General features: G+C 66.8%; 52 protein-coding genes (1 of these 52 cut by a window edge). 39 read left to right on the top strand and 13 right to left on the bottom strand.

Features of this window, described 5'->3' with window-relative positions; all coding sequences use genetic code 11:
• The 4 genes from O4H32_RS13460 to O4H32_RS13445 all read left to right on the top strand — a co-directional run.
• On the top strand, positions 1 to 856 hold the 3' portion of the coding sequence (locus tag O4H32_RS13460) for a TadA family conjugal transfer-associated ATPase (protein WP_269359992.1). Its footprint begins 932 nt before the window's first position; 856 of the gene's 1,788 nt are visible here — the last part of the coding sequence; its start codon lies off the left edge, out of view; the stop codon is at positions 854 to 856.
• Positions 853 to 1,698: a type II secretion system F family protein gene (locus O4H32_RS13455; RefSeq protein ID WP_269359990.1), complete on the top strand. Its 846-nt coding sequence runs from the start codon at positions 853 to 855 to the stop codon at positions 1,696 to 1,698. Before O4H32_RS13460 ends, O4H32_RS13455 begins: the two co-directional genes overlap by 4 nt.
• A gap of 74 nt (positions 1,699 to 1,772) precedes the next feature.
• Positions 1,773 to 2,636, top strand: coding sequence for a type II secretion system F family protein (locus tag O4H32_RS13450; protein ID WP_269359988.1), 864 nt, complete (start codon positions 1,773 to 1,775; stop codon positions 2,634 to 2,636).
• Entirely contained in the window at positions 2,636 to 3,067 is a 432-nt protein-coding gene (locus tag O4H32_RS13445) for a DUF192 domain-containing protein (RefSeq protein WP_269359986.1), read from the top strand. The genes O4H32_RS13450 and O4H32_RS13445 overlap by 1 nt, the downstream gene beginning before the upstream one ends.
• Here the strand turns inward: O4H32_RS13445 and O4H32_RS13440 are convergent.
• On the bottom strand, positions 3,025 to 3,810 hold the full coding sequence (locus tag O4H32_RS13440; protein ID WP_269359984.1) for a BPSS1780 family membrane protein: 786 nt from the start codon (positions 3,808 to 3,810) through the stop codon (positions 3,025 to 3,027). The genes O4H32_RS13445 and O4H32_RS13440 overlap by 43 nt on opposite strands.
• The gene (locus O4H32_RS13435) at positions 3,807 to 4,781 is read right to left on the bottom strand and encodes a homoserine kinase (protein ID WP_269359982.1); all 975 of its coding nucleotides are present in this window, start codon (positions 4,779 to 4,781) and stop codon (positions 3,807 to 3,809) included. Before O4H32_RS13435 ends, O4H32_RS13440 begins: the two co-directional genes overlap by 4 nt.
• Before the next feature lie 183 nt (positions 4,782 to 4,964).
• On the opposite strand from O4H32_RS13435, the gene dusA reads away from it, so the two are divergent.
• Entirely contained in the window at positions 4,965 to 5,990 is a 1,026-nt protein-coding gene (gene dusA, locus O4H32_RS13430; RefSeq protein ID WP_407932659.1) for a tRNA dihydrouridine(20/20a) synthase DusA, read from the top strand.
• A 53-nt stretch (positions 5,991 to 6,043) separates the two neighbouring features.
• Here the strand turns inward: dusA and O4H32_RS13425 are convergent, their stop codons facing one another.
• Positions 6,044 to 6,511 carry a CBS domain-containing protein gene (locus tag O4H32_RS13425; protein WP_269359980.1) on the bottom strand — a complete coding sequence of 156 codons (468 nt, stop codon included), beginning with the start codon at positions 6,509 to 6,511 and terminating at the stop codon, positions 6,044 to 6,046.
• 39 nt (positions 6,512 to 6,550) lie between these two features.
• Positions 6,551 to 7,804 (bottom strand): YihY family inner membrane protein, encoded by a 1,254-nt coding sequence (locus O4H32_RS13420; protein ID WP_269359978.1) that lies wholly within the window; start codon positions 7,802 to 7,804, stop codon positions 6,551 to 6,553.
• Positions 7,805 to 7,848: 44 nt separating this feature from the next.
• Between O4H32_RS13420 and O4H32_RS13415 the strand changes: the two genes are divergently transcribed.
• Entirely contained in the window at positions 7,849 to 8,214 is a 366-nt protein-coding gene (locus O4H32_RS13415) for a DUF2069 domain-containing protein (protein WP_269359976.1), read from the top strand.
• On the top strand, positions 8,207 to 9,691 hold the full coding sequence (locus O4H32_RS13410) for a protein adenylyltransferase SelO (protein WP_269359974.1): 1,485 nt from the start codon (positions 8,207 to 8,209) through the stop codon (positions 9,689 to 9,691). Before O4H32_RS13415 ends, O4H32_RS13410 begins: the two co-directional genes overlap by 8 nt.
• Here O4H32_RS13410 and O4H32_RS13405 read toward each other — a convergent pair.
• The gene (locus tag O4H32_RS13405) at positions 9,634 to 10,566 is read right to left on the bottom strand and encodes an EAL domain-containing protein (protein ID WP_269359972.1); all 933 of its coding nucleotides are present in this window, start codon (positions 10,564 to 10,566) and stop codon (positions 9,634 to 9,636) included. The genes O4H32_RS13410 and O4H32_RS13405 overlap by 58 nt on opposite strands.
• 199 nt (positions 10,567 to 10,765) lie before the next feature.
• Between O4H32_RS13405 and O4H32_RS13400 the strand changes: the two genes are divergently transcribed.
• The 12 genes from O4H32_RS13400 to O4H32_RS13345 all read left to right on the top strand — a co-directional run bounded on the left by O4H32_RS13400 (position 10,766) and on the right by O4H32_RS13345 (position 23,394).
• Positions 10,766 to 11,179, top strand: coding sequence for a MerR family transcriptional regulator (locus O4H32_RS13400; protein WP_269359970.1), 414 nt, complete (start codon positions 10,766 to 10,768; stop codon positions 11,177 to 11,179).
• Positions 11,180 to 11,344: 165 nt separating this feature from the next.
• A complete protein-coding gene (aroC, locus tag O4H32_RS13395) occupies positions 11,345 to 12,403 on the top strand; it encodes a chorismate synthase (RefSeq protein ID WP_269359968.1) in 1,059 nt (352 codons plus the stop codon).
• A gap of 10 nt (positions 12,404 to 12,413) precedes the next feature.
• A complete protein-coding gene (locus tag O4H32_RS13390) occupies positions 12,414 to 13,229 on the top strand; it encodes a M48 family metallopeptidase (RefSeq protein WP_269359967.1) in 816 nt (271 codons plus the stop codon).
• 140 nt (positions 13,230 to 13,369) lie between these two features.
• On the top strand, positions 13,370 to 14,773 hold the full coding sequence (leuC, locus tag O4H32_RS13385) for a 3-isopropylmalate dehydratase large subunit (RefSeq protein ID WP_269359965.1): 1,404 nt from the start codon (positions 13,370 to 13,372) through the stop codon (positions 14,771 to 14,773).
• An 8-nt stretch (positions 14,774 to 14,781) separates the two neighbouring features.
• A complete protein-coding gene (gene leuD, locus O4H32_RS13380) occupies positions 14,782 to 15,432 on the top strand; it encodes a 3-isopropylmalate dehydratase small subunit (protein WP_269359963.1) in 651 nt (216 codons plus the stop codon).
• Positions 15,433 to 15,462: 30 nt separating this feature from the next.
• On the top strand, positions 15,463 to 16,539 hold the full coding sequence (leuB, locus tag O4H32_RS13375) for a 3-isopropylmalate dehydrogenase (protein ID WP_269359962.1): 1,077 nt from the start codon (positions 15,463 to 15,465) through the stop codon (positions 16,537 to 16,539).
• A gap of 54 nt (positions 16,540 to 16,593) precedes the next feature.
• Positions 16,594 to 17,724, top strand: a complete 1,131-nt coding sequence (asd, locus tag O4H32_RS13370) for an aspartate-semialdehyde dehydrogenase (RefSeq protein ID WP_269359960.1) — start codon at positions 16,594 to 16,596, stop codon at positions 17,722 to 17,724.
• Between the two features lie 118 nt (positions 17,725 to 17,842).
• Positions 17,843 to 19,417, top strand: coding sequence for a type IV pilus assembly protein FimV (locus tag O4H32_RS13365; RefSeq protein WP_269359959.1), 1,575 nt, complete (start codon positions 17,843 to 17,845; stop codon positions 19,415 to 19,417).
• Between the two features lie 75 nt (positions 19,418 to 19,492).
• Positions 19,493 to 20,293 (top strand): tRNA pseudouridine(38-40) synthase TruA, encoded by an 801-nt coding sequence (truA, locus tag O4H32_RS13360; RefSeq protein ID WP_269359957.1) that lies wholly within the window; start codon positions 19,493 to 19,495, stop codon positions 20,291 to 20,293.
• 121 nt (positions 20,294 to 20,414) lie between these two features.
• Positions 20,415 to 21,023 carry a TRAP transporter small permease subunit gene (locus tag O4H32_RS13355; protein ID WP_269359956.1) on the top strand — a complete coding sequence of 203 codons (609 nt, stop codon included), beginning with the start codon at positions 20,415 to 20,417 and terminating at the stop codon, positions 21,021 to 21,023.
• 2 nt (positions 21,024 to 21,025) lie between these two features.
• Positions 21,026 to 22,693, top strand: a complete 1,668-nt coding sequence (locus O4H32_RS13350; RefSeq protein WP_269359954.1) for a TRAP transporter large permease — start codon at positions 21,026 to 21,028, stop codon at positions 22,691 to 22,693.
• Entirely contained in the window at positions 22,690 to 23,394 is a 705-nt protein-coding gene (locus tag O4H32_RS13345) for a phosphoribosylanthranilate isomerase (RefSeq protein WP_269359952.1), read from the top strand. The genes O4H32_RS13350 and O4H32_RS13345 overlap by 4 nt, the downstream gene beginning before the upstream one ends.
• A gap of 39 nt (positions 23,395 to 23,433) precedes the next feature.
• On the opposite strand, the gene O4H32_RS13340 is transcribed toward O4H32_RS13345, so the two are convergent.
• Positions 23,434 to 24,783, bottom strand: coding sequence for an MFS transporter (locus tag O4H32_RS13340; protein ID WP_269359950.1), 1,350 nt, complete (start codon positions 24,781 to 24,783; stop codon positions 23,434 to 23,436).
• A gap of 212 nt (positions 24,784 to 24,995) precedes the next feature.
• Here O4H32_RS13340 and cyoA point away from each other — a divergent pair, with 212 nt between their 5' ends.
• The 16 genes from cyoA to O4H32_RS13260 all read left to right on the top strand — a co-directional run bounded on the left by cyoA (position 24,996) and on the right by O4H32_RS13260 (position 42,812).
• Positions 24,996 to 25,904, top strand: a complete 909-nt coding sequence (gene cyoA / locus O4H32_RS13335) for a ubiquinol oxidase subunit II (RefSeq protein ID WP_269359948.1) — start codon at positions 24,996 to 24,998, stop codon at positions 25,902 to 25,904.
• A gap of 2 nt (positions 25,905 to 25,906) precedes the next feature.
• Positions 25,907 to 27,898, top strand: a complete 1,992-nt coding sequence (gene cyoB, locus O4H32_RS13330) for a cytochrome o ubiquinol oxidase subunit I (protein WP_269359946.1) — start codon at positions 25,907 to 25,909, stop codon at positions 27,896 to 27,898.
• Positions 27,891 to 28,538, top strand: a complete 648-nt coding sequence (gene cyoC, locus O4H32_RS13325; protein ID WP_269359945.1) for a cytochrome o ubiquinol oxidase subunit III — start codon at positions 27,891 to 27,893, stop codon at positions 28,536 to 28,538. Before cyoB ends, cyoC begins: the two co-directional genes overlap by 8 nt.
• Positions 28,535 to 28,921, top strand: coding sequence for a cytochrome o ubiquinol oxidase subunit IV (cyoD, locus tag O4H32_RS13320; RefSeq protein ID WP_269359943.1), 387 nt, complete (start codon positions 28,535 to 28,537; stop codon positions 28,919 to 28,921). Before cyoC ends, cyoD begins: the two co-directional genes overlap by 4 nt.
• Positions 28,922 to 29,028: 107 nt before the next feature.
• Positions 29,029 to 29,784, top strand: coding sequence for an SURF1 family protein (locus tag O4H32_RS13315; RefSeq protein WP_269359941.1), 756 nt, complete (start codon positions 29,029 to 29,031; stop codon positions 29,782 to 29,784).
• Positions 29,781 to 31,094 carry an ATP-binding protein gene (locus O4H32_RS13310; protein WP_269359939.1) on the top strand — a complete coding sequence of 438 codons (1,314 nt, stop codon included), beginning with the start codon at positions 29,781 to 29,783 and terminating at the stop codon, positions 31,092 to 31,094. Before O4H32_RS13315 ends, O4H32_RS13310 begins: the two co-directional genes overlap by 4 nt.
• Complete coding sequence (locus O4H32_RS13305; protein WP_269359937.1) at positions 31,078 to 31,641, top strand: response regulator transcription factor; 564 nt, start codon at positions 31,078 to 31,080, stop codon at positions 31,639 to 31,641. The genes O4H32_RS13310 and O4H32_RS13305 overlap by 17 nt, the downstream gene beginning before the upstream one ends.
• Positions 31,642 to 31,917: 276 nt before the next feature.
• A complete protein-coding gene (locus O4H32_RS13300) occupies positions 31,918 to 32,886 on the top strand; it encodes an ABC transporter substrate-binding protein (RefSeq protein ID WP_269359936.1) in 969 nt (322 codons plus the stop codon).
• Between the two features lie 94 nt (positions 32,887 to 32,980).
• Positions 32,981 to 33,868, top strand: coding sequence for an ABC transporter permease (locus tag O4H32_RS13295; RefSeq protein WP_269359934.1), 888 nt, complete (start codon positions 32,981 to 32,983; stop codon positions 33,866 to 33,868).
• Positions 33,869 to 33,895: 27 nt separating this feature from the next.
• Positions 33,896 to 34,690 (top strand): ABC transporter ATP-binding protein, encoded by a 795-nt coding sequence (locus O4H32_RS13290; protein WP_269359932.1) that lies wholly within the window; start codon positions 33,896 to 33,898, stop codon positions 34,688 to 34,690.
• A 208-nt stretch (positions 34,691 to 34,898) separates the two neighbouring features.
• The gene (locus tag O4H32_RS13285) at positions 34,899 to 35,447 is read left to right on the top strand and encodes a TetR/AcrR family transcriptional regulator (RefSeq protein ID WP_269359930.1); all 549 of its coding nucleotides are present in this window, start codon (positions 34,899 to 34,901) and stop codon (positions 35,445 to 35,447) included.
• A 152-nt stretch (positions 35,448 to 35,599) separates the two neighbouring features.
• The gene (locus tag O4H32_RS13280) at positions 35,600 to 36,847 is read left to right on the top strand and encodes an efflux RND transporter periplasmic adaptor subunit (RefSeq protein ID WP_269359928.1); all 1,248 of its coding nucleotides are present in this window, start codon (positions 35,600 to 35,602) and stop codon (positions 36,845 to 36,847) included.
• A gap of 47 nt (positions 36,848 to 36,894) precedes the next feature.
• The gene (locus tag O4H32_RS13275) at positions 36,895 to 40,062 is read left to right on the top strand and encodes an efflux RND transporter permease subunit (protein ID WP_269359926.1); all 3,168 of its coding nucleotides are present in this window, start codon (positions 36,895 to 36,897) and stop codon (positions 40,060 to 40,062) included.
• On the top strand, positions 40,059 to 41,483 hold the full coding sequence (locus O4H32_RS13270) for an efflux transporter outer membrane subunit (protein ID WP_269359924.1): 1,425 nt from the start codon (positions 40,059 to 40,061) through the stop codon (positions 41,481 to 41,483). Before O4H32_RS13275 ends, O4H32_RS13270 begins: the two co-directional genes overlap by 4 nt.
• Positions 41,480 to 42,208: a pyridoxine 5'-phosphate synthase gene (locus O4H32_RS13265; protein ID WP_269360018.1), complete on the top strand. Its 729-nt coding sequence runs from the start codon at positions 41,480 to 41,482 to the stop codon at positions 42,206 to 42,208. The genes O4H32_RS13270 and O4H32_RS13265 overlap by 4 nt, the downstream gene beginning before the upstream one ends.
• A 25-nt stretch (positions 42,209 to 42,233) precedes the next feature.
• Positions 42,234 to 42,812 (top strand): nitroreductase family protein, encoded by a 579-nt coding sequence (locus O4H32_RS13260; protein WP_269359922.1) that lies wholly within the window; start codon positions 42,234 to 42,236, stop codon positions 42,810 to 42,812.
• Here the strand turns inward: O4H32_RS13260 and O4H32_RS13255 are convergent.
• Positions 42,776 to 43,243: a Cu(I)-responsive transcriptional regulator gene (locus O4H32_RS13255; protein WP_269359921.1), complete on the bottom strand. Its 468-nt coding sequence runs from the start codon at positions 43,241 to 43,243 to the stop codon at positions 42,776 to 42,778. The two genes, O4H32_RS13260 and O4H32_RS13255, sit on opposite strands and share 37 nt — an antisense overlap.
• Complete coding sequence (locus O4H32_RS13250; protein ID WP_269359919.1) at positions 43,236 to 45,506, bottom strand: heavy metal translocating P-type ATPase; 2,271 nt, start codon at positions 45,504 to 45,506, stop codon at positions 43,236 to 43,238. Before O4H32_RS13250 ends, O4H32_RS13255 begins: the two co-directional genes overlap by 8 nt.
• Before the next feature lie 183 nt (positions 45,507 to 45,689).
• Here O4H32_RS13250 and O4H32_RS13245 point away from each other — a divergent pair, with 183 nt between their 5' ends.
• Together O4H32_RS13245 and O4H32_RS13240 are read left to right on the top strand one after the other, a co-directional pair.
• Positions 45,690 to 45,890 carry a heavy-metal-associated domain-containing protein gene (locus O4H32_RS13245; RefSeq protein WP_269359917.1) on the top strand — a complete coding sequence of 67 codons (201 nt, stop codon included), beginning with the start codon at positions 45,690 to 45,692 and terminating at the stop codon, positions 45,888 to 45,890.
• 14 nt (positions 45,891 to 45,904) lie between these two features.
• Positions 45,905 to 47,302 carry a dihydrolipoyl dehydrogenase gene (locus tag O4H32_RS13240; protein WP_269359915.1) on the top strand — a complete coding sequence of 466 codons (1,398 nt, stop codon included), beginning with the start codon at positions 45,905 to 45,907 and terminating at the stop codon, positions 47,300 to 47,302.
• 4 nt (positions 47,303 to 47,306) lie between these two features.
• On the opposite strand, the gene O4H32_RS13235 is transcribed toward O4H32_RS13240, so the two are convergent.
• The 5 genes from O4H32_RS13235 to O4H32_RS13215 all read right to left on the bottom strand — a co-directional run bounded on the left by O4H32_RS13235 (position 47,307) and on the right by O4H32_RS13215 (position 53,357).
• A complete protein-coding gene (locus tag O4H32_RS13235; RefSeq protein ID WP_407932658.1) occupies positions 47,307 to 47,879 on the bottom strand; it encodes an SCO family protein in 573 nt (190 codons plus the stop codon).
• A 115-nt stretch (positions 47,880 to 47,994) separates the two neighbouring features.
• On the bottom strand, positions 47,995 to 50,076 hold the full coding sequence (locus O4H32_RS13230; protein ID WP_269359913.1) for a M3 family metallopeptidase: 2,082 nt from the start codon (positions 50,074 to 50,076) through the stop codon (positions 47,995 to 47,997).
• Positions 50,077 to 50,129: 53 nt separating this feature from the next.
• A complete protein-coding gene (folD, locus tag O4H32_RS13225) occupies positions 50,130 to 50,984 on the bottom strand; it encodes a bifunctional methylenetetrahydrofolate dehydrogenase/methenyltetrahydrofolate cyclohydrolase FolD (RefSeq protein ID WP_269359912.1) in 855 nt (284 codons plus the stop codon).
• Position 50,985: 1 nt separating this feature from the next.
• On the bottom strand, positions 50,986 to 51,609 hold the full coding sequence (locus tag O4H32_RS13220; protein WP_269359910.1) for a response regulator transcription factor: 624 nt from the start codon (positions 51,607 to 51,609) through the stop codon (positions 50,986 to 50,988).
• A complete protein-coding gene (locus O4H32_RS13215) occupies positions 51,606 to 53,357 on the bottom strand; it encodes a PAS domain-containing sensor histidine kinase (protein WP_269360013.1) in 1,752 nt (583 codons plus the stop codon). Before O4H32_RS13215 ends, O4H32_RS13220 begins: the two co-directional genes overlap by 4 nt.
• Positions 53,358 to 53,624: 267 nt before the next feature.
• On the opposite strand from O4H32_RS13215, the gene aceE reads away from it, so the two are divergent.
• Together aceE and O4H32_RS13205 are read left to right on the top strand one after the other, a co-directional pair.
• On the top strand, positions 53,625 to 56,333 hold the full coding sequence (gene aceE, locus O4H32_RS13210) for a pyruvate dehydrogenase (acetyl-transferring), homodimeric type (RefSeq protein ID WP_269359908.1): 2,709 nt from the start codon (positions 53,625 to 53,627) through the stop codon (positions 56,331 to 56,333).
• A 14-nt stretch (positions 56,334 to 56,347) separates the two neighbouring features.
• Positions 56,348 to 56,668: biotin/lipoyl-containing protein (locus tag O4H32_RS13205; protein WP_331284295.1), on the top strand; the 321-nt coding region annotated here is incomplete at its 3' end.

Raw genomic sequence — 56,668 nt, 5'->3', positions numbered from 1 at the left:
CCGGGTGAATGCCGTGATCGCGCCCATCGCCTTGCGGGGACCCAGCCTGACGATCCGCAAGTTCCCGGCCAAGCGCCTGGGCATGGCCGACCTGGTGGCCGTCGGTGCCCTGGACGAGGCCATGGCCCGGTTCCTGACGCATTGCGTGCGCCAGCGCAAGAACCTGATCGTTTCCGGCGGCACGGGTTCGGGGAAAACCAGCCTGCTGAACGTTTTGTCCAACGCCATTCCGGCCGGCGAGCGTGTCATCACGATCGAAGATGCCGCCGAACTTCGCCTGGACCATGCCCATCTGGTCAGCCTGGAGGCCCGACCACCCAATCCGGAAGGACGGGGCCGTGTCGAGATCCGCGACCTGGTGCGCAATGCCCTGCGGATGCGCCCGGACCGCATCGTGGTGGGAGAGTGCCGGGGCGGCGAAGCGTTCGACATGCTGGCGGCCATGAACACCGGGCATGAGGGCTCTCTCACCACGCTGCACGCGAACAGCCCACGCGATGCGCTGAGTCGCCTGGAAACCATGATCTTGATGGCGGGCATGGATCTGCCGCTGGCCGCGATCCGCGAGCACGTCGCTTCCAGCATCGATTTCATCGTCCAGTTGGTGCGCGTTGCCGATGGCCGCCGCCTGGTCAGCGCGATTGTCCAGGTGACGGGCCAGGAAGGAGGACGTATCCAGTTGCAGGATCTGTTCCTGGGGCGCGCCGGGCCGCCAGCCGTGTTCACCGGCTGCGGTCTGCCGCCCGACGGTTTCGAGGGGGCGGCCGCCCTGGAAGCGAGCTTGTTCTCCGGCCGGACGGTCGTCCACGGCCGCACAACACTCGACGAAGCAGCCTCACCGGAGGGTGTTCCATGACGGTCCTGATTTTCGTGACGTTGGCGGCCAGCGCCTCGCTCGTCGCCTGGTGGCTGCTGGTGCAGGCGGACCGGGCGTGGACATGCTACGAGGACCGTCTGCGCAACGAGACCCGGCGCACGCTGGACGCGTCCTTCCTGTTTCTCGATATGGCGCAGTTACGGCCGGTCGCGGCGGCACTGGGCTTGATCCTGATGTTGACAGTGGCCTGGCTGGCCGGCCGCTGGTGGGGGGTGCTGCCCGTGCTGGCCGGCTTGGTGTGCATGCCGCCGCTGATCCTGCGCCACATGCGCCACCGCCGGGCGCGGCGTTTCGACGCCCAGTTGCCCGATCTGCTCCAGGCTTTGGCCGGCGCCTTGCGCGCAGGGGCCGGAGTTCAGCCCGCCCTGCGGCATCTGGTGGCCCAGTCCGGACCGCCCCTGTCCCAGGAATTCGGCTTGATGCTGCGAGAGCAGCGGCTGGGGCTGGGCTTCCAGGACGCTCTGCTGCAGTTGCGCATCCGCATGCCGACCGAGTCCTGTGGTCTGGTGGTATCGGCGCTGGGTATCGCCAGCCGCACCGGCGGCGGCCTGGCCGATACGCTGGAAAGCATCGCCCAGACGCTGCGGGCGCGGCAGCACTGGCTGGGCCGGGTCGAGGCGCTGACCGCCCAGGGCCGCATGCAGAGCCGCATCATGGCCGGCCTGCCGGCGGCACTGGCCTTGGTGTTGAACCACCTGGAGCCCGAAGCCATGGCGTTGCTGTGGCGGACTTGGTACGGCTGGATCGTGCTGATGGCGATCCTGACGCTGGAGTGTGTGGGCATCCTATGGATCCGCCGGGTGGCGGCGATCGAGGTCTGAAGGATCCGCGCCGTCAACGCCGAGTGCTTGGCGGGATCGATCTGCGAGCGCGTGCGCTCATCGAAGGAGACGACATGGCATGGCTCTGGATCGGTTTGTCTCTGGCGGCGCTGGCCGCCTGCCTGGGTCTGTGGGTATTGGGCGCCCCCTGGGCCGCCGCACATGATGCGGCCCGTACGCGTCCGCCCGCGCTCTGGTGGCCCTGGGTGATGGCGCTGGCACCCTGGTGCGAGCCCTTCGTTACTTGGCGCATGCGCCGGGAACTGCGACGCTGGGGGCCGCGCGCCGGGCTGGCCGCCCATTGGCGTGCGGACCGCTGGCTGGCGGCCTGCGTGCTGGCGGCCGGTTGTGGGGCTGTGCTGGCAGGGGCGGGAGCGCTGATGGCGACCGCGCCGCCAAGGGTCGGCATGCTGTCGGCGCTTGCGGGCGCGGCCCTGGGTTTTGTCTGGCCCGATCAGATTTTGCGCCGCCGCGCCGCCGCCCGGAGGGTACGGATGATGCGCGAGCTGCCCTTCATGCTGGATCTGCTCACCCTGTGCGTGGAGGCCGGCCTCAGCCTGCCGGCGGCTCTGCATCAAGTGGCCGGCCATGCGCCGGAAGGCCCGTTGCGGCAGAGCCTGCGGGACGCGGCCGCACTGGAGCGCACCGGCATGGATCGGAAGCGCTGGCTGTCGCACTGGGCGGAGCATGCGGACGTGCCCGGCGTGCGCGCCCTGGTCTCGGCGCTCTCCCAGGCCGATGTGATGGGCATGAGCCTGGGCCCTCTGTTGCGGGCACAGGCCGAGCGTCAGCGCAGCGAACGCTTTCTGCGTGCCGAGAAACTGGCACTGGAGGCGCCTGTCAGAATGCTGTTTCCCATGGTGTCATGCATCTTTCCCTGCACATTCCTGATCATCGGCTTTCCTGTGGCGGTAAAGTTGCTGGACGCGGGGTTCTGATGGCGTGTCATGGCGTGCGACGCCACGAGGTCCGAAGGACGAAACCCTACCGGTGGCTGGCGTGGCGCGGTCCTCGGGAAACGGCGGTGTGGCTGGATGCGCAAGAACCTTTGCGGCTGTATTGCGCGCGTTCCTTCGCCGCGCGGCTCCTGGGCCTATGCCTGTGGCCGGGCTGGGGCGCCCGGCCCCGGGGGTTGCTGCTGCCGGAGTGCCGTATCGTGCACACGACGGGTCTGGCGCGGGCCGTGGATCTGGTGTTTCTGGACGCCGGGGGGCGGGTCGTGGGTCTGGCGACCCGGGTCGGCCCATGGCGTTGGGTAGGGAGTCGTCGCGCCCGGGCCGTCGTGGAGTTGCCCGGGGGGTACTGTGTCCGGACGGACTGGCGTGATCAGGTCGAAGCCGCCTGGCTGGCGCGGAAGATCGTTGTGTAGATGGGGTAGAAACTGCAGTACAGCAAGGCCGTGACCACGATGTCCAGCGGCAGGGACAGCCAGGCCAGCAGGGCCGTGGACATCCCGGCGCCGGCCAGCCCGTCCAGCAGGCCGCGCAGGCCGAAGAACACGGCCGCCCAGGTCGCCACATAGACGACGATGGGGTACTTGTTGCGCCAGCAGGCGACCATGGAATAGAACAACGCCCGGCGCAGGGGCAGGGCGTGCCAGCCCACCAGCGCGGGCGTGTGCCAGAACAAAGCCGACAGCAGCACGTAGAACAGACCGAACACCGTCAGCGGACCCTGCATGGCCTGGGCCAGGGCGGTGTAATCGGGCTGTCCGGCGGTGTCCAGGACGTCGAGCATCGAGGACAGAAAAGGCAGCACGGCGGCCAGCGCGGCCAGAAAGGAGCAGCCCAGGTAGGCCAGGCCCAGTTTCAACAGCGCGCCCGTCACGCCCGGCGTGCGCAGCGGGTGCAGCCACATCCCGGGCATCATCCGCACGCCTTCGTCCAGATTGCGGCAGGCGCACAGCGTCAAGAAGGTCAGCAGCGGGGTCAACAGGACCAGCGCGGTCTGGCCCAGCACTGGGATCAGTGCGCCGATGTTGATGAAGAAACTGGTGGCGATGCTCCAGAAGAGCATCGCCATGGGCTGGCGGCGGAACAGCCGGATGCCCTGGGCGATCCAGGACCAGCCGGCGCCAGGGGGCAGAATGGCGGCTTGAAGGGGTGTTGTCATGGGCGGGGCAGATCGGGCGCGGGTTGCTCGGTGCGCAGCCGTAGGATGCGTTCGAAGTGGCGCGGGTCGTGCGGCTTGAGCGTCTGGGCCGGCCGAGGCAGGTGGAAGTCGTACAGGCGGGAAATCCAGAATCGCAGGGCGGCCGCGCGCAGCATCACGGGCCAGGCGGCGCGCTCTTCCTCGGTGAAGGGGCGCACGGCGTGGTATGCCTGCAGCCAGGCTTCCAGGCGCCGGCGCACGAAGGCCCCCGTCGCCCGGTGGATGCACCAGTCATTGACGCTGACCGCCACATCGAACAGCCAAGTGTCGCAGCCGGCGAAATAGAAATCGATGAAGCCGCCCATATGGGGCGATTCGAAGGTGCCGTCGAACAGCACGTTGTCGCGGAACAGGTCGCAATGCGCCGGGCCGAAGGGCAGCTTCGCGGCGGCGCCTGCGGTGGCGAAAGCGATCTGTTCGTCCAGGGTGCGGCGCAGCAGTTCGCCCTGGCTGGTGTCCAGAAAGGGCGTCAGGGCGGGCGCGGTGGCCTTCCACCAATCCAGGCCGCGCAGGTTGGGCTGATGGATGGGGAAGTCCCGCGCGGCCAGATGGGCCCGGGCCAGGGTCTGACCGGCCAGGGCGCAGTGGGCCGGGCCGGGTTCAGGCTCATAGCCGCCGGACAGGCGCGTGACGATCGCGGCCGGTTTGCCGTTCAGCGTGGTCAGGCGTGTGCCGTCGAGCAGGGTCTGGGGTTCGGGCACCGGCACGCCACGTCCGGCCAAGTGGTGCATCAGTTCGATGTAGAACGGCAACTGTTCGCCGGTCAGGACTTCGAACAGGGTCAGCACATAGGCGCCCCGCGTCGTATCGAGGAAGTAATTGGTGTTCTCGATGCCGGCGGTGATGCCGCGCAGGGCGACCAGCTCGCCCAACTGGTAGCGCCGCAGCAGGGTGCGGGCGTCGTCTTCGGTGACGGGGGTGAATACGGCCATGGGAATACGCATGCGGCCGCGAAAGGCCGGGGTTCGGGTCGGAATCGGTCAGCAGGAATTTTAGACGAAAAGCTTAGACGAAAAGCCGGCCTGCGCCGGCCGACGGCCTGGGGGTCTGGGCATCGCGGCCGCGCGGGCCTTTCGTGCCCGGGTAAAATGACCGATTAGCCAGGAATATCCCGCATGTCCCAATCTTTGCCCGGCATCGGCGGCGATGCCGATCCCGCCGTCCCGTCCGTTGACCCGGAAACGGGACCCTGGCGCCTGTGCGTGGCGCCCATGATCGACGTCACGGACCGGCATTGCCGCTATTTCCATCGACTGCTCGCGCCCCGCGCCCGCCTGTACACCGAGATGATCACCACGGGCGCTCTGCTGCACGGCGACGTGGGACGGCACCTGGACTTCGATCCGGCCGAACATCCCGTGGCCCTGCAGTTGGGCGGCAGCGAACCGGACGCCCTCGCGCAATGCGCCCGGCTGGGCGAGCGCTGGGGCTATGACGAGATCAACCTGAACTGCGGCTGTCCGTCCGAACGGGTCCAACGCGGCGCCTTCGGCGCCTGTCTGATGGCCGAACCGGCTCTGGTCGCCGATTGCGTCCGCGCCATGCGGGACGCGGTTTCCGTGCCGGTCACGGTCAAGCATCGTCTGGGCCTGGACTACGACGAGTCCTATGGTTTCGTGCGCGATTTCGTCGGCACCTTGTTTGAGGCCGGCTGCCGGGTGTTCATCGTCCATGCGCGCAACGCGGTCCTGAAAGGCCTGTCGCCCAAGGACAACCGGGAAAAGCCGCCCTTGCGCTATGCGGACGCCGAACGTCTGCAACAGGATTTTCCGGAGGCGGCGTTCGTGCTGAACGGCGGGCTGGCCGACGTCGAGACCTGTCTGGACTGGATGACACGCCTGGATGGTGTGATGCTGGGGCGGGCGGCCTGGCATCATCCGGACATCCTGTCCGAACTGAGCCGTCGCATGGCGCCCGATCGGGCGCTGCCCGCGCCCGAGGCCGTCCTGGATGCCTGGATCGACTATGTGACCGCGCAGCATGCACGTGGCGTGCCGCTGCACATTCTGGTGCGCGGCATTCTGGGGTGGCATACGGGCCGGCCCGGCGCGCGGCAATGGCGGCGCATGCTGTCGAATCCCGCAATGCTGCGGGCGGAAGGCCCTGGTATCCTGCGCCGGGCCTGGGAGGCATTGGCCTGATCAACGGCCTGCCGCGGCCTGGATGCGTGGCGGCATACGGCCGGTGGCCTGGATCAGGCCTTGCGGGCCGGGGTGTCCGTCGTGTCTGAGGGCCAGTCGCGTATGTAGGCCTTGAGCATGTCGTTCTCGAACTGCTGGGCTTCGACGATGGCGCGCGCCATGTCATAGAACGAGATCACGCCCATCAGCGTGGGGCCGTCCATCACCGGGATGTAGCGGGCGTGTTTGTCGAGCATGAGGCGCTGGACCTCGTCGGCGTCGGTGTTGGGCGTGACGCTGACGGGCGCGTCGTCCATGATGCTGCGGACCGTGAAGTCGCCCGCCTGGCCGTCGTGGGCGTTCAGGTGGTTGATGATTTCGCGGAACGTCAGCATGCCGACGAGTTGGCCGTGGTCCATGATGACCAGCGAGCCGATGTCGAGCTGGCTCATGGTGGCGATGGCTTCGCGCACGGGCATGTCGGGTGTCCCCGTGTATAGCGTGTGCCCCTTCACGCGCAGGATTTCATTGACTTTCAACATGTCGATTCCCAGTGATGCCGTGCTTCGGCTGTTTGTTCATCATTGTGCATCATCGCTTCGTTTTTCGGTAGCGTCCGCGCTGAAAAGCGCATCCAGTACGGGAGGGTCGTCCAGCAGGGCGCGCGCCAGGGCTTCCTGGATGCCTGGTCGCAGCCCCGTCTGGGCGCGGTCGATCAGCAGCCGGTCCACCAGCGGGCCGATGTCGGTCCGGACCGGATCGCAGGCCAGCACCCATTGATCTCCGTCGGCGACCGGGACGGCGTAGCCCAGCTCGCGCAGGGCGCCGAGCATGTCGCGCAGGGCGTCTGGGTGGACCCGCAGGTGTTTTTCCAGGTCATCCAGGCTGCGCCCCGGAGGCTGGGCGTCCCGCGCCTGCCACAGGATGTGCAGGATTCTGATCGCGTCGACGGCCTGGGCGCCGACCTGGCGCCGCAGCGCCCAGCGATGCAACCGCAATGCCGGCAGCAGCGAGGCCGCCGTGGCGCCCATCAGCACGACCAGCCAGGACAGGTAGATCCACAGCAGGAAGATCGGCAGGGTGGCGAAGGCCCCGTAAATGACGGTATAGGAGGGAAAGCGTGTCAGGTAGGCGGTGAAGCCGGCCTTCATGATAGCCAGCACCGCCGTCGTGCCCAGTCCGCCCAGCGCGGCGTCGCGCCATAGCACGCGGCAGTTGGGCACGAACACGAACAGGGCGGTGAAGCCCATGACCGACATCAGCAGGGGCACCAGGTTGAGCAGCAGGCCGACGCCTTCGGGCAGGTCGCCGATGTAGCCCAGGGATTCCCGCGCCAGCACCGAACTGGCCCACAGGCTGGCGCCCATCAGGATCGGCCCCAGGGAAATGATCGCCCAGTACACCAGCAGCCGCTGGCGCATGGGGCGCTGGCGGGCGACGTTCCAGATTTCGTTGAAGGCCTCGTCGATCGTCATGATCAGCAGGATCGAGGTCACGACCAGGAAAGCGCCGCCCACCGCCGTCAGCCCGGATGCCTGGGCCGCGAACTGGTTCAGGTAGCGCATGATGGTGTCCGAGACCGAGGGCGGCAGCAGGCTTTCGCTGAGAAAGATTTCCAGCGCCTTGTGGAATTCGGCGAACAGCGGAAAGGCGGTGAACAGCGCCAGCACGACAGCCAGCGTCGGCACGATCGCCAGCACCGTGGTGAAGGTCAGGCTGGAGGCCACCCGGGTCAGTTTGCGGTGGCCGGCGAAGTCGAGCGTGAAACGCAAAACGTCCAGCACGCGGCGGCGGCGCTCGATGAGAGACGGGGCTGGCGTTTGCGGTGTCGTCATGAGGCGGGCACGAGGTTTCGAGTCATAATACCAGCATGGAAAGCGTGGAAATCAAATTCAATACGGGCCTGCATGGACTGGCTTGCGTGTGTCTGTTTGGCCTGATCGCCCTGTGCGTGGGCTGGGAGTTGTGGTGGGCGCCGCTGCGCCCCGGCGGCACGCTGATGGCTCTGAAGGCGGTGCCCTTGCTGTTTGCCGTCAGCGGCGTGCTGCGGCGCAGGCTCTATACGCTGCAGTGGGTGTCCATGCTCAGCCTGCTCTACCTGATGGAAGGCGCGGTGCGTGCCTGGTCCGATGTCTCGCCGGTCTCGGCGGCGTTGGCCGGTCTGGAAATCCTCCTGTCGCTGGGCCTGTATCTGGGCGCCATTCTGTACGTGCGTCCCGCCAAACGGGCGGCGCGCCATGGCTGAGGCACCCCCCATATCGCTGGACGGGCTGCGCGCGGGCTGCTCGTTCGCGGCCCTGCCGCGCGGTTTCTACGCCCGGGTGGATCCCCGGCCGCTGCGGGCGCCGCGCCTGCTGCACGCCAATCCCGACGCGGCGGCCTTGCTCGGCCTGGACGCCGACGCGCTGCGATCGCCCGAGTTCCTGGCCCTGTGTTCCGGCGCCGGCCGGCTGGCCGACATGACGCCATTGGCCACGGCCTACAGCGGTCATCAGTTTGGCGTATGGGCCGGGCAACTGGGCGATGGCCGCGCGCATCTGCTGGGCGATGTCCGGACACCCGAAGGCGTCTGGGAAATCCAGCTCAAGGGTTCGGGCCGTACGCCATTTTCCCGCATGGGTGACGGCTGGGCCGTCCTGCGCTCCAGCGTGCGCGAATACCTGGCCAGCGAAGCCATGGCCGGCCTGGGCATTCCGACGACCCGCGCGCTGGCGCTGGTGGCCTCCGATGATCCGGTGGTGCGCGAAACAGTCGAAACAGCGGCCGTCGTCACCCGCCTGGCACCCAGTTTCGTGCGCTTCGGCCATTTCGAGCACTGGGGGCATTCCCATCATGAACAGAAGGCGCTGCTGGACTACGTCGTGGATCATTGGTATCCCGAATGCCGGGAGACGTCCGGAGGCGAGACGGACGCGCCCGCCACGGCCTGCCGGCTGCTGACCGAAGTCACGCGGCGCACGGCGCGCCTGATCGCCCAATGGCAGCTCGCGGGCTTCTGCCACGGCGTGATGAACACCGACAACATGTCCATCCTGGGCCTGACGCTGGATTACGGGCCGTATGGTTTCATGGACGCCTTCCAGGCCAATCACATCTGCAACCATAGCGACACGGCGGGTCGCTACGCCTGGAACGCCCAGCCGGCCGTGGCGCGCTGGAACCTGTACCGCCTGGCGGGCAGCCTGCTGGTGCTGGGTTGCGAGGCGTCCGCGCTGGAATCCTGCCTGGCGCCCTTCGAGGCCGAGTTCCTGGCGGCCTATCGGGACGGCCTGGCGCGCAAGCTGGGTCTGGATGCCTGGCGGCCGGACGACGCGGCGCTGGAGGACGACTGGTGGAGCCTGCTGCACGCGCAGCGGGCCGATTTTACGCTGGCCTTCCGCCGGCTGGCCGACGCCGACCGTGACGCCGGTCCCTGGCTGGACTTGTTCCCCGATCCCGCGCCGGCGCGGGCCTGGCTGGACCGCTACCTGGCCCGGCGCGCCGGGCAGGGCGGGGACGCCGATGCGCGCCGCGCCGCCATGAGCCGGGCCAACCCAGTCTATGTGTTGCGCAATCATCTGGCTCAACGCGCCATCGAAGCGGCGCAGCGGGGCGACGCCTCGGAGATCGACCGCTTGCTGACGCTGCTGCGGGATCCGTACGCGGAGCGTCCCGGTTCTGATTTCTATGCCCGGCCTCCCGCCGCCGACGAGCCGGCGGTGCCGGTGAGCTGTTCTTCGTGACGGCCTGGCGCGAGCCGGCCGGAGGCCGCGTCCGGCGCGGCGATCTGGGCGAGGGGCCGCGCGGCGGGATAGTCTTCGATGAAGCAGGGGCGGCCGAACAGCCAGCCTTGCGCACGGCGGATACCCAGGACCGACAGCCATCGAGCCTGAGCCTCGGTTTCGACGCCTTCGGCCGTGACCGAAAGGCCCAGCGCGCCGGCCATCCGGCCCAGATGCCGGACGATTTCCCGGGCGGCGCGGGAGTCGTCGATGCAGCGGGTCAAGCGGTGGTCGATCTTGATGCCGTCCAGCGCCAGTTCGACCAGGGACTGGAGATTGGCGTAGCCGGTGCCGAAATCATCCAGATGCACCTGGATGCCCCGGGCGCGGATCGCCCGGATGACGGGACCGCAGCGTTCGGGCGACAGCAGGCAGCGCTCGGTCAGCTCCACGCTCAGAGCCGTGTCGCCCAGTGTCAGGGACAGGTCCGATAACAGCGCCGCCGTCTCCATGGTTTCCGCGTCCGCCGCCGACAGGTTGATCGACAGGCGGATGGAGCCTGGAATCCGTTGTGTGATGCGATCCCTGGCCGCCAGGAGGCAGACCTGCCTCGTGATGTCCCGGATCAGGCCGATGCGCTCGGCCGTGGGAATGAAGACGTCCGGGCCGATCGGTGCCCGGGGCCAGCGGATCAGTGCCTCGACGCCGACGGTCCGGTGATTGCGCAGGTCGACGATGGGCTGGTAGGCGAGGCGGAATTCTCCCTGTGCCACGGCGTGCCGCAGGGTGGCCTCGAGGACCGGGCTCGACTCCCGCGCGGTGGCGTCCGGGCCGACGCTGGCCCCCGGAGCGTACGGGAAACCTCCAATCTCCCGTCCTGGTGCAGTTTCTTCCATGCGGCGTGGCCTTTGGTTTTTCGATTCTAGTCAAATTGTTTTGTTACGGATAACATAGTCATTCATCGAATAAAGGTGGGAACGCGACCGATCTGCATGGGTGGCATGTCGGTTCGCGGCATTCATGGATTCCTGATTGCCTGGGGCAATCTAATGTCCGTACCCGGGTACGGAGTCAAGGAGTTCATGAGGTGATGCATTGAACATCGGTCGTGCCGCGAAACTCGCCGGCGTGAACGTGGAGACCATCCGCTACTACCAGCGCCGCGGCCTCGTTGCGGTGCCGGCCAAGCCTCTGGGGTCCCATCGGCGCTATTCCCACGATGTCGTCGAACGGATTCGTTTCATCAAGCAGGCGCAGGCCTGGGGCTTTTCGCTCGACGAAATCGCCCTGCTGCTGCAGCCGCCGCAGGTCGTGCAATGCGTGCAGGTGCAGGAACTGGTCCAGGAGAAGATCCACTTCCTGCAGAACCAGATGCGGGACCTGGGCAGGATGGTCAGAGGGTTGGAATCCCTGCTGGAGCAATGTCGCGGGCAGCCGGGCTGCGCCCAGTGCCCGCTGCGGATCCATTCGTTCCGCCAGTCTTTGGACATTCTGGTGCCGCCGGCATAGACATGCCGAACGCGTCCGTCCCGCGTCCGGACATGCCGGGAGCGCTCGCCAAAGGATGCGATAATCAGTTCTTGGGAAGCCCGTTCAGGGCTTTCCTCGCGCAGGCGGGGCCGATGGCGTGTGCCGTCGGTCAGGCTCCGATGGCTTCATTTCATAGAACCTCCCATGTCCGGAAATACCCTGGGTACCCTGTTTCGTGTCACCAATTTCGGCGAGTCGCATGGCCCGGCCATCGGTGCCGTGATCGACGGCTGCCCGCCGGGCATGCCCCTGTCCGAGGCCGACATCCAGACCGAACTCGACCGGCGCCGGCCGGGCACCTCGCGCCACGTCACCCAGCGCCGCGAACCGGATACGGTGGAAATCCTCTCGGGCGTCTTCGAGGGCGTCACCACCGGCACGCCCATCGGCCTGCTGATCCGCAACACCGATGCGCGCAGCAAGGACTACAGCAACATTGCCGACACCTTCCGGCCCGGCCACGCCGACTACGCCTACTGGAAAAAATACGGCGTGCGCGACCCCCGCGGCGGCGGCCGTTCCTCGGCGCGCCTGACGGCGCCCACCGTGGCGGCCGGCGCGGTGGCGCGCAAATGGCTGATGCAGGAATACGGTGTGCGCATCCGCGGCTACATGAGCCAGCTCGGGCCGATCCCGATCCCCTTCGTGTCCTGGGACGACGTGCCGCAAAACCCCTTCTACGCGCCCAATGCCGGCATCGTTCCCCAACTCGAGGACTTCATGGACCGGCTGCGCCATGACGGCGATTCCATCGGCGCCCGCATCGAGGTCACGGCAGACGGCCTGCCCGCTGGCTGGGGCGAACCTATCTACGACCGGCTGGACGCGGACATCGCCCATGCCATGATGGGGCTGAACGCCGTGAAGGGCGTGTCGATCGGTTCGGGTTTCGACTGCGTCGCCATGCGCGGTTCCGAGCACGGCGATGAAATCGGCCCCGATGGCTTCATGGGCAACCATGCGGGCGGCGTGCTGGGGGGGATTTCCTCCGGCCAGCCGCTGCAGGTGTCGCTAGCGGTCAAGCCCACCTCCAGCATCCGCATCGAGCGCCGCTCCGTGAACCGGGCCAACGAGCCGGTCATGGTGCAGACGCTGGGCCGCCACGATCCTTGTGTGGCGATCCGCGCCACGCCCATCGCCGAGGCCCTGCTGGCCATTGTGCTGATGGACCATGCGCTGCGCCACCGGGGGCAGTGCGCCTGAAGGAGCGATCATGATCCGGGCCCTTCGAACCCTTTTCGCGATTGGCCTGGCCGTCCTTTTGACGGCCTGCGCCCAGGTGCAGACGACCCAGTCCGGGCTGGTGGGGGTGAATCGCACCCAGACCATGTCGACCCTGGTGTCCGAGGCCGAACTGGACCAGCAGGCGGCGGCGCAGTATCGCCAGATCCTGTCCCAGGCCAAGGCTCAGCGCGCCCTGGACACGTCGCCCGCGCAGACCAGGCGCGTCCAGACGATCGCCCGCAAGCTCATCGCCCAGGTCGGCACGTTCCGGCCCGACGCGCGCAACTGGGCCTGGGAAATCCACGTCCTGAAGTCCGCCGAGGTCAATGCCTGGTGCATGCCGGGCGGCAAGATCGCGGTCTACTCCGGCCTGCTGGACAAGATCCAGCCCTCGGACGCCGAACTGGCGGCGGTGTTGGGACACGAGATCTCGCACGCCCTGCGTGAGCATGCGCGCGAACAGGTCTCGCGCCAGATGGCCGCCAATGTCGGGTTGTCGATCCTGTCCGCAGTCACCGGCAGCCAGGCCGTGGCCGATCTGGGCTCGTCGCTGACGCAGGTCATGTTCACCCTGCCCAACAGCCGCTCCAACGAGACCGAGGCCGACCGCATGGGGGTGGAACTGGCCGCCCGGGCCGGCTACGATCCACGCGCCGCCATTACCCTGTGGCAGAAGATGGAACAGGCCGGGGGCGGGGGACAGTCGGAAATCCTCTCCACGCACCCCTCGTCGCAGAGCCGGATCGCGGACCTGAAGCAGGCGTCCGAGATCGTGCTGCCGCTGTATCAAGGCAGGAAAAGCTGATTCAATCTGGTACCAAGTACCCTCAATACTAGGATAAGCGCTGGCCTTGTCCAGGGAAATCACACTGGCATAATGGGTTCATTCCGTCCGCGCCCGAGCGCGGACAGCCCCCCCGTTTTTTCGATCATCGAGGCCAGATCATGCCCCAAACCCTGTACGACAAACTCTGGGACGCCCATGTGGTGCACCAGGGGCCGGACGGCACCTGTCTGCTGTACATCGACCGCCATCTCGTTCACGAAGTCACCAGCCCGCAGGCTTTCGAAGGACTCGAACTGGCCGGCCGCAAGCCGTGGCGGGTCTCCGCCAATCTGGCCGTGGCCGACCACAACGTGCCCACCACGGCGCGCAGCGAAGGCATCCAGGATCCGGTCTCGCGTCTGCAGGTCGACACCCTGGACAAGAACTGCGAAACCCACGGCATCACCGAATTCCGCATGAACGATCGCCGCCAGGGCATCGTCCATGTCATCGGGCCGGAACAGGGCGCGACCCTGCCGGGCATGACTGTAGTCTGCGGCGATTCGCACACCAGCACACACGGCGCCATGGGCGCGCTGGCCTTCGGCATCGGCACCTCCGAGGTCGAACATGTCCTGGCCACGCAGACGCTGCTGATGAAAAAGAGCCGCAGCATGCTGGTGCGCGTCGAAGGCAAGCTGCCCTTCGGCTGTACAGCCAAGGACCTGGTCCTCTACGTCATCGGCCGGATCGGCACGGCGGGCGGTACGGGCTACGCCATCGAATTCGGCGGCGGCACGGTGCGTGCGCTCTCCATGGAAGGCCGCATGACGGTCTGCAACATGGCCATCGAGGCCGGCGCGCGCTCGGGCATGGTGGCCGTGGACCAGACCACGATCGACTACTTCAAGGGCCGACCCTACGCGCCCGAAGGTGCGCAGTGGGACCAGGCCGTGGCCTATTGGCGAACCCTGTGTTCCGACCCGGACGCGGTTTTCGACCGCGTGGTCGAGATCGATGCCGCGCAGATCGCGCCCCAGGTCAGTTGGGGCACTTCGCCCGAAATGGTCGTGCCGATCGACGCACGGGTGCCCGATCCCGAAAAAGAAAAGGACGAAGTCCGCCGCAGCGGCATGGAGCGCGCGCTGCAGTACATGGGGCTCGAGCCCGACACGCCGATGACCGATATCCATGTGGATCGCGTGTTCATCGGTTCGTGCACCAATGCGCGCATCGAAGACCTGCGCGCCGCCGCCGCCGTGGCCAAGGGCCGCCGCGTAGCCGCCAATGTCCGTCAGGCCATGGTCGTGCCGGGCTCGGGCCTGGTCAAGGCCCAGGCCGAACGCGAGGGCCTGGATCGGATTTTCCTGGCCGCCGGATTCGAGTGGCGCGAACCGGGCTGTTCGATGTGTCTGGCCATGAACGCCGACCGGCTGGAGCCGGGCGAGCGCTGCGCCTCGACCTCGAATCGCAACTTCGAAGGTCGCCAGGGGCAGGGGGGGCGTACCCACCTCGTCAGCCCCGCCATGGCCGCCGCCGCCGCGGTGGCCGGCCATTTCGTCGATATCCGCCGCCTGAGCTAGGAGCCGCCATGCAAGCATTCACCACGCACAAGGGCCTGGTCGCCCCCCTGGACCGGGAAAACGTCGACACCGACCTGATCATTCCCAAGCAATTCCTGAAATCCATCAAGCGCACGGGCTTCGGCCCGAACCTGTTCGACGAACTGCGCTATCTGGACCATGGTGAACCCGGCATGGACAATGCGCGCCGGCCGCTCAATCCGGATTTCGTGCTGAATCAGCCGCGCTATCAGGGCGCTTCGATCCTGCTCGCACGCAAGAACTTCGGTTGCGGGTCCAGCCGGGAACACGCGCCCTGGGCCCTGCAGCAATATGGCTTTCGCGCCATCATCGCGCCGTCGTTCGCCGATATCTTCTTCAACAACAGCTTCAAGAACGGCCTGCTGCCCATCGTGCTGCCGGAGTCCCGGGTCGCGCGCCTGTTCGACGAGGTCAAGGCCTTCCCCGGCTACGTCCTGACCATCGACCTGGAACGCCAGCGCGTGATCGCGCCCGACGGCGACGAATCGCCCTTCGAGATCGACGCCTATCGAAAGGAGTCCCTGCTCAAGGGCCTGGACGAGATCGGCCAGACGCTGCAGCGCGCCGACATGATCCGCGCCTTCGAGGCCGATCGCCTGGCGCGCCACCCCTGGCTGGCCAAGCGCATCCCCGGCTGATCCGTTCAACATCCCCCACTGGAAGAATTCATGAGTTTCCGCATTGCTGTGTTGCCGGGCGACGGCATCGGCCCCGAGATCGTCGAACAGGCGGTGCGCGTGCTGCGCGCGCTGGACCTGGACCTGGAACTGACCGAGGCCCCCGTGGGCGGCGCGGCCTACGCCGCCCACGGCCATCCGCTGCCCGAAAGCACCCTGGCCCTGGCCAGACAGTCCGACGCCGTGCTGTTCGGCGCCGTGGGCGACTGGAAATACGACCATCTGGAACGCGCCCTGCGCCCGGAACAGGCCGTGCTGGGCCTGCGCAAGGCGCTTGGGCTGTTCGCCAACCTGCGTCCGGCGATCCTGTATCCGGAGCTGGCGAACGCCTCGTCCCTCAAGCCCGAGGTGGTGGCAGGGCTGGACATCCTGATCGTCCGCGAGCTGACGGGCGACATCTATTTCGGCCAGCCGCGCGGTGTGCGCACCCTGGAAGACGGCCCGTTCGCGGGCGAGCGCCAGGGCTACGACACCATGCACTACGCCGAGTCCGAGATCCGGCGGATCGCCCATGTCGCCTTCCAGGCGGCGGCCGGCCGCCAGGGCCGCCTGTGCAGCGTGGACAAGGCCAACGTGCTGGAAACCTCGCAATTCTGGCGCGACATCATGATTGACGTGGCCCGCGAATATCCCAAGGTCGAGCTGTCGCACATGTACGTGGACAACGCCGCCATGCAGCTGGTGCGCGAGCCCAAGGCATTCGATGTGGTGGTGACCGGCAATCTGTTCGGCGATATCCTCTCCGACGAGGCCGCCATGCTGACGGGCTCCATCGGCATGCTGCCTTCCGCTTCGCTGAACGCCAGCCGTCAGGGCCTCTACGAACCCAGCCATGGTTCGGCGCCGGACATTGCCGGACAGAACGTCGCCAATCCTCTGGCGACCATCCTCTCGGCGGCCATGATGTTGCGCTATTCGCTGGACGCGGCGCCCGCCGCCGACCGCATCGAAGCCGCCGTGCAGGCGGTGCTGGCGCAAGGCCTGCGCACGGCGGACATCCACGAGGCCGGCACCACGCGGGTTTCGACCATTGAAATGGGCGATGCCGTGCTGAAGGCATTAAACTGACGCATTAAACTAGGCATTCACACTTCCACTTTTTTACGGTTCAGGCAGATATTCATGGCTCAGGCAGTCGGTTTGGTCGGTTGGCGCGGGATGGTCGGTTCGGTGCTCATGCAACGCATGCGCGACGAGAAGGATTTCGACTTGTTCGAACCGGTCTTCTTTTCCACCAGCAACGCGGGCGGCGCGGCGCCGTCCTGGGCGGCGGGCGCAGGCCCTCTGCAGGACGCGCACGATATCGACGCCCTGCGCAAGCTGCCGATCATCGTCACCGCCCAGGGTGGCGACTACACGTCGGCCGTCTACCCGAAGCTGCGCGCAACCGGCTGGACCGGCCTGTGGATCGACGCCGCCAGCACCCTGCGCATGAAGGACGACGCCATCATCGTGCTCGACCCGGTCAACCGCCCGGTGATCGATGCGGCCCTGGCACGCGGCGTGCGTGACTTCATCGGCGGCAATTGCACCGTCAGTTGCATGTTGATGGGCCTGGCCGGCCTGTTCAAGGCCGACATGGTCGAATGGATGACCTCGATGACCTATCAGGCCGCCTCGGGTGGCGGCGCGCGCCACATGCGCGAACTGCTGACCCAGTTCGGCATCCTCAACCAGGCCGTGGGCGCGCAACTCGCCGACCCGGCTTCGGCCATCCTGGATATCGACCGCGGTGTGCTGCAGGCCCAGAAAAATCCCGATCTGCCCCGGGAAAATTTCGAGGTTCCCCTGGGCGGCAGCCTGATTCCCTGGATCGACAAGGACCTGGGCGACGGCATGTCGCGCGAAGAATGGAAGGGCGGCGCCGAAACCAACAAGATCCTCGGGCGCGGTCCCGGCTTCGGCGCCGACCCCGTGCCGGTCGATGGCCTGTGCGTGCGGATCGGCGCCATGCGCTGCCACAGCCAGGCGCTGACCATCAAGCTGCGGCGCGACATTCCCCTGGACGAGATCAACGACGCCGTGCGCACCGGCACCGACTGGGCCCGCCTGATTCCCAACGACCGTGAGTCCTCCATGCGGGACCTGACGCCCGTGGCGGTGACCGGCACGCTGGACATCCCGGTGGGTCGCCTGCGCAAGATGTCGATGGGCCCTGAATACCTCAGCGCCTTCACGGTCGGCGACCAGTTGCTGTGGGGCGCCGCCGAACCCCTGCGTCGCATGCTGCGCATTGCCCTGGGCGAACTCTGATCGAAAAAAGAACAGCATGGAAAAAAGCCCCCACGCCCCGTCCTTGACGTGCGCCCCCCGCGCGGCCCGCAGGCCGCCAGGACTCGCCGGACATCGTCCGGTCCCGGAGGTCCGGACGGTGTCCGGGTTCATCCGTCTGGCGGCGGGTGCCCTGGCGCTGGCTTTCCTGTCAGGCGGGGCGGCCCAGGCCGCGACCTTCGGCCATGCGCGCCTGGCTTCCGACGCGGGTCAGCCCCTGCTGATCCTGGTGCCGGTATCCGGCCTGACGGATGCCGACCTGAAGGCGTTGTCGGCCCGGCCCGCGCCGGCCGCCGATTGGTCCCAGGCGGGGCTGACGCCGCCGGTACCGCTCGACAGCCTGTCCGTTTCGGTTGGCGCCGATGTCCGGCCCGGCGGGCGCCGCGTGCTGCGGGTCGGTTCCGGGCAGGCCTTCACCGGCAATCTGGCGGATCTGCTGCTGGACGTGCGCACGGCCACGGGTGAACAACGCTACCAGGTATCCCTGGTTGCGCCGGGTCCCGCCCGCTCCGCCGCTTCGTCCAAGGCCGCGCCGCCGGCGGAGCGGGGCGGGTCGGCGACCACCCTGGGGGCATCCGCCCCGCATACCAGCACCCGCCGGGTGCCGACCGGCGCCATCGCGGTGCGCCGGGGCGATACGATGTTCGCCATCAGTCGCCGCCACGCGGTCGACGGCGTTTCCATCTATCAGCTCATGATGGCCCTGCAGCGGGCCAATCCTCAGGCCTTCATCCACGACAACGTCAATCTGGTGCGCGCCGGCTCGTCGCTGGCGGTGCCGGACATCAACGACATGCTGTCGATTTCCGACGCCGAGGCCCGCCGTCAATTCCAGGCCCAGGCCGCCGCCTTTGCGCGGATGCGCGGGCGCCTCGCGGGCGCGGCGGCGTCGGCGGGTGCGGGACAACCGGCCGCCGCGGGCGCCGTTGCCCCTGCCGAATCGCGGGCGACCAACCGGCCCGCCGGCTCGGCGGGCGACCATCTGCGCCTGAGCGAATCCGGGCACAAGGGCGCCGACGCGGCCGCCGACGCCCGTGCGGCCCGGGGGCATGCCCTGAAAGACGCCGAGTCCCGGGTCGAGGAACTCCAGGGCAACGTGCAGAACCTGAACCAGGCGCTGCAGTCCCAGGGCGAGGCCGCGCGCAGCGCCGCCGCCAAGGGGGCCGAGGCCATCGGTCACTCGATTCAGCAGATTGCCGGCGCAATCAGCGAGGCCAGCCAGGAGGCCGCCGCCCAGGCCAATCAGGAAACCGGCTCGGGCGGGAAAACAGCCGCTTCCGGCACGACGGACGCGGCCGGTGCGCCGGCTCCGGGCGCCGGTTCCGGGGGCGCGCCCGCAAACGGCGGCGTGGGTTCCGGAGGGGCCGCTTCCGCCGGATCTGGCGCGGCCCCGGCCGCAGCGGGCGATGCCAGCCCCGCCATCCAGGCGGCCGAACTGCAGCCCTCCGAACATGCCCAGAGTCGGGCTTCGTGGTTGCAGGACCACTTGCTGGGCGTGATGACGGGCCTGTTGGCCCTGATCGTGTTCATCATCGCCTGGTTGCTGCGCAGGGCCAATGCCGCCCGGGACGAGGCCGACGCCGGCCCCAGGGTGACGGAATCCATGGTAAACGAACGGCTCCAGGACATCGATCTGAACCTCGAACCGGGCGAATACCGCCCGCCGCAACGCTGACCGGACGCGGGGGGTGGCAGCGAAGGCTCTTTGCCCACCCTGTCGCCTCATCACGCCTACCGGAAACCGACCTCCATGGGACGCATCGCGCTCGGGCTGAGTTATGACGGCCGGGGCTGGCGGGGCTGGCAGACCCAGCCCGGCGGCCAGACCGTTCAGGACGCCCTGGAGTCGGCGCTGCGCCGATTCCTGGCGGCGCCCGCCGTCGCCACGATCTGCGCCGGCCGCACCGACGCCGGCGTGCATGCGCTGCAGCAGGTCGTGCACCTGGACACCGAGGCGGTCCGGCGCGACGAATCCTGGGTGCGCGGGCTGAACGCCCTATTGCCCGAGACCGTGGCCGTGCAGTGGGCTTGCGCCGTTCCTGGCGATTTTCATGCCCGTTTCGATGCCAGGGCCCGCACCTATTTTTACGTGTTGCGCAGCGCCCCGGTGCGTTCCCCCGTCCTGCATGGGCGGGTCGGCTGGGTGCACGACCCGCTCGACGACGGGGCCATGCGCGCGGCCGCCGCGCTGCTCGAAGGCGAGCACGACTTCAGCGCCTTTCGCTCGTCCGAATGCCAGGCGGCCAGCCCGGTGCGCACGCTGCACTCGCTGGAGATCCATCGCAACGGGGATTTTCTGGTTTTCGAGTTCCGCGCCAACGCCTTTCTCCATCACATGGTGCGCAACCTGATGGGCGTGCTGGTCATGGTGGGGCGAGGCCGGCGCCCGCCGGAATGGGCCGCCGAACTGCTGCGTGAGCGCGACCGGCGGCGGGCCGCGCCCACGTTCATGCCCGACGGCCTGTATCTGGCGCATGCGGATTATCCGGGCGCACGCCTGCCGCAGCGCACGGCCCGGGAGGCCTTGCGTCATCATCTGGGCAGTCTGTAGGGGACTGCCCTAGGTCCCGCCTCATTCCGAGGCGGAGAGCCTGGCGCTTCGTATAGAATTGAGCGATTTGATTGCGGACGGGGCATCCGCGCCGTTCCGTTGCCTGTTTCATGGAAGCACGATGAAACCTCTTTTGACGATCTCCCGATGGATCGACGGGCTGAACACGGCAGTCGGCCAGGCCGTGACCTGGCTGGTGCTGCTGGTGGCCGTGGTCAGCGCCGGCAATGCCGTGATGCGCAAGCTCTTCAGCCTCGGTTCCAACGCCTGGCTGGAGTTGCAGTGGTATCTGTTCGGGGCCATCTTCCTGCTGGCGGCGGGCTATACCTTTCTGCGCAACGAGCATGTGCGGGTCGATGTGCTGTCGCAGAAACTGCCCGAGCGCACCCAGGTCGGGATCGAGATCTTCGGTGTGGTGTTCTTCCTGTTGCCGGCCGCATGCCTGGTGTTCTGGCTGTCGATCCCGTTTTTCTGGGAATCCTGGATCACCCATGAGCTGTCCTCGAACACCGATGGCTTGATCCGCTGGCCGGCGAAACTCCTGATCCCGGTCGGCTTCGCGCTGCTGATCCTGGCAGGGCTGTCGCACCTGATCAAGTGCGCGGGTTTTCTGCGTGGCCTGTGTCCCAATCCGATGAAGGTCTCCAGCGGCAAGAGCGACGAGGAAACCTTGGTGGAGGACATCCTGGCCCAACGCCAGGCCGACATCGAAGCCGGACAGGGGCGCTGAGCATGGAATTCATCCTCGACAATCTCGCGCCGATCATGTTCTTCAACCTGATCGTGTTCCTGCTGCTGGGATTTCCGGTCGCTTTTTCACTGGCCGCCACCGGCGTGCTCTACGGCCTGGTGGCCATCGACCTGAACCTGATGAGCCCGCTCCTGTTCCAGGCGCTGCCTCAGCGGGTGTTCGGCATCGTCGGCAACGACACGCTGCTGGCTGTTCCCTTCTTCACGTTCATGGGACTGATCCTGGAACGCTCCGGCATGGCCGAGGACCTGCTCGACACGGTCGGCCAGCTCTTCGGTCCGCTGCGTGGCGGGCTGGCGATCGCGGTGGTGTTCGTCGGCGCGTTGCTGGCCGCGACTACCGGCGTGGTGTCGGCCTCGGTCATTTCCATGGGGCTGATCTCCCTACCCATCATGCTGCGTTATGGCTATGACCGGCGCCTGGCCGCCGGCGTCATCGCCGCGTCCGGGACCCTGTCGCAGATCATCCCGCCCTCGTTGGTGCTGATCATCCTGGCCGACCAGCTCGGCCGCTCCATCGGCGACATGTACCGGGGCGCCATGCTGCCGGGCCTGCTGCTGTCCGGGGCCTACATGGCATACGTCTTCCTGGTGGCCATCGTGCGGCCCGGTCATGCGCCGGCGCTGCCGCCTGAGGCGCGCGGCTTCGTCGACGCGCGCGGCCGACGCGGCCTGCGCTCCCTGGCCACCCTGACCCTGATCGCAGCCGCCGCCGCCTACCTTGGCTCCGATCATTATTTCAGCGCCCACACCGACGTGCCGGTCGACGAGCGCGTCGTCATCGTGCTGCTGATCTGGGGTGCCGCCGCCCTGGCCATGGCCCTGGTCAACCGGCTCCTGCGCCTGAACCTGCTGTCGGCCCTGGCCGAGCGGGTCGTGTTCGTGATGATTCCGCCGCTTGCCCTGATCTTCCTGGTGCTGGGCACGATCTTCATCGGCGTGGCCACGCCCACCGAGGGCGGCGCGATGGGCGCCATCGGGGCACTGATCATGGCGGTGTCGCGCGGCCGCTTCTCCATGAAACAGTTGCGTCAGGCCATGGAAAGCACGGCTCGCCTGTCCTGCTTCGTGGTGTTCATCCTGGTGGGCTCGACCATTTTCAGCCTCAGTTTCCGGGGCATCAACGGCGACCTCTGGGTCGAACAGTTGCTGCTGCACGTGCCGGGCGGCGAGGTCGGCTTCCTGATCGTGGTCAGCGTGATGACCTTCTTCCTGGCCTTCTTCCTGGACTTCTTCGAACTGGCCTTCATCATCGTGCCGCTGCTGGGCCCGGTGGCCGACAAGATGGGCATCGACCTGATCTGGTTCGGCGTGCTGCTGGCGGTCAATATGCAGACCTCCTTCATCCACCCGCCGTTCGGCTTTGCGCTGTTCTATCTGCGGTCCGTGGCGCCCAAGGAAGACTACCGTGACCGTGTCACGGGCGAACTGATTCCCAAGGTCACCACGGCCCAGATCTACTGGGGTTCGATCCCGTTCATCATCATCCAGATCCTGATGGTGGCGGCGGTGCTGGCCTTCCCCGGCATGGTGACCCACTACAAGAGCAACGCGCCCGCTGTCGATCCGGCCAGCGTCACCTTCGGCCAGGACAGCGCCTATGGCCAGGACAGTTATGGCGCGGGCGACGCCGGGGCGGCGTTCCAATGATCACGCAAACGGCCGCTTCGAACGACGCCCCGTCCGGACCGCGCCGCACGCGCGTCAAGATCTGCGGGCTGACCCGTCCTCAGGACCTGGACGAGGCCGTGGCGGCCGGCGTCGACGCGATCGGCCTGGTCTTCTATCCGCCCAGCCGCCGCTGCCTGACACTGGAGCAGGCCGCCGACCTGCGCGCGCGGGTGCCGGCCTTCGTCGACGTCACGGCCTTGTTCGTCAATCCCGATGCCCAGGCGGTGCGTCAGGTCATCGAGGCCGTGCGTCCGGACCTGTTGCAGTTTCACGGCGAGGAATCTCCCGGCTTTTGCGCCGACTTCGGCATGCGTCACATCAAGGCTTTCAGGGCCGGGGCGCCGGGATTGGAAACGGCAGCGACGCTGGCCCGGGCTTGCGAGGCCTATGGCCAGGCGGCCGGCTGGCTGTTCGACAGCTACAGCGCCGGCTATGGCGGCAGCGGCAGCGGTTTCGACACCACGCTGCTGGCTGATGTGTCGCGTGGCCCGGGCGTGCCGGCCCTGGTCCTGTCGGGGGGGCTGAAAGCGGAAACGGTGGGCGCGCAGATCGCCGCTCTGGAGCCGTTCGCCGTGGACGTCAGCAGTGGCGTGGAATCGGCGCCCGGGATCAAGGATCCGGCCCGCATCCAGGCTTTCATGCGGGCGGTCCGCGCCGCCGACGCCGCCGGGATGCCCTGAGGCGCCGGGCGGGAAGGGGGGCGCGGGCCGGTTTGCTTGTCAGGCGGCCGCCCGGCGGGCCGAACGGTTGGCTGCCAGGGCCGCCAAGGTGCATGCGGCGCCCGACAGCAGGTACAGGCTGATTCCGCCCAGGCCGTAACGGTCCGAGACGCCCAGTGCGACCAACGGCGCGAAAGCCGCACCCAGCAGCCAGGCCAGGTCGGCGGTCAGCGCGGCGCCCGTGTATCGGCATGCCGGCAGGAAATTGGCCGTGGCCGTGCCCGAGGACTGGCCGTAGGACAGGCCCAGCAGGGCGAAGCCGATCAGTACGAAGGCGTCCTGGCGCACCGCGCCACCGCCCAGCAGCCAGGGCGAGGCGAGAGCGAAGACGCCGATCAGCGCGGCGATCAGGCCCAGCGTGTGGCGCCGGCCGATACGATTGGCCAGGTGTCCGGAATACAGCATGGCTCCCAGGGCGACTGCGGCACCCAGGAGCTCGATCGAGAGCACCTGGGGCACGGCCCTCTGGTGCTGCAGGACGAGCCAGGACAAGGGGAACAGCGTCACCAGGTGGAACAGGGCGTAGCTCGCCAGCGAGGCGAAGGCGCCGGTGACGATGTGCCTGCCCTGGGTGCGGACCATTTCCAGGGTGCCGATCGGGCGCAGCTCGCGCTCTTCCAGCAGGCGCGAGAATTCGTTGTCCATCACGAGCCGCAGGCGGGCGAACAGGCCCACGACATTGATGGCGAAGGCCACGAAGAACGGGAAGCGCCAGCCCCAGCCGATGAAGTCCGCAGGATCCAGGCGGGTGTACAGGTACAGGAACAGGGCGCCGGCCACGATGAAGCCGATGGGCGCCGACAATTGCCCCAGCATGGCGTACCAGCCGCGCCGTCGGGCAGGCGCGTTCAGGGCCAGCAGCGAGGGCAGGCCATCCCAGGATCCGCCCCAGGCGACGCCTTGCAGGCAGCGAAAGAGTGCCAGCAGGACGATGGCGTGCACGCCCAGTGTCTCGTGGACGGGCAGGAAGGCGATGCCTGCCGTGGCCGTGCCCAGCAGGAACAGCGCCGCCGTCAGCTTGACCCCCCGCCCCCAGCGTTTCTGCACGTGCATGAAGAGTGTCGTGCCGAAGGGCCTGGCGATGAAGGCCAGGGCGAAGATGGCGAAGGCATACAGCGTGCCGGTGAGCGGGTCCGCGAATGGAAAGAATACCTGGGGAAACACGATCACCGAGGCGATCCCGTAGGTGAAGAAATCGAAGTATTCCGACGTACGGCCGATGATCACGCCGACGGCGATGTCGCCCGGCGATACGGAGGGGTGGCCTTCGGCATGGCGGGCGGCCCTGGCCTGATCGTCATCCCGGGCGCGCGGTCCGGGCAAGCGGGTGCTGAGGGTATCTGCTGTCATCGGGTCCTCCTGGTCTGCGATGCGGGCCGCCGCGCGCAGGCGGCCTTGCGCATAGAATCCCATTTCGGCCGTGGGGTTCGCCATTGGACATTACCCTCAGTAACCACTTCGCTCGAAGGGGCATGAGTCAAAATGTCCAATTTTCACCTCGACCTTTCAAATCTATAGTATCGGCCTCCGCTTGAATACACCTGAAATCGGCACACAAGGCAATGAGGCACGACAAGATCCTGAAAATATTGCTGGGCATCGGCCCGGTCCTGATGCTGGGCGGCTGCGACGCCGTGCTGCTGAACCCGTCGGGCGACGTGGCGTTGCAGCAGCGCAATCTGATCTACACGGCGACCGGCCTGATGCTGATCGTCATCCTGCCGGTGATCGTCGCTACGATCCTGTTCGCCTGGCGCTACCGGGCGGCCAACCGCAAGGCGCGCTACGACGCCGACTGGGACCATTCCACCCGCCTGGAGCTGGTGATCTGGTCGGTGCCGCTGCTGATCATCATCGCGCTGGGCAGCATCACCTGGGTCAGCACCCACCTGCTCGATCCTTATCGCCCGCTGAGCCGGATCTCGGCCGACAAGCCTCTGGCCGCCCATGTCGAGCCGCTCACCGTCGAGGTCGTGGCGCTGGACTGGAAGTGGCTGTTCATCTATCCGGAGTACGGCTTCGCCACCGTCAATGAACTGGCCGCGCCGGTGGACCGGCCGATCCGTTTCAAGATCACGGCTTCCTCGGTGATGAATTCCTTCTTCATCCCCGCGCTGGCCGGCCAGATCTACGCCATGCCGGGCATGCAGACCATGCTGCACGCGGTGATCAATGCGCCCGGAGAATACGAGGGCATGTCCGCGAACTACAGCGGCGCCGGCTTTTCCGGCATGCATTTCCGCTTCCACGGCCTGGACCAGGCCGGATTCGACGCATGGGTGGAAAAGAACAGCGCAGCAGGCGGCGTCCTGGACCGCGCGGGGTATCTGGACCTGGAGCGGCCCAGCGAGAATGACCCGGTGCGCCGCTGGGCGGCCGTCGATCCCGACCTGTACCGTCTGATCCTGAATCGCTGCGTGCGGCCCGGCACGACCTGCATGAGCGATCTCATGCAGCCTATGGAGAAGTAAAGATGGATTTGCGAACCTGGATCCTGGGCCGGCTCAGCCTGGAAGCCATCCCCTATCACGAGCCGATCCTGGTGGCCACCTTCGCCGGTGTGGCCGCGGTCGGACTGACCGTCCTTGTCATGATGACGCGCTACCGCCTCTGGGGTCCCTTGTGGCGCGACTGGATCGTGAGCATCGATCACAAGAAAATCGGCATCATGTACATGGTGCTGGGCGTGGTGATGCTGCTGCGCGGCTTCGCCGACGCGGCCATGATGCGCCTGCAGCAGGCGGTGTCCTTCGGCGACGCGCTGGGCTATCTGCCGCCGCATCACTATGACCAGATCTTCACCGCGCACGGCGTGATCATGATCTTTTTCGTGGCCATGCCGTTCATCACCGGGCTGATGAACTACATCGTGCCGCTGCAGATCGGCGCGCGCGACGTGGCCTTCCCGTTCCTGAACAATTTCAGCTTCTGGATGACCACCGGCGGCGCCGTCCTGGTGATGATGTCGCTGTTCGTGGGCGAATTCGCCCGCACCGGCTGGCTGGCCTATCCGCCGCTCTCGGGCCTGGACTTCAGTCCCGACGTGGGGGTGGACTACTACATCTGGGCGCTGCAGGTCGCCGGGGTGGGCACGCTGCTCTCGGGGATCAACCTGGCGGTCACCATCATCAAGATGCGCGCGCCGGGCATGAAGCTCATGAAGATGCCGGTCTTCACCTGGACCGCCCTGTGCACCAACGTCCTGATCATCATCACGTTCCCGGTGCTGACGGCCACGCTGGGGCTGCTGGGCATGGACCGCTACCTGGGCACCCAGTTCTTCACGAACGACCTGGGCGGCAACCCGATGATGTACGTGAACCTGATCTGGATCTGGGGCCACCCGGAGGTCTACATCCTGATCCTGCCGCTATTCGGCGTGTTCTCCGAGATCACCTCCACGTATTGCGGCAAGCGCCTGTTCGGCTACACATCGATGGTGTACGCGACGATCGTGATCACGGTCCTGTCCTATCTGGTCTGGCTGCATCACTTTTTCACCATGGGCTCGGGCGCCAGCGTGAACTCCTTCTTCGGCATCACGACGATGATCATTTCGATCCCCACGGGAGCGAAGATATTCAACTGGCTGTTCACCATGTACCGGGGGCGCATCCGTTTCGAACTGCCCATGATGTGGACGGTGGCCTTCATGATCACTTTCGTGATCGGAGGCATGACGGGCGTGCTGCTGGCCGTGCCGCCCGCCGACTTCGTGCTGCACAACAGCCTGTTCCTGATCGCGCACTTCCACAATGTCATCATCGGCGGGGTGGTGTTCGGCCTGTTCGCCGCGATCAACTACTGGTTCCCGAAGGCCTTCGGCTTCCGACTCAACGTGTTCTGGGGCAAATGCTCGTTCTGGTGCTGGGTCGTGGGATTCTGGGTCGCCTTCATGCCGCTCTATATCCTGGGCCTGATGGGCGTCACCCGACGGCTGAGCCATTTCGAGGATCCCTCGCTCCAGATCTGGTTCCAGATCGCCGCGGTCGGGGCCTTCCTGATCGCACTGGGCATCGCCTTCTTCCTGGTGCAGATCTACGTCAGCTGGCGCGACCGCGAGTCGCTGCGCGATCATACGGGCGACCCCTGGGATGGCCGCACGCTGGAATGGTCCACCTCGTCGCCGCCTCCGGACTACAACTTCGCCTTCACGCCGCGCATCCATGAACGCGACGCCTGGTGGCACATGAAGCAGTCGGGCTACCGCCGGCCCGAGAGCGGCTTCGTCGACATCCACATGCCGAAGAACACCGCTGCCGGGTTCATCCTGGCCGCGCTGAGCTCGGTCCTCGGTTTCGCCCTGATCTGGCACATGTGGGCGTTGACGATCGCGTCCTTCGCGACCCTGGTGGCCGCCGCCATCTACCATACCTTCAACTACCACCGCGACACCCACGTCAGCGCTTCGGACGTGGCGCGCGCGGAGGAAGCCCGAACCCTGCAGCTGGCACGCCATGTCTGATACCCATATCCTGCACTCGCCCGCGGCGGGCGGCCCGGCCGCCGCCGACGATTCCCGATTCATCGTCCGGGAACCCCATCATCCGGAAAACGGCACGCTGCTCGGTTTCTGGATTTATCTGATGAGCGACTGCCTCATCTTTGCCTGCCTGTTCGCCGTGTATGGCGTGCAGGGCAGGGCGTACGCCGGCGGCCCCACGGGCGCCGACCTGTTCGACCTGCCGCTGGTGGCGCTGAACACGGCCATGCTGCTGTGTTCGTCGATCACCTACGGTTTCGCCATGCTGGAATCACAGCGCGGCCGGGTGCGCGGGACACAGGCCTGGCTGGTCGTGACCGGACTGTTCGGACTGGTTTTCCTGGGTCTGGAACTGTATGAATTCCATCACTTGATCGAGCATGGCGCCGGTCCGTGGCGCAGCGCCTTCCTGTCGTCCTTCTTCACGCTGGTCGGCACGCACGGCCTGCACGTGACCTTCGGGATCGTCTGGCTCGTCACGCTGCTGTTCCAGCTCGGCCGTCATGGCCTGATCCCCGAGAACCGCCGCCGGCTGATGTGCCTGTCGATGTTCTGGCACTTCCTGGATGTGGTCTGGATCGGCGTCTTCACCTTTGTCTATCTGATGGGAGTGCTGCCATGAGCAACGACCGCACCACGTCCGGGCACGATATGGCCCACGCCGGAGAGGGCGGCCACGCGCCCAGCACCTTCCGGGGCTACATGACCGGTTTCGCCTTGTCGGTGATCCTGACCGTGATCCCGTTCTGGCTGGTCATGGACGGCGTCCTGGCAAACTCCGGCGCCACCGCGCTGGCGATCCTGCTGATCGGCGCCGTGCAGATGGTCGTGCACATGGTGTATTTCCTGCACATGAGCCCCCGTTCCGAAGGCGGCTGGACCCTGTTGGCGCTGATTTTCACCGTCATCATCGTGGCCATCGCTTTGGCGGGGTCGTTGTGGGTGATGTACCATCTGAACGTCAACATGATGCCGGGGCACTTGCACGACATGCCGTCGATGTAGGTCGCGCGCGGACGCGGTCCCGCCACCACCGGCGACCGCTCCCTGTACACCACCCGACCCGCTTGCTTCCGCCCACCGTGCCTCAACACCCCTCACGCCCCTTGCCCATGGGATGGCTCGTCCTCTGGACCGTCCTCCTGGCAGCGGCACTGGGCGGCTTCGCCGCGCTGGGCTCCTGGCAGGTCCACCGGATGCACTGGAAGCACGCGCTCATCGACAGGGTCGACGGCTTCCTGCGTGCGCCGCCCGTGCCCGCGCCCGGGCCGGATGCCTGGCCCGGTCTGCGGGCCGACCAGGATGAATACCGCCGGGTCGAGTTGCGGGGCGTGTTGCTGGATCGCGAGATTCTGGTCCAGGCCAATACCCGCCTGGGCGCCGGCTTCTGGGTAATGACGCCCCTGCGGCGCGAGGACGGCAGCCTCGTTTTCGTCAATCGCGGTTTCGTCGACGCGGCGCACCGGGACCCCGGCCGCAGGGGCGCGGCCGCGCCGGCCGGCAGGGTCCGGATCGAGGGCCTGTTGCGCCTGTCGCAGCCTGGCGGCGGTTTCCTGCGGAACAATGCGCCGGCCGAGGGGCGCTGGTATTCCCGCGATGTGTCCGCCATGGCCAGGTCTATGGGACTGCCGGCCGTCGCGCCGTATTTCGTCGATCAGTCGACGGACGGGGAGGGCGCCGCCGCTGGCGTTGCCACGGCGGAACCGCTCCGCTGGCCCGTGCCCGGGCTGACGGTCGTGCATTTCCGCGACGAGCATCTCAGCTACGCGCTCACCTGGTATGCGCTGGCGGCCATGACGGCGGCGGCCATGGTCTACGGGGCACGCCTGGAATGGCGGCGCCGACGGGCGGCGGGGAACCCATCATGACTGTGCGCCGACCGAGGTTTCCGGACGGTTCGCACGTGGCGGGCCGGCAGAACCTGCGCCTGCTGGTCCAGTTGCGCTGGATCGCAGTGCTGGGCCAGGTGCTGGCCATCGTCGTGGCCGTGGACGGGTTCTCCCTGGCGCTGCCGCTGTTCGACATGGCGCTGGTGGTGGGCTTGCTGATCCTCTACAACTGCTTCAGCCAGTGGCGCCTGAAATGGCACCTGTCCGTGAGCCAGATCGAACTGTTCCTGGCGCTGCTGGTCGACGTCATGGCGCTGACCGCCCAGCTCTACCTGAGCGGAGGCGCCACCAATCCGTTCATCTTCCTCTATCTGCTGCAGGTGGCTCTGGCCGCCGTCCTGCTGCGGCGGCGCACGACCTGGATGATGGCGGGTGTGACTTCGGCCGCGTTCGCCGGGCTGGTGCTGACCCGGCATCATGGCTACACCCTGCCGCTGGATCTGGGCGGCGGGCTGGACAGTCCCTTCGTGCTGGGGATGCTGGTCTGCTTCGCTCTGAACGCCGTCCTCCTGGCGGCCTTCATCACCCGGATCACCCAGAACGTGCGCGCACGCGACGCGCGCCTGGCGGCGCTGCGACAGCGCGCTTCCGAGGAAGAGCATATCGTCCACATGGGTTTGCTGGCCTCGGGCGCAGCCCACGAGCTGGGCACGCCCCTGGCGACCCTGGACGTGATTCTGGGCGACTGGGCGCATGCGCCCGCCGTGGCCGCCGACCCCGAACTGCGGCAGGATGTGCGGGACATGCAGGCGCAGGTGCAGCGCTGCAAGACCATCCTGGGCGGCATCCTGATGTCGGCCGGCGAGGTGCGCGGCGAGGCCCTGACACGCACCACCGTGACCGCCTTCCTCGACGGGCTGGTGGCGCAATGGCGCCAGGCGCATCCCGCGGCCCGCCTGATGTACGAACGCCGGATCGACGCGGACGCGGCAGTGATCGCCGATCAGGGCCTCCAGCAGATGGTGTTCAACGTCCTGAACAACGCCCTGGAGGCCTCGCCCGCTCTTCAGCGGCTCACCGCCGTGCTGGAAGACGGCCAGCTCACGCTGGAAGTCCGCGACCGGGGGCCAGGCTTCGTCCCGGAGATTCTGCGCTCGCTGGGCAAGCCTTATCGGTCCACCAAGGGACAGCCGGGCAGAGGGCTGGGCCTGTTCCTGTCGCACCAAGTGGCGCGATCCCTGAGCGGCACCCTGAGCGCGAGCAACCTGCCCGAGGGCGGCGCCTGCGTCACGATCCGCTTCCCCTTGTCCGCCCTGACGCCGGAGGATGCCGATGGCCCCGCCGAATGAAACGGCCGCCGACGCGCGGCGCCTGCTGCTCGTGGTCGAAGACGACGAGTCGCTGTCGCATTCCCTTGCGCGCTCATTCGAGCGCCGCGGCTACCGCGTGCTGCGCGCCGACAGCCTGGAGTCCGTCGAGACGCTGCTCGCGCAGGGCCATGTCCCCGGCTACGCCGTCGTGGACCTGAAACTGCAGGGCGAGGCCTCGGGACTGGCCTGCGTGCGACGATTGCATGCGCACGCCCCCGGGATGCTGATCGTGGTGCTTACCGGCTTCGCCAGCATCGCCACCGCCGTCGAGGCGGTCAAGCTGGGCGCCTGCCATTACCTGGCCAAACCCTCGAACACGGATGACATCGAGCGTGCGTTCGCCCGGACCGAGGGTGACGTCGAGGCCGCCCTGGCGCCGCGCCAGGCCTCGATCAAGACGCTCGAATGGGAGCGCATTCACGAAGTGCTGGCCGCGACCAACTTCAATATCTCCGAGACGGCCCGCCGGCTGGGCATGCATCGCCGCACGCTGGCTCGCAAGCTGGAAAAGCGCCAGATCCGTTGAGCCGCTTCCGTTTCATGGCATCAATCGCCGGATGGGGCGGGGCTTTTGGGCCCTCGCAAGAGGCGGCTCCTTGTTTATTGGCTGATGATTTCGTTATTCAACGTCCAACTGGCATTTGGTGCCTCGACAACCCCCTTGTTGCGTGTCCAAGCTACAATAATTGCCGCCGCAGGGATATCCCTTGCAGAAAATATTGATGTCGGCGGGTAGACTGGACGCCGCATTGCCCGATCCGGACACGACCCGGCATCGTTCCCCATTCAAAGGAGCCCCTTCATGAACCTGCATTCCGTCCTTCGCGCGCTTGCGGGCGCAGCCGCCGTGGTCGGCGCGCTGGCCAGCGCGCAAGCCCAGGCGCAATCCGTGGCGGTCACCTCCATCGTCGAGCATCCCGCCCTCGATGCCGTGAAGGACGGCGTGCACGAGGCCCTGGCCTCCGCCGGTTACACCGAGGCCAAGGGCCTGAAATGGCAGTTTCAGACGGCACAGGGCAATACCGCCATCGCCGCCCAGATCGCCCGCAAGTTCGTGGGCGACAAGCCTGATGTGATCGTCGCCATCGCCACGCCATCGGCACAGGCCGTGGTCGCCGCCACCAAGTCCATCCCCGTGGTCTATTCCGCCGTCACCGATCCGGTGGCCGCCCAGCTCGTGCCGGGCATGGAAGCTTCCGGCACCAATGTGACCGGCGTGTCCGACGCCCTGTCGCTGGAAAAGCAGATCGATCTGATCAAGAAAGTCGTGCCCGAGGCCAAGAAGGTCGGCATGGTCTACAACCCCGGCGAGGCCAATTCCGTGGTCGTGGTCAAACGCCTGCGCGAACTGCTGCCGCAGTCGGGCATGAGCCTGGTCGAGGCGACCGCCGCCCGCACCGTGGACGTGGGCGCGGCGGCCCGCAGCCTGGTCGGCAAGGTCGACGTGATCTACACGAATACCGACAATAACGTCGTTTCGGCCTACGAGTCCCTGGTCAAGGTCGGCAATTCCGCCAAGATTCCGCTGGTGGCTTCCGACACCGACAGCGTCAAGCGTGGTGCCATTGCCGCCCTGGGCGTGAACTACCATGACCTGGGCGTGCAGACCGGCAAGCTCGTGGTGCGCATCCTCAAAGGCGAAAAGCCCGGCGCCATCGCCTCCGAGACCAGCTCCAAGCTCGAACTGTACGTCAACACCGGCGCGGCCGCCCGGCAGGGCGTGACCCTGTCCGACGCTCTGGTCAAGTCGGCCGCCCAGGTCATCAAGTAATTTCACGCGCGTCGCGCATCCCCGGGCCGCCTGAGGGCGGCCCGGCTTTCATGGCGGTGCCCGGCGCGGAGCCGCATCCAGAGATTTCCATTCCATGTCCATCTATTCCATGTGGGGCGCTCTCGAGATCGGGCTGATATTCGGCCTGGTCGCGCTGGGGGTCCTCATTTCCTTTCGCGTGCTGAACTTCCCCGATCTGACGGTGGATGGCAGCTTTCCGCTGGGCGGCGCGACGGCCGCCATCCTGATCCATCATGGCATGGATCCCTTCATGGCGACCGGCGCCGCCACCCTGGCCGCCGGCTTTGCCGGCATGGTGACGGGCTGGCTGAACGTCCGCCTGAAGATCATGGATCTGCTGGCCAGCATCCTGATGATGATCGCCCTCTATTCGATCAACCTGCGCGTCATGGACGCGCCCAACGTGCCGCTGATCACGGATCCCACCGTGTTCACCGTGTTGCAGCCCCCAGGGATCGAGGACTACGTCGCCCGGCCGCTGATCCTGCTGGCGCTGGTGGTGGGCGCCAAATTGCTGCTGGACTGGTTTTTCGCCACCCAGGTGGGCCTGGCGATGCGCTCGACCGGTTCGAACCCGCGCATGGCGCGCGCCCAGGGCATCCGCACGGACAACATGGTCCTGCTGGGCATGGCGATTTCCAATGCGCTGGTCGGTCTGGGCGGCGCGCTGTTCGCCCAGTCACAGGGCGGGGCGGACATTTCCATGGGCATCGGCACCATCGTCATCGGACTGGCCGCAGTCATCATCGGCGAATCCATCCTGCCCAGCCGCCGCCTGATGCTGGCGACGCTGGCCGTGGTGATCGGCGCCGTACTCTATCGTTTCTTCATCGCGCTGGCGCTGAATGCGGACTTCGTGGGCCTGAAGGCCCAGGATCTGAATCTGGTCACGGCCGTGCTGGTCACGGTTGCCCTGGTGATCCCGCTCGCCAAGCAGCGTTTGCGCAAAAAGAGGGCCTAGGGCCTGTTCATACAAAGAGACCCTGACATGTTGAGCGCCCAGAATCTTCATCTGACCTTCAACCCCGGCACCCCGATCGAAACGCAGGCCCTGCGTGGCATGTCTCTGGACATTCCGGCGGGCCAGTTCGTCACCGTGATCGGCTCCAACGGAGCCGGAAAGTCCACTTTCCTGAACGCCATTTCCGGTGAGCAGGGCGTGGACAGTGGCGCCGTCCTGATCGACGGCGAAGACGTCACCCGTCAGCCCGTATGGGACCGCGCGCGCAAGGTCGCCCGCGTTTTCCAGGATCCGATGGCCGGCACCTGCGAGAACCTCACCATCGAGGAAAACATGTCCCTGGCCCTGGGCCGAGGTCAGTTCCGCAGCCTGCGCCAGGCCGTGCGCGAGGAAATGCGCGTGCTGTTCCGCGAACGCCTGGCCATGCTGGGGCTGGGGCTGGAAAATCGTCTGACCGATCGAATCGGCCTGCTGTCGGGCGGCCAGCGCCAGGCCGTCAGCCTGCTGATGGCGGCCCTGCGACCCTCCCGCATCCTGCTGCTGGACGAACATACGGCGGCGCTGGATCCGCGCACCGCCCAGTTCGTGCTGGATCTGACCGCCCGCATCGTGGCCGAGCACGGTCTGACCACGATGATGGTCACCCACAGCATGCGCCAGGCGCTGGATGTGGGCGACCGCACCGTCATGTTGCACCAGGGCCGTGTGGTCCTCGACGTTTCGGGGGACACTCGTCGCGGCCTGGAAGTCCCCGATCTGCTCGCGATGTTCGAAAAAGTGCGCGGCGAGGAACTCGCAGACGACACCCTGCTGCTGGGATGAGGCAGGACACAAAAGGGTCCCTGCGGACCCTTTTGTGCCTGCCGAATCGGAGCCGCGTGCAAGCGGCGACGTGGGGGAGCTGCGGCGATGTGGAAAAAGGGTCCCTGCGGACCCTTTTGTGCCTGCCGAATCGGAGCCGCGTGCAAGCGGCGACGTGGCGGGCGAGAATCAAATTGACAAAAAAAGCACCTATTGTCAAAATGCGCCGATGTCACCGAAGCTGAGTCCCGAACATATGATCGCGCGGCGCGCCAGGATACTCGACGCGGCACGCTGGTGCTTCCTGAATTTCGGCTTTTCCCGCACCTCCATGGGCGATATCGCTCAGCGCGCGGGGATCTCCAGGACGTTGCTGTACCGCGGCTTCAAGGACAAAGAAGACCTCTTCATGCAGGTCTTCGACGACTGGATGCTGTCGCGCCTGCCGCTGGCCCTGGAGGCGGTGCGGGCGCCGGGGTCGCGGCGCGAACGCCTGTTTGCGGTCTGCCGGCGCGTGCTGCTGGAGCCCTGGTCCGAAATGGAGGCCGCGCCCATGTCCAGCGAGTTTCTGGATGTCTGCCAGGGCTTGAGTCCGGAGGTCGCCGGACGGCATCGGGCGTGTCTGCTGGAATGTCTGAACCGGGTATTCGATGATCCGGAAGTCGCCCTGGTGTTCCTGCTGGCCCTGGAAGGCCTGATCGAGGACAAGCCCCGCCTGGATGTGCTCGGGCGCCGGGTCCGCATCCTCGTGGATCATTTCACGGCTGACGGCACATGACACATGAGCCATGCGCGGTATCGAATCGCAAGGTTTTTTACCTTTATACTTTTGGCTTGCCCGTGGGACCGGCGATTCCGGCACCTCAGCATGAACGGGCGGCCATCCTTCGCTTCACCCAATCGAAAAATCAACGTTTCTGGAGCTTTTCTATGGCCTTTGATCGACTGACCGCCGGCCGGATCTTGCGACCCCTGGCGCTGGTGTCGCTGCTGACCCTGGCGGCCTGCTCGGGCGAGCCTCAGCAGGGGATGGAGGGCATGAAGGTCCCGGTCAGCGTGATCCAGGTCCAGCCCCAGGCCGCCGTCATCCGCACGGAATTGCCGGGGCGCGTACAGGCCATCGAAGACGCCGAAATCCGTGCCCGGGTCAACGGCATCGTCCAGTCCATCGATTTCGAGCAGGGCGGCACGGTCAAGGCCGGCCAGTTGCTGTTCACCATCGATCCGGCCCCGTACCGGGCGGCACGGGACCAGGCCGCAGCGCAGTTGAAGAACGCCCAGGCCGCGGCGCGCACCGCGCGCCTGCTGGCGCAGCGCTACACCGCGCTCATCAAGCAGCACGCGGTCAGCCAGCAGGACTACGACAATGCCGTCGCCCAGTCGCGCCAGGCGGAGGCGGCGGTCGCCGCGGCCCAGGCCGCGCTGGAATCGGCCAAGATCAATCTGGACTATACCCGGGTGACTTCGCCCATCGACGGCACGATCGGCAAGGCCCAGGTCACCGTGGGAGCGCTGGTCAGCGCCACGTCCGCCACCTCGCTGGCGACCGTACAACGCCTGGACCAGGTCTATGTGGATATCACCCAGCCGGTGGCGCAGATCGCCACGCTGCGTCGCCAGATCGCCGACGGGATCGTCAAGCCGGACGCCAACGGCGATGCCCAGGCCGAAGTCCTGATGGACGACGGCACCGCCTATCGTCATTCGGGCAAGCTGCTGTTCTCCGGCGTGGCCGTCGATCCGGGCACGGGCCAGGTGAACCTGCGCGCGGTCTTCCCCAATCCGGAACAGATCCTGCTGCCGGGTCTCTATGTGCGCGTGCGTCTGGTCCAGGGGGTGGATCAGCAGGCCCTGGTGGTGCCCGAACAGGCCATCCAGCGCACCTCCGACGGCAACAGCTCGGTCGTCCTGGTCAAGGACGGCAAGGCGGCCTTCACGCCGGTCCAGGTGGGGCCGCTCACCAGCAAGGGCTACATTATTTACAAGGGCCTCCAGGCGGGTGACCAGTTGATGGTCGAAGGCTTCCAGAAGGTCCGTCCCGGCGCACCCGTTCAGCCCATGCCCTGGAAGGCGCAGGGCGGCGCGCAGGCGCCCGCGGCAGGCGGCCAGTCCGGCGCTGGGAAATCCGCCGACGGCAAGCCCGCGGGCGAGCAGCCCGCCGCCACCCAGGCCCACTGATCCGGCCTCGGCCGCCCGATACTCCTCCGGATTTCACGCGAGCTCTCATGCCACAGTTTTTCATCGAACGACCGATCTTCGCCTGGGTGGTGGCGCTGGCCATCGCCTTGGCCGGCATCCTGGCCATTCCCAACATGGCCGTGTCGCAGTATCCCGATGTCGCGCCCCCCACGGTGAACATCAATGCCACCTATCCCGGCGCCTCGGCCTCCGAGGTCGCCACCAGCGTGGCCAGCGTCATCGAAAACGAGCTGAACGGAGCCAAAGGCCTGCTGTATTACGAATCCGTCAGCGATTCCAATGGCCAGGCCGAGATCACCGTCACGTTCGCGCCGGGCACGGATGCCGACCTGGCCCAGGTGGACGTGCAGAATCGTCTGTCCAACGCCACGGCCAAGCTGCCCGCGGCCGTGACGCAGCAGGGCCTGCAGGTCAGCCAGTCGAATTCCGGCTTCCTGATGGTGATCACGCTGTCGTCCAAGGATGGCTCCATCGACCAGTACGCGCTGGCCGATTACATCACGCGCAACATCCAGAACCCGATGTCGCGGGTCAAGGGCGTGGGGAAATTCCAGCTCTTTGCCGCGAGCCGCGCCATGCGCGTCTGGGTCGACCCCCAGAAACTGGTCGGCTACGGCCTGAGCATGTCCCAGGTCAACAGCGCCCTGGCTTCCCAGAACATGGTGATCTCCGGCGGCCTGCTGGGTTCGCCGCCGAATCCGGATTCGCAGCGCACCGTGGCGCCCTTGACCGTCAATGGCCAGCTCACCACGCCGGAAGAGTTCGGCGACATCGTGCTGCGGGCCAATCCCGACGGTTCGTCGGTGCGCATCCGCGACGTTGCCCGGGTCGAACTCGGTTCGGACAACTACCAGTTCGGCGCCCGCTTGAACGGCAAGCCCACGGCGGCCTTCGCCCTGTCGCTGACGCCCTCGGCCAATGCCCTGGAAACGGCCAAGCTGGCCAAGGCCAAGATGGCCGAACTGGCCCGGTTCTTCCCCGACAACATCACCTACGAGATTCCCTACGACACGTCGCCCTACATCGACCTTTCCATCGAGCAGGTGGTCCACACCCTGTTCGAGGCCATGGTGCTGGTGTTCGTGGTGATGTTCGTGTTCCTGCAGAATGTGCGCTATACGCTCATCCCCGCGCTGGTGGTGCCGGTGGCGATGATGGGGGCCTTCACCGTGATGCTGGTCCTGGGATTCTCCATCAACGTGCTGACCATGTTCGCCATGGTGCTGGCCATCGGGATCCTGGTGGACGATGCCATCGTGGTGGTCGAGAACGTCGAGCGCATCATGGCCGAGGAGGGCCTGTCGCCCAAGGAGGCCACGAAAAAGGCCATGCCCCAGATCAGCGGCGCCATCATCGGGATCACGCTGGTGCTGACCACGGTGTTCCTGCCCCTGGCCTTCATGTCCGGTTCCGTGGGGGTGATCTACCGCCAGTTCTCCGTGGCCATGGCGGTGTCCATCCTGTTCTCGGCGCTGCTGGCGCTCAGCTTCACCCCGGCGCTGTGCGCCACCCTGCTCAAGCCCATTCCCAAGGGCCACCACGCGTCCAAGGGCGGATTCTTCGGCTGGTTCAACCGCGGCTTCGAGCGCACCACCCAGGGTTATACCCGCTGGGTCACGCGCAGCCTGAAGCGTGGGCTGCGCATGATGCTGGTGTTCGCCCTGCTGGTGGGCGTGCTGGGCTGGATGTATGTGCGTCTGCCCACATCGTTCCTGCCCGAAGAAGACCAGGGCTACGTGATCGCCAACATCGAACTGCCCTCCGGTGCCTCGTCCAACCGCACGGTGGAAATCATCGAGCAGGTTGAAAAGTACTTCATGGCGTTGCCGCAGGTGGCCAACATCATCGCCGTCCAGGGCTTCAGCTTCAACGGCAACGGTCTGAACGCGGCCATCGCTTTCGTGCCCCTGAAAGACTTTTCCGAACGCAAGGGCCCGGGCGATTCCGCGCAGGCGATTTCCGGCACCGCCATGGGCAAGCTGCTGTTCGGCCTGCCTGATTCCATGGTGATCTCCATCACGCCGCCCGCCATTTCCTCGCTGGGCAACGCCTCGGGCTTCGACCTGAGGCTGGAGGACCGCAGCGGCGTGGGCAGCGAAGCCCTGCAATCCGCCACCCAGCAGTTGCTGCAGCTTGCTTCGCAAAGCCCGATCCTGACCGGCACGCGCATCACCGGCCTGGGCGCGGGGCCTCAACTGAAGGTGGAAATCGACCGCGCCAAGGCCGCCGCCCTGGGAGTGGACTTTTCCGAGGCCGCCAACCTGATCTCCACGGCGATCGGCTCGGCTTACGTCGGCAAATTCACCAACCAGGGCTGGGTGCAGAATATCTGGGTCCAGGCCGAACAGAGCGCCCGCATGAACCCGGACGACATCCTGCGGCTCAATGCGCGCAACGCCAGTGGCGAAATGGTGCCGCTGTCCTCGTTCGTGTCCCTCGAATGGACCCGGGGTCCGGTCCAGGTCGTGCGCTACAACGGTTATGAGTCCGTCCGGATCGGCGGTTCGGCGGCGCCGGGTTATTCCACCGGCCAGGCCATGGCCGAAATGGAGCGCCTGATCACCCAGTTGCCGTCCGGGCTGGGTTATGAGTGGACCGGGCTGTCCTATCAGGAAATCCAGGCGGGCAGCCAGTCCGCGATCCTGATGGGCTTGTCGATCCTGGTGGTGTTCATGGTGCTGGCCGCCTTGTACGAAAGCTGGGCCATCCCGCTGTCGGTGATGCTGGCCGTGCCATTGGGCATGTTGGGCGCCGTGCTGCTCAGCAGTCTGATGGGCAAGGACAACGACGTCTACTTCATGGTCGGGATGGTGACCGTGATCGGCCTGGCTGCGAAAAACGCCATTCTGATCGTGGAGTTCGCCAAGGATCTGTATGCCAGCGGCGCAGGACTGGCCGAGTCGGCCATCGAAGCCGCGCGGTTGCGCTTCCGGCCGATCCTGATGACGTCCTTCGCCTTCATCCTCGGGGTGGTGCCTCTGGTGATGGCGACCGGCGCGGGTGCCGCCAGCCAGAATGCCGTGGGTCTGGGCGTGCTGGGCGGGATGCTGGCGGCCACGCCACTCGCCGTGATCTTCGTGCCGACTTTCTTCGTGGTGATTCTGAAATTGTTCAAGACCAAACCGAAACTGCTGGGCCACCAGGCGCCGCACATCCCTGCCGCCGACGAATCCCGCTCGGGAGATCAGGCATGACGATCCGACGATTCTCCCTGCGTATCCTGGCCGTTTCCGCGCTGGGCCTGGCGCTGGGCGCCTGCTCGCTGGCGCCCACCTATCATCGGCCCGACGCGCCGGTACCCGAACGCTTCCCGGCCGCCGACACCGGCCAGGCCGCATTGCCGGCCTGGCGGGATTTCTTCCAGGATCCCCGGTTGCAGGCCTTGATCGAACTGGCGCTGAAGAACAACCGCGATCTGCGCATCGCCGTGGGCCGTGTCGAAGAGGCCCGCGCCCAGTTCGGGATTGTCCAGAGCGACCGCCTGCCGACCATCGGCGCACAGGGCACGGGGCAAGTCACCCGCTTGCCGGCCGACATGCGCAACGGTGGTGCCGACGCCAAGTCCGTCAACCGCAGCTACATCGCGGGCGTGGGGATGACGGCCTTCGAGCTGGACTTCTTCGGCCGCGTCCGCAATCTCAGTGAAGCCGCCTATCAGTCCTACCTGTCCACCGATCAGGCGCGCCGCACCGTCCAGCTCGGACTCATCGCCCAGACGGCCGAAGCCTATTTCAGGCTGCGTTCGGCCCAGGTGATGCACGACTTGATGGACAAGACCCTTGAAGCCCGCAAGGGCACGCTGGACCTGGTCCAGTCGCGTTTCGACGTGGGTGTCGCCTCCGATCTGGACCTGGCCCAGGCCCAATCCCAGTACGACACGGTGCGCGCCGACCGCATCGCCGCCGAGCGCGCCATGACGCAGGCCGGCAACGCCTTGCAACTGATCCTGGGCATGCCGGTGCCCGACGGCCTGCCCGAGCCCCGACCGTTCGGCCGTGAACAGCTGCTGCAGTCGCTGCCTGCGGGCCTGCCGTCGCAATTGCTGGAACGCCGTCCCGACATCGTGGGCGCAGAACACGACCTGATGGCGGCCAATGCCCAGATCGGTGCGGCCCGCGCGGCCTTCTTCCCGCGTATTTCCCTGACCGGGTTGCTGGGTTTCGCCAGTCCCGAACTTGGCGCCCTGTTCGGCGGCAGCCACCGCTACTGGCAGTTCTCGCCCCAGATCCAGATGCCGCTGTTCTCTGGCGGGGTCAAGGGCAATCTGGACCTGGCCAAAGCGCGCAGCAACATCGCCGTGTCGGCCTACGAGAAAGCCATCCAGACCGCGTTCCGCGAGGTTGCCGACGGCCTGGCCGGCGAGGCCACGTACAGCGGCCAGCTCGACGCGCTGCGCGCCACCGAGGAATCCGCGCTCAAGGCCCTCAAGCTTGCCCAGATCCGTTATGAGACCGGCGTGGACAGCTTCCTGCAGGTGCAGTCCGCGCAGGTCGCGCTGTACGGCGTGCAGCAGCAATTCATCCAGCTGGGCACCGATGCGTTGTTCAATCGGGTGGAACTTTATAAAGCGCTGGGCGGGGGCTGGTCGGCAGACGACCTGCCGGAGGCATCCTGATGGATCTGGGCGTCAACATCGATCATGTCGCAACGCTGCGCCAGCAGCGTCTCACGACGTATCCCGATCCCCTGCAGGCCGCGCTGCGCGCCGAGGACGCCGGGGCCGACCTCATCACTCTGCATCTGCGCGAGGACCGGCGGCACATCCAGGACGCCGATGTGCGCGCCATCCGGCCAGCCCTGCGCACACGCATGAATCTGGAATGCGCCATCACCCCGGACATGCTGGAGATCGCCTGCGACATCCGTCCCCAGGACGTCTGCCTGGTGCCGGAAAACCGGCGCGAGCTGACCACGGAGGGTGGTCTGGATGTGCTCGGCCACTATGAAGAGGTCGCTTCCGCCGTGGCGCGGCTGCATGACGCGGGCATCCGCGTATCGCTGTTCATCGATCCCGAGGCGAACCAGATCGCCGCCGCCGCGCGCGCGGGCGCCCGGGTGATCGAGTTGCACACCGGCGCCTACGCCGATGCGCCCGACGTCGAGACGCGGGGAGCCCAGCTCGAACGTCTGCGCACCGCCATTGCCACCGGCGTGGGCGAGGGCCTGCGGGTCAATGCGGGTCATGGTCTGCATTACGACAACGTCGAGCCCATCGCCGCGCTGCCCGGCATCTCGGAATTGAACATCGGCCACGCCATCGTCGCCCAGGCCGTGTTCGACGGCTGGGAACCCGCCATCCGGCGCATGAAGGCCCTCATGATCCGGGCTGCCCGTCCCTAGTGTCCCGTATCCCGGAGCCTTTCCCATGTCTTCGTTCTTCGATGTCCTCCTCGGCCGCCGGTCGGTCAAGTTCGTTCAGGTGCCCGGCCCGAGCGACGATCAACTGGATCTGATCTTGCGGGCCGCCTTGCGCGCGCCCGACCACGGCGCCGTCAAGCCCTGGCGCTTCGTCCTGGTGCGTGGCGCCGACGTGCCCGCCCTGGTGGACGTGGGGGTGCGTGCCGGCATCGCCGCAGGCAATCCTTTGCCTCAGCCCAAGGTGGACAATGCCCGCAAGTGGCTGTCCAAAGTACCGCTGGTGATCGCCCTGGGCTGCCGCCCCGACCCCGCCGGCCGCATTCCCGCGGATGAAAGCATGCTGGCCGTGGGCGCGGCGGTGATGAACATGCTCAACGCCGCCCATGCGCTGGGTTTCGGTGCTTTCTGGAGCACCGGCCTGGGCACCTACCTGGACGGGGTGGGCGAGGCGCTGGGCTTCGACCCCCTGGACGAGCGCTTCATGGGCTATCTGGCCATCGGCACGCCGATCGATGCGCCCGGTCCGGTCGAGCGGCCGGATTGGCGGGATCACGTGTCCGATTGGCACGCTCCGGCAAACACCTGATCTTCCAGTCCTTCCAGGATCGGGCAATCGGGCCGCTCGTCCCCATGGCAGCGCCGCGCCAGTTCGCGCAGGGTCGCCGCCATGTCATGCAACAGGGCGGCCTTGGCTTCCAGCGATTCGATATGCGCCAGGGCCAGGCGCTTGACCTCCGAACTGGCGCGTCCATGATCGCGCCACAGGCCGGTCAATTCCGCGATCTGCTTCAATGAGAACCCCAGGTCGCGCGCGCCCCGGATGAAGCGCAGCGCGTGCAGATCGGCCTCGCCGTATTGCCGGTAGCCGGCGGCGCTGCGGGCTTGCGGGACGAACAGCCCCTCCTGTTCGTAATAGCGGATCATCTTGGGGCTCAGGCCGGTGCGGGCGGCCGCTTCGCCGATCGTGAGCGGCCCCTTGGCGTTTGAGGCAGTGCGGTTCGTGGGGGTTTCAGACATGACGGGCCTCCAGGGGCAGCCATTTCAGGCGCAGGGCGTTGACGACGACGAAGACGCTGGACAGGGCCATGGCGCCGGCCCCCAGCATGGGCGAGAGTTGCAGTCCCGTGAAGGGATACAGGGCGCCGGCCGCCACAGGGATCAGGGCGGCGTTGTAGGCGAAGGCCCAGAACAGGTTCTGGCCAATGTTGCGCAGTGTCAGCCGCGACAGCGTGATGGCGCGGGCGACCGAGTTCAGGTCTTCGTTCATCAGCACCACGTCGGCCGACTCGATGGCGACATCCGTACCCTGTCCGATGGCGATGCCCACGTCGGCGGTCGCCAGCGCGGGCGCGTCGTTGATGCCGTCGCCCACGAAAGCGAGATCGCCGGCCTCGCGCCGCAGCGTCCGCAGCAGCTCCGCCTTGTGCTCGGGCAGGGTCTGCGCATGCACGATGTCGATGCCCAATTCGCCGGCGACGGCCCGTGCGGCGGCCTCATGGTCGCCCGTAATGAGCGCGGTCTTCAGCCCCAGCGCGTGCAGGCGGTCGATGGCCGCGCGAGCGCCTGGACGCAGCGTGTCGGACACCGCCAGCACGCCCGCCAGGCGGCCGTCGCGTACCGCCAGGAAAACGGTCTTGCCTTGCGCGGCCAAGGTTCGCACCTGAGCGCTGATGGTGTCGTCGAGCGGCACGCCCCGCTCGCGCATCAGGGATTCATTGCCCAGCAGCCATTCGCGTCCTTCGACCCGGCCCCGAACGCCCGCGCCGGTGAGCGCGGTGAATTCCCCGACCGGGGCAAGGGCCAGTCCTTCGGCCTTGGCGGCCGCCAGCAGCGCATGCGCGATGGGGTGTTCCGAGGCGCTCTGCACCGAGGCCACCGCTGACAGCAAAGCGGAGCGGGACAGGTCGTCCATGGGCAGGGCGTCGCTGAGCGCAGGGCGTCCCAGGGTCAGCGTGCCGGTCTTGTCGAAGGCCACCACCCGGACGTTGCGCAGACGTTGCAGTGCGTCGCCCTGGCGGAACACGATGCCCAGGCCCGCCGCGCGTCCCGTGGACACCATGATCGAGATCGGCGTCGCGAGCCCCATGGCGCAAGGGCAGGCGATGATCAGCACTGCCACGCCGGCGATCAGCGCATGCGTCAGTTGAGGGGACGGCCCCCACAGCAGCCAGCCCAGGAAGGCCAGCACGGCCAGGCCCATCACGGCTGGCACGAACCATCCGGTGACCCGGTCCACCAGGCGCTGGATCGGCAGCTTGGACCCCTGGGCCTGTTCGACCAGGCGGATGATGTGCGCCAGCACCGTGTCGGCGCCGACCTGGGTGGCACGCATCACCAGCCCGCCGCGCGTGTTCAGCGTGCCGCCGATCAGGGGGTCGCCCGCGCGGCGCGTGACCGGCATGGGCTCGCCCGTGATCATGGACTCATCCACCCAGGACTCGCCCTCGACGACTGCGCCGTCCACCGGGATCTTCTCGCCGGGCCGGACCCGCACTTCGTCGCCGACCTTCAGCGCATCGATGGGGAGTTCAGTCCATTCGCCGCCACGCCGCGCCCAGGCGGCGCGCGGCCGCAGGCCGATCAGGTGCCGGATGGCGGAGCCGGCCCGTCCGCGGGCTCGGGCCTCCAGCCAGCGGCCCAGCAGGATCAGCGTGGCGACGACGGCGGCGGCCTCGAAATACAGATGACGGGCTTCGTCGGGGAAGAGGGCGGGCGCGGCCGTCACCAGCGCGGAATACAGCCAGGCGCTGCCCGCGCCCAGGGCGACCAGCGTGTTCATGTCCGGTCCCAGATGCCGCAGGGCCTTGAACCCCCGGGTGAAAAAGGCCCGGCCCGGCCCGGCCAGCACGGCGGTGGCCAGCGCGAACTCGGTCCAGGCCAGCACGCGCGGATCGACCAGAGTCTGGATCGCATGGTGCAGGGCGGGGATCAGGTGTCCGCCCATCTCGACCAGGAACACCGGCAGCGTCAGCGCCAGGGCCATGAGGAAGCGCCGGCCGGCTGCGGCGTCCTCGTCCGCGTCGCCATGCGCGTGGACGGGGGGCTCGTCTCGGAGCACGTGCGCCTGATAGCCGCGTTTCTCGATGGCGGCGACCAGGGCCTCGGGATCGGCGCCCTCGGCCGCGAGGGTGACGTGGGCGCGGCGCGTGGCCAGGTTGACGCTGGCCTGGGACACCCCCGGAACCTTCGCCAGGGCCGTTTCGACCCGGCGCACGCAGGACGCGCAGGTCATGCCCTCGACCTCCAGGTCGAGGGTGGATGGGTCGGGCAAGGTGGACATGGTCGGACTCCGGTTCATGAAGAGGATTGTAGGATGAAGCTTGACCTTATGGTAAGGTCAAGGGCCGCCTCAACTTTTGCGTGGGCCGCGCGGTCCTGATGCCGGGGCGCCGGAACCTCTGCTTGAGCCTCCCTCCATGTCAAGGTTTAAGATCCCACCTATCCCATTCCAGGAGCCTGTTTCATGAAGACCGAATTCATCGTTTCCGACATGACCTGCAACCATTGCGTGCAGACCATCACCCAGGCCGTCAAGGGCGTGGCGCCGGATGCGGTCGTACTCACGGACCTGGCCGCCCACCGCGTCACGGTCGAGTCGACGGCTGACGCGGCGGCGCTGCGGGCGGCGATCGCCGAAGAAGGCTACGACGTTCAACCCGCTTGAGACGGAGCATCACAATGAGCGATCGAATCATCGACTGCGATGTCGCCATCGTCGGCGCCGGGTCTGCCGGCCTGCCGGCCTACCGCGAGGTCGTCAAGGCGGGCCTGAAGCCTTTGCTGATCGAAGGGGGGCCGCATGGCACGATGTGCGCCCGGGTGGGGTGCATGCCGTCCAAGCTGCTGATCGCGGCGGCCCAATCCGTGGCCGACATGCGTCATGCGGACGGTTTCGGCATCCGGCTGGACGCGCCTCCCCGGGTGGACGGCGCTGCCGTGATGGATCGTGTCCGGCGCGAACGCGACCGTTTCGTGGGCTTCGTGGTCGATGACGTGGAGGCCATGCCGCCTGAACACAGGCTGGACGCTTCCGTGGAATTTCTGCGCGACGGCGTGTTGCGGGCGGGCGACGGTCGCGAGGTGCATGCGCGGCGGATTGTCCTGGCCACAGGCACCCGGCCGAATGTGCCGGACCTGTACCGCCCCTTGGGTGATCTGGCGATCGTCAACGATGATGTGTTCGATTGGCGCGACCTGCCGCGCAGCGTGCTGGTGGTCGGCTCCGGCGTGATCGGAGTGGAGCTGGGTCTGGCGCTTTCGCGCCTGGGCGTGCGGGTGCGGGTGCTGAACCGCTCCGGCAGCTTTGCCCATCTGGCCGATCCCCGGGTACGCGCGGCCGCAGTGGCTTTGCTGTCGCCGGCACTGTCCCTGGTTCAGAACGCCCGGGTCGCGTCGGTGCGCCGCGAGGGCGACCAGGCCGTGGTGGGCTGGTCGGTGGACGGTGGTCCGGAGAGCGTGGAACGGTTCGATCGTGTGTTGCTGACGGCGGGGCGCGATCCCGTCCTGGAACCGCTGCGTCTGGAGCGTACCTCGATGCCGCTGGACGAGCGCGGCCGGCCGCGTTTCGATCCGGCCACGCTGCAGGTCCAGGGACAGCCGGTCTTCCTGGCGGGCGATATCACCGGCCGTCACGCGATCCAGCACGAGGCGTCCGACGACGGCCGGCAGGCCGGGCGCAATGCGGCCGCCTGGCCCGATGTGCGGGCGCTGCCGCGCCGTGCTTCCATGGCGGTGGTGTTCAGCGATCCGCAGATCATGCAGGTGGGCGGCGGCTATGCCGCGCTGGGTGATCCGGAGGCGGTCGCCATCGGCGAAGTCGATTGGACGCGACAAGGCCGTTCGCGCGTGATGCTGCGCAACCAGGGTCTGCTGCGTGTCTACATGCGCAAAGCCGACCGGCGCTTCCTGGGGGCGGAAATGGTCGGACCTGACGCTGAGCACGTCGCTCATCTGCTGGCCTGGGCTCTGCAGACGGGACTGACCGTGCCGGACATGCTCAATCTGCCGTTCTATCACCCGACCATCGAGGAAGGCATCCGCACGGCGCTGCGCGACGCCGCGCGGCAAACGGCCTGAGGACTCAATGCAGCAATGGTTTCAGGGCGGCGATCAGTTCTTCCTGGGACTCGCCGTCCGATGCCAGCCAGACGGCCTTGCCCTGCTGGTCGAAAGCGTAAATGCCACGGCTGTGGGCGACTTCGTAGGGCTCGTCCGGATGACGGGGATCGGGGCGTGCGATCTGATAGGCGACCCGGTAGCGCCGGGCGAGCGAAGCAATGGCCTTTTCATCGCCCGTCAGGCCGATGGCATGGGGGTCGAACTGGTCCACGTAGGTCTGCAGGATATCGGGTGTGTCCCGGTGGGGGTCGATGCTCACGAACAGGATGCGAACCTGGTCGGCCTTGTCGCCCAGGGCCTCTGTCACCTGGGCCAGTTGCGCCATGGTCGTGGGGCAGATGTCCGGGCAACTGGCGTAGCCGAAGAACATCAGCACCACCTTGCCGGCGAAGGCCTGCTGGGTGACGGTGACGCCGCCCGCGCCTTGCAGCGAGAACTTCAGGTCCGGCAGGAAACCGCGGACCGGATGGACGGCGGCCAGCGCCAGGCTTGCGCTGGCCAGCCACAACAGCAGGCCTGTCAGCAGGTGACGCACGAAAGTGCCCTTTTTGGCGCTGGATGAGACAGGGAATGGGCCGGTCCCCGCGAACCGACCCGTGCCTGATGAATAAGAACGGCGTGCAAGCCGAGCGATGGACTGGAAGCTCATGTCACACCTCCGCCAGCCCGCTGTGGCGCAGCAGGGCATCGATGCTGGGGTCGCGGCCGCGGAAAGCGCGGAAGGACTCCGCTGCGGGGCGTGAGCCGCCGACCGCGATGATTTCGTCCAGGTAGCGGCGGCTGGTGTCCGGATCGAACACGTCGCGCGTGCCGTCCGGGCCGGGCCGTGCGGTTTCCTCGAAGGCGGCGAAGGCGTCGGCCGACAGGACCTCGGCCCATTTGTAGCTGTAGTAGCCGGCACCGTAGCCGCCCGCGAACAGGTGCGAGAAGGCATGCGGGAATCGGTGCCAGGCGGGTGGAATCAGCAGCGCGACTTCCTGGCGGACCTGGTCCAGGGTGTCCAGGACCTCGCTGATCGACAGGCCGCTGGCGCGAGTGTGGATCAGCATGTCGAACAGGGCGAATTCCACCTGACGCAAGGTCTGCAGGCCGCTCTGGAAATTGCGTGCGGCGATCATCCGGTCGTACAGATCGCGGGGCAGGGGTTCGCCGGTGTCCATGTGGCGGGTCAGGGATTGCAGGACATCCCATTCCCAGCAGAAATTTTCCATGAACTGGGAAGGCAGTTCGATGGCGTCCCATTCGACGGCGGCGAAGGCCGCAGCGCCCGGATCGTCCACGCGGGAAAGCAGCGTATGCATGGCGTGGCCGCTTTCGTGAAAGAGGGTGATCACATCGTCGTGGGACAGCAAGGCCTCGCGGCCGTCCTGCGGCGCGGGAAAGTTGCAGGTCAGCCACGCCAGCGGCGTGTGCACCCGACCGGCATGCGCGCGGCGGCTGCGTTCGCTGTCCACCCAGGCGCCGCCCTGCTTGCCGGGGCGGGCGTACAGATCGATGCCCAGCCGGCCAAGTTCACGGTCCTGGGCGTCCAGCACCTGGTAGATGCGGGCGTCCGCGTGCCAAGTGGGCGCGTCGGTGGCTTCCAGTCGTACGCCGAACAGGGTGCGGATGACTTTGAACAGTCCGTCGAGCACCCGGGATTCAGTGAAATAGGGGCGCAGTTCTTCGTCGGAATAGGCGTAGCGGCTTTCGCGCAGACGTTCGGAGGCGTAGGCGATGTCCCAGGGTTCCAGGGGATCCAGCCGCAGTTCGCGGGCGGCGAAGGCGCGCAGTTCGTCCAGGTCGCGCTGGGCGCTGGGCCGGGCGCGGGCGGCCAGTTCACGCAGGAATTCCAGCACCTGGCCGGCGTCGTCGGCCATGCGGGTTTCCAGGCGCAGGCTGGCGAAATGCGTGTGCCCCAGCAGGCCGGCCTCTTCGGCCCGCAGAGCCAGCAGTGTTTCGATGGATTCCGAATTGTCGAAGTCCGGATCGCCTTGGTCCGATGCCCTCGTGGCGTGCGCGCGGTACAGGGTCTGACGCAGTTCACGATCCCGGGCGTGGAGCATGACCGGAAGGTAGCAGGGCATGTGCAGTGTCAGCTTCCAGCCGGATTCCCCCGCCGACCGCGCCGCCTGGGCCGCCGCCGCGATCACGTCCGTCGGCAGCCCCTCCAGGCGGGCTTCGTCGGTGATCAACAGGGACCAGCGATCGGTGGCGTCCAGTACATTCTCGGAGAATTTCTGGGACACCTGGGCCTGCAGGTCGGCGTTGCGCGCATAGGTCTCGCGGGCGGCGCCTTCGAGTTCGACGCCGCTCAGGCGGAAATCGCGCAGTGCCAGTTCGACGATGCGGCGGCGGGTCGGAGACAGGGCGGCGAAGGCCGGGCCGGCCGCCAGCGCGCGGTAGCGTTCGTAGAGGCCGCGATGCAGACCCACCCAGGTGGAGAACTCGCTCATCAGGGGCAGGCAGGCATTGTAGGCGGCGCGCAGGTCCGGCGTGTTGATGACACTGTTCAGGTGGCCGGCGATCGACCAGGCGCGGTGCAGGCGCTCGGACGGATCCTCGATCGCTTCGACAAGATTGTCCCAGTCGGGAGGGTCGGTGCGCGTTGCCGTGGCTTCGATCGCGCTGCGAGAGGCTTCGATCAGCTCGCGAATGGCAGGTTCGATGTGTTCGGGCCGGACGGCGCCGTAGTCCACGAATGCCTCGGCCGGAACGAGGAGGGGATTGCCGGTGGTGCGGATGCTGTTCATGCGAAACCAGATGGGGGCGGAGCCCCTGTTTTTCAAGCGCTTGGCGCGTGTCTTCAAGCCTGCAGGGTACGCTCGGCCGCTTCGATGGTGTTGACCAGCAACATGGCGATGGTCATGGGGCCCACGCCTCCGGGCACAGGCGTGATCGCGGATGCGACGGCGGCGGCCGAATCGAAATCCACATCGCCGACGAGCTTGCCGGATTCGAGCCGGTTGATGCCCACGTCGATCACCACCGCGCCGGGCTTGACCATGTCTCCGGTGACGATGCCGGGACGGCCCGTGGCCACCACCAGCACGTCGGCGCGGCGGGTCTGGGCGCCCAGGTCGCGGGTCTTGGAATTGCATATCGTCACGGTCGCACCCGCCGCCAGCAGCAGCATGGCCATCGGCTTGCCGACGATGTTGCTGGCGCCCACGATCACGGCTTCGGCGCCGCGCAAGGGCACGTTCTCCGATTCGAGCATTTTCATGACGCCGTAGGGCGTGCAGGGGCGGAACAGCGGCCTGCCGGTCATCAGCAGGCCGGCATTGCTGACATGGAAGCCATCCACGTCCTTGGCCGCGCTGATCGTTTCGATGACCAGACCGGCGTCGATGTGGCCGGGCAGGGGGAGTTGCACCAGGATGCCGTGGATGGCCGGGTCGGCGTTGAGCGTCTCGATCACGTCCAGCAACTCGCCCTCGGACGTGTCGGCGCCCAGCGGAATGACGCGCGAATGCATGCCAGCGGCCGTGCAGGCGGCGGCCTTGTTGCGCACATAGACCTGCGATGCCGGGTCTTCGCCGACCAGCACCACCGCCAGTCCGGGCTTGACACCCCGGGCCTCGAGCGCGCGCACGCGCTCGGCCACCTGGCCGCGCACCTGGGCGGACAGGGCCTTGCCGTCGATCAGGCGGGCGCTCATGTCAGGCTTCCTCGGCGCGGGCCAGGGCGATCTTCATCAGATCGGCCACGGTGGTGACTTCGAGCTTTTCCATGATGTTGGCGCGGTGGGCCTCGACGGTCTTGATGCTGATGTTCAGGTCGCCGGCGATCTGCTTGTTCAGGCGGCCAGCCACGATCCGTTCCAGCACCTGCTGTTCGCGGGCCGTCAGGCGGCCGAGCACGGCCTGCTGGTCGCGTTGGGCGTGGGCCTCGCGCACGCGCTCCCGGGCCTGTTCCAGCATGCCGGCCACCAGCGCCCGCAGGTCGGCCTCGTTGAAAGGCTTTTCCAGAAAGTCGACAGCGCCCTTTTTCATGGTGGAGACCGCCATCGGCACGTCGCCATGGCCGGTGATGAACACGATGGGCAGCGGCGCCTTGCGGGCGATCAGGGCTTCCTGCAGCTCCAGGCCGCTCATGCCGGGCATGCGGATGTCGGCGATCAGCACGCCGACCTGCTCGGGATCGTAGGCGGCGAGAAACTCCTCGGCGCCCGCGAAGCTGCGCACCGCGTAGCCGTTGGCCTCGAGCAGCCAACGCAGGGAATCGCGGACCGCCTCGTCGTCATCGACGATGTAGATGGTGCTGGGAATTTGGGTATCGCTCATGCGTGCTGTTCCTCCGTGATTTCCGTGGACTGGGGGCGCGGGGGGGCCTTCGGCAGGGTGAAGCGGAAGATCGTCCCGCCCTCCGGGTTGGGGCTGGCCCACAAGCGCCCGTGATGCGACTCGATGATGGTGCGGCAGATGTTCAGGCCCATGCCCAGGCCTTCGGATTTGGTGCTGTAGAAGGGTTCGAACAGCCGTTCGGGATTGCGCAGGCCGTGGCCCCGGTCGATGACGGCGATCTCGATTTGTGGATGCTGATCGGTGATCCGGACGTGCAAGCTGCGGCTTTCGCTGTGTTCCATGGCCTCGACGCCGTTCTTCAGCAGGTTCAGCAGCACTTGTTCGATCAGGATGGGGTCGGCCAGGACTTCGGGCATGGGGTCGGGCAGGTTCTGGACGATCTCGATACGGCGCTTGCGGGCATCGATGTCGGCGAAGCCGACGGCGTTTTCCACGATCCGGCCCAGACCCACGGCCTGGCGGCGGGGCTCGCTGCGCTTCACGAATTCACGGATGCGGCTGATGATCTTGCCGGCGCGTTCGGCCTGTTGAGAAGCTTTTTCGAGAGCCTGGAGCAGGGATTCGGTCGGAGCCTTGCCCGATTTGAGCATCGCAACGGCCGCCATATTGTAGTTGCTGATGGCCGTCAGCGGCTGGTTCAGTTCGTGCGCCAGGGACGAAGCCATTTCCCCCATCGTGGTCAGGCGGCTGGTGAGCTGGGCTTTTTCCTGCTGCACGCGGGACTCTTCCTCGTGTTTGCGTCGCTCGGTGATGTCGCGCGCCACCTGGAGGCGCACACGGCGGGAATCGGTCCAGGCCAGCATCCGGTGGTGGACTTCGAACCAACGCTGGGCGGTGGCCGAGAACAGTTCCATGGTTTCGTCGGTGAAGCGGCCCAGGCGGCCGCCCAGCAGTTCCGCGTGGCCACCGGTCTGGGCGCCGAACAGGCGCCGGTAGGTGCGGTTCGCAAACAGCAGCTCCAGGCCCTCGGGCGTGTCCGCGACTACGGAGATCGCATCGTCCAGGCCTTCGAGCACGGTCATGAAGCGCTCGTGCGCGGCGGTCAGGGCCTCGCGGATGCGCTTGGGTTCGGTGATGTCGGTCATGGAGGTCATCCAGCCGATCTGTTCACCCTTGGGGTCGCGCAAAGGCGAGACGTACATGCGCGCGGTGAAGCGCGAGCCGTCGCGCCGCTGGGCCTCGATTTCCAGGCCGCTGCTGGGGGTGCGCCCCGACAGCAGTTGAGCCAGGGTTTCCCGGTGGTGGTCGTGGCGGCCCGGCAGCCAGTAGGGAAAGGGGGCGGTGCGGCCGATGAGATCGGCCTCGTTCCAGCCGATCATGCGACAGAAGGCCGGGTTCACGTAGGCGATGCGACCCTGCATGTCGAACACGCGCATGCCTGTGGACATGGAGTTCTCCATGGCGCGGCGGAATCCGGTCTCGGCGATCAGCGCGGCCTCGGCCTGGGTGCGGAAACGGGTGTAGCGCCAAAGCGCCAGCAGGCTGAATACAATCACCAGGGAAAGAGCGAACACCACCATCATCAGACGCTGCTGACGGGTTTCCTGGTCGATGGTGACGAACATCACACTGTCGCTCTGCAGGCGCTGCAGCCAGATGAAAGCGCCCATGACGCACAGATAGAGCACGAGCACGATCGCCGGCGTCAGCCAGTACAGCCGGCGGCTGTGACGAGCGTGTTCATAGAACGTCGTCGGAATCAGGGACTTGCGATTCGGGGAGGCCATGGACATGAGGGTATCGCGATTGCGCCATTTTAGACGCGAAAACGGCATTCAATTTTTCACATAATAAAAATACATATCATCTAATGAAATTTTGCTTGTGCTGTCGCAGGCTCTTTCCTAGAATGGCTGCAAGTGCCGGCTCCCGGGACGTGTCCGCGTCCGGGACTTCTGTCGCAGTGCCGCTGGCGCATTCCCCCCCTTCTTACACATTCAGGCTGGCGCGATGTGTGGTCGCGTCATCGAGCCACACCACAGGAGACACACACCATGTCCTCTCTTGACCAAGTCCACGCGGCCGCGGCGGATGTCGATCAGCAGGAAACCCAGGAATGGATCGATGCGCTGGAGGCGGTGCTCGACCGTGAAGGCGCGGAGCGTGCCCATTACTTGATCGAGCGCCTGATCGACTTGGCCCGCCGAAGTGGCGCCCATATCCCTTATTCGCTGAACACGGCTTACGTCAACACCATCCCGCCGGGACTCGAGCCGCCGCACCCGGGCAACATGGTCCTGGAAGAACGCATCCGTTCCTACATCCGCTGGAACGCGATGGCCATGGTGGTCAAGGCCAACAAGGTCGAGCCCGCCGATGGCGGCAGCCTGGGCGGCCACATCGCCTCTTTCGCCTCGCTGGCGACCATGATCGAATGCGGCCAGAACCATTTCTGGCACGCCGAGTCGCCCGACCACGGTGGCGACCTGGTGTACTTCCAGGGCCACTCGTCCCCGGGCATGTATGCGCGCGCCTTCCTCGAAGGCCGCCTGACCGAGGAAAACCTGAACTACTTCCGCCAGGAAGTCGGCGGCAAGGGCAAGGGGCTGTCCTCTTATCCGCACCCGAAACTGATGCCCGACTTCTGGCAGTTTTCGACGGTGTCGATGGGCCTGGGCCCCATGATGGCCATCTACCAGGCCCGTTTCCTGAAATATCTGCACGCCCGCGGGCTGGCCGACACGGCCCAGCGCAAGGTCTGGGTCTTCGTGGGCGACGGCGAGATCGACGAGCCCGATACCCTGGCCGCCATCGGCCTGGCCGCACGAGAAAAACTCGACAATCTGATCTTCATCGTCAACTGCAATCTGCAGCGGCTGGACGGCCCGGTGCGCGGCAACGGCAAGATCATCCAGGAACTCGAGGGCGCCTTCCGCGGCAATGGCTGGAACGTGCTCAAGCTGATCTGGGGCGGTTACTGGGATCCTCTGTTCGCCCGCGACAAGGAAGGCCTCCTGCGCCGCATCATGGAAGAGACCGTGGATGGCGAATACCAGGCCTACAAGGCCAACGACGGCAAGTTCGTGCGCGAGAAATTCTTCGGCAAGCACCCCAAGGTGCTGGAAATGGTCAGCCGCATGAGCGACGAGGACATCTGGCGCCTGAACCGCGGCGGTCACGACCCGCACAAGGTCTATGCGGCCTTCGCCGCCGCCGCCGGCCACAAGGGCCAGCCCTCGGTCATCCTGGCCAAGACCATCAAGGGCTACGGCATGGGCCACGTCGGCCAGGCCAAGAATCCCACTCACCAGCAAAAGAAACTGGACATCGACTCGGTGCGCGAATTCCGCGACCGTTTCAACATCCCCATTCCCGACGACAAGATCGAGGAAATCCCCTTCTTCAAGCCGGCTGAGGACTCGCCGGAAATGAAGTACCTGCATGAGCACCGCAAGGCGCTGGGCGGTTACCTGCCGCATCGCCGCGTGAAGGCCGACCAGTCCCTGCCCGTGCCGCCCCTGGAATCCTTCAAGGCCGTGCTGGAGCCCACCGCCGAAGGGCGTGAAATCTCCACCACCCAGGCTTTCGTGCGGGTGCTCAATCAGATCCTGCGCGACAAGGACCTGGCGCCGCGCGTCGTGCCCATCCTGGTGGACGAGTCCCGCACTTTCGGCATGGAAGGCCTGTTCCGCCAGATCGGCATCTACGCCCCCGAGGGCCAGAAATACGTGCCGGTCGACAAGGGCCAGGTGATGTACTACCGCGAAGCGGAAAACGGCCAGTTGCTGCAGGAAGGCATCAACGAGGCCGGCGGCTTCAGCTCGTGGGTTGCCGCGGCGACGTCGTATTCCGTCAGCAACACCATCATGATCCCGTTCTTCATCTATTACTCGATGTTCGGGTTCCAGCGCTTCGGCGACCATGCCTGGGCGGCGGGCGACATGCTGGCGCGCGGCTTCGTGCTGGGCGGCACGGCCGGGCGCACCACGCTCAACGGCGAAGGCCTGCAGCACGAGGACGGCCACAGCCACATCCAGGCTTCCCTGATCCCCAACTGCGTGGCCTACGACCCGGCCTTCGCCCACGAAGTCGCCGTCATCATCCGCAGCGGCCTGCAGCGCATGATGCATGACCAGGAAGACGTGTTCTTCTACATCACGGTCATGAACGAGAACTACGCCCAGCCGGGCCTGAAGGCCGGCGACGAGGAAGGCATCCTGAAGGGGATGTACAAACTCCAGTCCAGCGCCAAACCCGCCAAGACCCATGTCCAGCTGATGGGCTCGGGCACGATCCTGCGCGAGGTCCTGGCGGCCCAGGAACTGCTGGAAAAAGATTGGGGCGTGACATCGGACGTCTGGAGCGTGACCAGCTTCACGGAGCTGCGCCGCGACGGCCTGGACGCCGAGCGCCACAACCTGCTGCATCCGGCCGAACCGGCCCGGGAAGCCTACGTCACCCGTCAGCTCAAGGGCACGCAGGGCCCGGTCATCGTCTCGACCGACTACATCAAGGCCTATGGCGACATGATCCGACCGTTCGTGCCGAACGGGCGCGGCCTCAAGGTGCTCGGGACCGACGGCTTCGGCCGCTCGGATTTCCGGTCCGAATTGCGCAAGCACTTCGAGATCGACCGCCACTTCGTGGTCCTGGCCGCTCTGCGCAGCCTGGCCGATGAAGGCACCATCGACATCAAGAAGTGCGCCGAGGCGATCGCCAAGTACGGCATCGACCCCGACAAGGCCAATCCGCATTACGCCTGAGGAGGACGAACAACATGAGCAATATCGTGGAAATCAAGGTCCCCGACATCGGCGATTTCGATACGGTCGAAGTCATCGAGATCCTGGTGGCCGTGGGCGATACGATCGAGGCCGAACAGAGCCTGATCACGGTCGAATCCGACAAGGCCTCCATGGAAATCCCGGCCTCGCAGGGCGGGGTGGTCAAGGCCCTGAAGGTCAAGCTGGGCGACAAGGTCGGCGAAGGCTCGGTCATCCTGGAGGTCGAGGCCTCGGGCGCCGCCGCCCCCGTGCAGGCGCCGGCCGCTGCTCAGGCGCCCGCGCCCGCGGCCCAGGCCGCCGCCCCCGCTCCGGTC

This window comes from Castellaniella denitrificans, from assembly GCF_027214045.1.
GTDB classification, from domain to species: Bacteria; Pseudomonadota; Gammaproteobacteria; order Burkholderiales; family Burkholderiaceae_B; genus Castellaniella; species Castellaniella denitrificans_A.
The sequence above is the reverse complement of the archived record's forward strand: the minus strand, read 5'-3'. Positions and strand labels throughout refer to the sequence as shown.

Coding starts and splice junctions, on each gene's coding strand:
- aroC (WP_269359968.1), top strand. CDS start 11,345: ATGTCCGGAAATACCCTGGGTACCCTGTTTCGTGTCACCAATTTCGGC.
- O4H32_RS13290 (WP_269359932.1), top strand. CDS start 33,896: ATGTTGAGCGCCCAGAATCTTCATCTGACCTTCAACCCCGGCACCCCG.
- leuC (WP_269359965.1), top strand. CDS start 13,370: ATGCCCCAAACCCTGTACGACAAACTCTGGGACGCCCATGTGGTGCAC.
- O4H32_RS13245 (WP_269359917.1), top strand. CDS start 45,690: ATGAAGACCGAATTCATCGTTTCCGACATGACCTGCAACCATTGCGTG.
- O4H32_RS13445 (WP_269359986.1), top strand. CDS start 2,636: ATGGCGTGTCATGGCGTGCGACGCCACGAGGTCCGAAGGACGAAACCC.
- dusA (WP_407932659.1), top strand. CDS start 4,965: ATGTCCCAATCTTTGCCCGGCATCGGCGGCGATGCCGATCCCGCCGTC.
- O4H32_RS13390 (WP_269359967.1), top strand. CDS start 12,414: ATGATCCGGGCCCTTCGAACCCTTTTCGCGATTGGCCTGGCCGTCCTT.
- O4H32_RS13420 (WP_269359978.1), bottom strand. CDS start 7,804: ATGACGACACCGCAAACGCCAGCCCCGTCTCTCATCGAGCGCCGCCGC.
- O4H32_RS13405 (WP_269359972.1), bottom strand. CDS start 10,566: ATGGAAGAAACTGCACCAGGACGGGAGATTGGAGGTTTCCCGTACGCT.
- O4H32_RS13295 (WP_269359934.1), top strand. CDS start 32,981: ATGTCCATCTATTCCATGTGGGGCGCTCTCGAGATCGGGCTGATATTC.
- O4H32_RS13230 (WP_269359913.1), bottom strand. CDS start 50,076: ATGAACAGCATCCGCACCACCGGCAATCCCCTCCTCGTTCCGGCCGAG.
- O4H32_RS13350 (WP_269359954.1), top strand. CDS start 21,026: ATGGAATTCATCCTCGACAATCTCGCGCCGATCATGTTCTTCAACCTG.
- O4H32_RS13285 (WP_269359930.1), top strand. CDS start 34,899: ATGTCACCGAAGCTGAGTCCCGAACATATGATCGCGCGGCGCGCCAGG.
- cyoD (WP_269359943.1), top strand. CDS start 28,535: ATGAGCAACGACCGCACCACGTCCGGGCACGATATGGCCCACGCCGGA.
- truA (WP_269359957.1), top strand. CDS start 19,493: ATGGGACGCATCGCGCTCGGGCTGAGTTATGACGGCCGGGGCTGGCGG.
- leuB (WP_269359962.1), top strand. CDS start 15,463: ATGAGTTTCCGCATTGCTGTGTTGCCGGGCGACGGCATCGGCCCCGAG.
- O4H32_RS13410 (WP_269359974.1), top strand. CDS start 8,207: ATGGCTGAGGCACCCCCCATATCGCTGGACGGGCTGCGCGCGGGCTGC.
- O4H32_RS13300 (WP_269359936.1), top strand. CDS start 31,918: ATGAACCTGCATTCCGTCCTTCGCGCGCTTGCGGGCGCAGCCGCCGTG.
- O4H32_RS13240 (WP_269359915.1), top strand. CDS start 45,905: ATGAGCGATCGAATCATCGACTGCGATGTCGCCATCGTCGGCGCCGGG.
- O4H32_RS13440 (WP_269359984.1), bottom strand. CDS start 3,810: ATGACAACACCCCTTCAAGCCGCCATTCTGCCCCCTGGCGCCGGCTGG.
- O4H32_RS13345 (WP_269359952.1), top strand. CDS start 22,690: ATGATCACGCAAACGGCCGCTTCGAACGACGCCCCGTCCGGACCGCGC.
- O4H32_RS13355 (WP_269359956.1), top strand. CDS start 20,415: ATGAAACCTCTTTTGACGATCTCCCGATGGATCGACGGGCTGAACACG.
- O4H32_RS13275 (WP_269359926.1), top strand. CDS start 36,895: ATGCCACAGTTTTTCATCGAACGACCGATCTTCGCCTGGGTGGTGGCG.
- O4H32_RS13305 (WP_269359937.1), top strand. CDS start 31,078: ATGGCCCCGCCGAATGAAACGGCCGCCGACGCGCGGCGCCTGCTGCTC.
- O4H32_RS13450 (WP_269359988.1), top strand. CDS start 1,773: ATGGCATGGCTCTGGATCGGTTTGTCTCTGGCGGCGCTGGCCGCCTGC.
- leuD (WP_269359963.1), top strand. CDS start 14,782: ATGCAAGCATTCACCACGCACAAGGGCCTGGTCGCCCCCCTGGACCGG.
- O4H32_RS13340 (WP_269359950.1), bottom strand. CDS start 24,783: ATGACAGCAGATACCCTCAGCACCCGCTTGCCCGGACCGCGCGCCCGG.
- O4H32_RS13215 (WP_269360013.1), bottom strand. CDS start 53,357: ATGGCCTCCCCGAATCGCAAGTCCCTGATTCCGACGACGTTCTATGAA.
- O4H32_RS13455 (WP_269359990.1), top strand. CDS start 853: ATGACGGTCCTGATTTTCGTGACGTTGGCGGCCAGCGCCTCGCTCGTC.
- cyoA (WP_269359948.1), top strand. CDS start 24,996: ATGAGGCACGACAAGATCCTGAAAATATTGCTGGGCATCGGCCCGGTC.
- asd (WP_269359960.1), top strand. CDS start 16,594: ATGGCTCAGGCAGTCGGTTTGGTCGGTTGGCGCGGGATGGTCGGTTCG.
- O4H32_RS13255 (WP_269359921.1), bottom strand. CDS start 43,243: ATGTCTGAAACCCCCACGAACCGCACTGCCTCAAACGCCAAGGGGCCG.
- folD (WP_269359912.1), bottom strand. CDS start 50,984: ATGAGCGCCCGCCTGATCGACGGCAAGGCCCTGTCCGCCCAGGTGCGC.
- O4H32_RS13260 (WP_269359922.1), top strand. CDS start 42,234: ATGTCTTCGTTCTTCGATGTCCTCCTCGGCCGCCGGTCGGTCAAGTTC.
- O4H32_RS13220 (WP_269359910.1), bottom strand. CDS start 51,609: ATGAGCGATACCCAAATTCCCAGCACCATCTACATCGTCGATGACGAC.
- O4H32_RS13425 (WP_269359980.1), bottom strand. CDS start 6,511: ATGTTGAAAGTCAATGAAATCCTGCGCGTGAAGGGGCACACGCTATAC.
- O4H32_RS13315 (WP_269359941.1), top strand. CDS start 29,029: ATGGGATGGCTCGTCCTCTGGACCGTCCTCCTGGCAGCGGCACTGGGC.
- O4H32_RS13310 (WP_269359939.1), top strand. CDS start 29,781: ATGACTGTGCGCCGACCGAGGTTTCCGGACGGTTCGCACGTGGCGGGC.
- O4H32_RS13280 (WP_269359928.1), top strand. CDS start 35,600: ATGGCCTTTGATCGACTGACCGCCGGCCGGATCTTGCGACCCCTGGCG.
- cyoC (WP_269359945.1), top strand. CDS start 27,891: ATGTCTGATACCCATATCCTGCACTCGCCCGCGGCGGGCGGCCCGGCC.
- O4H32_RS13250 (WP_269359919.1), bottom strand. CDS start 45,506: ATGTCCACCTTGCCCGACCCATCCACCCTCGACCTGGAGGTCGAGGGC.
- O4H32_RS13270 (WP_269359924.1), top strand. CDS start 40,059: ATGACGATCCGACGATTCTCCCTGCGTATCCTGGCCGTTTCCGCGCTG.
- cyoB (WP_269359946.1), top strand. CDS start 25,907: ATGGATTTGCGAACCTGGATCCTGGGCCGGCTCAGCCTGGAAGCCATC.
- aceE (WP_269359908.1), top strand. CDS start 53,625: ATGTCCTCTCTTGACCAAGTCCACGCGGCCGCGGCGGATGTCGATCAG.
- O4H32_RS13435 (WP_269359982.1), bottom strand. CDS start 4,781: ATGGCCGTATTCACCCCCGTCACCGAAGACGACGCCCGCACCCTGCTG.